This window comes from Streptomyces sp. NPDC018019 (assembly GCF_044327805.1).
Classification (GTDB): Bacteria; Actinomycetota; Actinomycetes; order Streptomycetales; family Streptomycetaceae; genus Streptomyces.
In genome coordinates this window covers 56028-112209 of record NZ_JBIRGD010000027.1, presented here as the reverse complement: position 1 = coordinate 112209, position 56182 = coordinate 56028, and the positions used below count along the sequence as shown (strand labels likewise).

The 56182-nt window shown below is 73.4% G+C and carries 49 protein-coding genes and 1 pseudogene (1 of these 50 running past the window's edge); 23 read left to right on the top strand and 27 right to left on the bottom strand.

The annotated features are described in order from the left end of the window. Positions 1-41: 41 nt before the first annotated feature. Positions 42-1058, bottom strand: a complete 1017-nt coding sequence (locus ACH4FX_RS34095) for a pentapeptide repeat-containing protein (RefSeq protein ID WP_398485319.1) — start codon at positions 1056-1058, stop codon at positions 42-44. A 384-nt stretch (positions 1059-1442) separates the two neighbouring features. Between ACH4FX_RS34095 and ACH4FX_RS34090 the strand changes: the two genes are divergently transcribed. After that, entirely contained in the window at positions 1443-2666 is a 1224-nt protein-coding gene (locus tag ACH4FX_RS34090) for a hypothetical protein (protein WP_398485318.1), read from the top strand. A 448-nt stretch (positions 2667-3114) separates the two neighbouring features. Further along, positions 3115-3345: pseudogene (locus ACH4FX_RS34085) on the top strand (CorA family divalent cation transporter); the annotation flags it as partial. A gap of 133 nt (positions 3346-3478) precedes the next feature. Here ACH4FX_RS34085 and ACH4FX_RS34080 read toward each other — a convergent pair. Beyond that, a complete protein-coding gene (locus ACH4FX_RS34080) occupies positions 3479-3670 on the bottom strand; it encodes a hypothetical protein (RefSeq protein WP_398485317.1) in 192 nt (63 codons plus the stop codon). Between the two features lie 122 nt (positions 3671-3792). Continuing rightward, positions 3793-5016, bottom strand: coding sequence for a glycosyltransferase family 2 protein (locus ACH4FX_RS34075; protein ID WP_398485316.1), 1224 nt, complete (start codon positions 5014-5016; stop codon positions 3793-3795). 434 nt (positions 5017-5450) lie between these two features. On the opposite strand from ACH4FX_RS34075, the gene ACH4FX_RS34070 reads away from it, so the two are divergent. After that, a complete protein-coding gene (locus tag ACH4FX_RS34070) occupies positions 5451-6890 on the top strand; it encodes a cellulose binding domain-containing protein (RefSeq protein ID WP_398485315.1) in 1440 nt (479 codons plus the stop codon). A gap of 142 nt (positions 6891-7032) precedes the next feature. Then, a complete protein-coding gene (locus ACH4FX_RS34065; protein ID WP_398485314.1) occupies positions 7033-7845 on the top strand; it encodes an APH(3') family aminoglycoside O-phosphotransferase in 813 nt (270 codons plus the stop codon). Between the two features lie 307 nt (positions 7846-8152). On the opposite strand, the gene ACH4FX_RS34060 is transcribed toward ACH4FX_RS34065, so the two are convergent. The 10 genes from ACH4FX_RS34060 to ACH4FX_RS34015 all read right to left on the bottom strand — a co-directional run bounded on the left by ACH4FX_RS34060 (position 8153) and on the right by ACH4FX_RS34015 (position 20152). After that, entirely contained in the window at positions 8153-9808 is a 1656-nt protein-coding gene (locus ACH4FX_RS34060; protein WP_398485313.1) for an ABC transporter ATP-binding protein, read from the bottom strand. Continuing rightward, positions 9805-10710, bottom strand: coding sequence for an ABC transporter permease (locus tag ACH4FX_RS34055; protein WP_398485333.1), 906 nt, complete (start codon positions 10708-10710; stop codon positions 9805-9807). Before ACH4FX_RS34055 ends, ACH4FX_RS34060 begins: the two co-directional genes overlap by 4 nt. Before the next feature lie 130 nt (positions 10711-10840). Further along, complete coding sequence (locus ACH4FX_RS34050; RefSeq protein ID WP_398485312.1) at positions 10841-11788, bottom strand: ABC transporter permease; 948 nt, start codon at positions 11786-11788, stop codon at positions 10841-10843. A gap of 149 nt (positions 11789-11937) precedes the next feature. After that, complete coding sequence (locus ACH4FX_RS34045; RefSeq protein ID WP_398485311.1) at positions 11938-13536, bottom strand: ABC transporter substrate-binding protein; 1599 nt, start codon at positions 13534-13536, stop codon at positions 11938-11940. A gap of 73 nt (positions 13537-13609) precedes the next feature. Continuing rightward, positions 13610-14443 carry a class I SAM-dependent DNA methyltransferase gene (locus tag ACH4FX_RS34040; RefSeq protein ID WP_398485332.1) on the bottom strand — a complete coding sequence of 278 codons (834 nt, stop codon included), beginning with the start codon at positions 14441-14443 and terminating at the stop codon, positions 13610-13612. A 44-nt stretch (positions 14444-14487) separates the two neighbouring features. Beyond that, on the bottom strand, positions 14488-15738 hold the full coding sequence (locus tag ACH4FX_RS34035) for an MFS transporter (protein WP_398485310.1): 1251 nt from the start codon (positions 15736-15738) through the stop codon (positions 14488-14490). Continuing rightward, a complete protein-coding gene (locus ACH4FX_RS34030) occupies positions 15722-16900 on the bottom strand; it encodes an enolase C-terminal domain-like protein (RefSeq protein WP_398485309.1) in 1179 nt (392 codons plus the stop codon). The genes ACH4FX_RS34035 and ACH4FX_RS34030 overlap by 17 nt, the downstream gene beginning before the upstream one ends. After that, positions 16897-18012 carry a PLP-dependent cysteine synthase family protein gene (locus ACH4FX_RS34025; RefSeq protein ID WP_398485308.1) on the bottom strand — a complete coding sequence of 372 codons (1116 nt, stop codon included), beginning with the start codon at positions 18010-18012 and terminating at the stop codon, positions 16897-16899. The genes ACH4FX_RS34030 and ACH4FX_RS34025 overlap by 4 nt, the downstream gene beginning before the upstream one ends. After that, positions 18009-18896: a Rossmann-like domain-containing protein gene (locus tag ACH4FX_RS34020; RefSeq protein ID WP_398485307.1), complete on the bottom strand. Its 888-nt coding sequence runs from the start codon at positions 18894-18896 to the stop codon at positions 18009-18011. Before ACH4FX_RS34020 ends, ACH4FX_RS34025 begins: the two co-directional genes overlap by 4 nt. Beyond that, complete coding sequence (locus ACH4FX_RS34015; RefSeq protein WP_398485306.1) at positions 18893-20152, bottom strand: ATP-grasp domain-containing protein; 1260 nt, start codon at positions 20150-20152, stop codon at positions 18893-18895. The genes ACH4FX_RS34020 and ACH4FX_RS34015 overlap by 4 nt, the downstream gene beginning before the upstream one ends. Positions 20153-20337: 185 nt before the next feature. Between ACH4FX_RS34015 and ACH4FX_RS34010 the strand changes: the two genes are divergently transcribed. Further along, the gene (locus ACH4FX_RS34010; protein ID WP_398485305.1) at positions 20338-21849 is read left to right on the top strand and encodes an alpha/beta hydrolase; all 1512 of its coding nucleotides are present in this window, start codon (positions 20338-20340) and stop codon (positions 21847-21849) included. A gap of 12 nt (positions 21850-21861) precedes the next feature. Here the strand turns inward: ACH4FX_RS34010 and ACH4FX_RS34005 are convergent, their stop codons facing one another. Then, positions 21862-23034 (bottom strand): alpha/beta hydrolase family protein, encoded by a 1173-nt coding sequence (locus ACH4FX_RS34005; protein ID WP_398485304.1) that lies wholly within the window; start codon positions 23032-23034, stop codon positions 21862-21864. Positions 23035-23244: 210 nt separating this feature from the next. Between ACH4FX_RS34005 and ACH4FX_RS34000 the strand changes: the two genes are divergently transcribed. Next, complete coding sequence (locus tag ACH4FX_RS34000; RefSeq protein ID WP_398485303.1) at positions 23245-23574, top strand: putative quinol monooxygenase; 330 nt, start codon at positions 23245-23247, stop codon at positions 23572-23574. A 102-nt stretch (positions 23575-23676) separates the two neighbouring features. On the opposite strand, the gene ACH4FX_RS33995 is transcribed toward ACH4FX_RS34000, so the two are convergent. Further along, a complete protein-coding gene (locus tag ACH4FX_RS33995; protein WP_398485302.1) occupies positions 23677-24861 on the bottom strand; it encodes a serine hydrolase domain-containing protein in 1185 nt (394 codons plus the stop codon). Between the two features lie 211 nt (positions 24862-25072). Between ACH4FX_RS33995 and ACH4FX_RS33990 the strand changes: the two genes are divergently transcribed. From ACH4FX_RS33990 to ACH4FX_RS33975, 4 genes are all read left to right on the top strand, one after another. After that, positions 25073-26590 carry an SDR family oxidoreductase gene (locus ACH4FX_RS33990; RefSeq protein WP_398485301.1) on the top strand — a complete coding sequence of 506 codons (1518 nt, stop codon included), beginning with the start codon at positions 25073-25075 and terminating at the stop codon, positions 26588-26590. Between the two features lie 157 nt (positions 26591-26747). Beyond that, a complete protein-coding gene (locus ACH4FX_RS33985; RefSeq protein WP_398485300.1) occupies positions 26748-27569 on the top strand; it encodes a hypothetical protein in 822 nt (273 codons plus the stop codon). A 130-nt stretch (positions 27570-27699) separates the two neighbouring features. Then, positions 27700-28980, top strand: coding sequence for a VWA domain-containing protein (locus ACH4FX_RS33980; protein ID WP_398485299.1), 1281 nt, complete (start codon positions 27700-27702; stop codon positions 28978-28980). After that, positions 28980-29804 carry a hypothetical protein gene (locus tag ACH4FX_RS33975; RefSeq protein ID WP_398485298.1) on the top strand — a complete coding sequence of 275 codons (825 nt, stop codon included), beginning with the start codon at positions 28980-28982 and terminating at the stop codon, positions 29802-29804. Before ACH4FX_RS33980 ends, ACH4FX_RS33975 begins: the two co-directional genes overlap by 1 nt. Positions 29805-29898: 94 nt before the next feature. On the opposite strand, the gene ACH4FX_RS33970 is transcribed toward ACH4FX_RS33975, so the two are convergent. The 4 genes from ACH4FX_RS33970 to ACH4FX_RS33955 form a co-directional block, all read right to left on the bottom strand. Beyond that, positions 29899-30531 carry an isochorismatase family protein gene (locus ACH4FX_RS33970; RefSeq protein ID WP_398485297.1) on the bottom strand — a complete coding sequence of 211 codons (633 nt, stop codon included), beginning with the start codon at positions 30529-30531 and terminating at the stop codon, positions 29899-29901. A gap of 67 nt (positions 30532-30598) precedes the next feature. After that, positions 30599-32260 (bottom strand): (2,3-dihydroxybenzoyl)adenylate synthase, encoded by a 1662-nt coding sequence (locus ACH4FX_RS33965; protein ID WP_398485296.1) that lies wholly within the window; start codon positions 32258-32260, stop codon positions 30599-30601. Then, positions 32257-33462, bottom strand: coding sequence for an isochorismate synthase DhbC (dhbC, locus tag ACH4FX_RS33960; RefSeq protein ID WP_398485295.1), 1206 nt, complete (start codon positions 33460-33462; stop codon positions 32257-32259). The genes ACH4FX_RS33965 and dhbC overlap by 4 nt, the downstream gene beginning before the upstream one ends. A 136-nt stretch (positions 33463-33598) precedes the next feature. Beyond that, on the bottom strand, positions 33599-34390 hold the full coding sequence (locus ACH4FX_RS33955; RefSeq protein ID WP_398485294.1) for a 2,3-dihydro-2,3-dihydroxybenzoate dehydrogenase: 792 nt from the start codon (positions 34388-34390) through the stop codon (positions 33599-33601). Positions 34391-34783: 393 nt separating this feature from the next. On the opposite strand from ACH4FX_RS33955, the gene ACH4FX_RS33950 reads away from it, so the two are divergent. Beyond that, entirely contained in the window at positions 34784-35578 is a 795-nt protein-coding gene (locus ACH4FX_RS33950; protein WP_398485293.1) for an ABC transporter ATP-binding protein, read from the top strand. A gap of 85 nt (positions 35579-35663) precedes the next feature. Here ACH4FX_RS33950 and ACH4FX_RS33945 read toward each other — a convergent pair whose 3' ends face one another. Beyond that, entirely contained in the window at positions 35664-36905 is a 1242-nt protein-coding gene (locus ACH4FX_RS33945; protein WP_398485292.1) for a glycosyltransferase, read from the bottom strand. A gap of 267 nt (positions 36906-37172) precedes the next feature. Between ACH4FX_RS33945 and ACH4FX_RS33940 the strand changes: the two genes are divergently transcribed. From ACH4FX_RS33940 to ACH4FX_RS33930, 3 genes are all read left to right on the top strand, one after another. Then, positions 37173-37940 (top strand): 2OG-Fe dioxygenase family protein, encoded by a 768-nt coding sequence (locus tag ACH4FX_RS33940; protein WP_398485291.1) that lies wholly within the window; start codon positions 37173-37175, stop codon positions 37938-37940. A gap of 201 nt (positions 37941-38141) precedes the next feature. After that, positions 38142-38804, top strand: coding sequence for a HemK2/MTQ2 family protein methyltransferase (locus tag ACH4FX_RS33935; protein ID WP_398485290.1), 663 nt, complete (start codon positions 38142-38144; stop codon positions 38802-38804). Next, complete coding sequence (locus ACH4FX_RS33930; protein ID WP_398485289.1) at positions 38785-39075, top strand: CDGSH iron-sulfur domain-containing protein; 291 nt, start codon at positions 38785-38787, stop codon at positions 39073-39075. The genes ACH4FX_RS33935 and ACH4FX_RS33930 overlap by 20 nt, the downstream gene beginning before the upstream one ends. 73 nt (positions 39076-39148) lie before the next feature. On the opposite strand, the gene ACH4FX_RS33925 is transcribed toward ACH4FX_RS33930, so the two are convergent. Continuing rightward, positions 39149-40126, bottom strand: a complete 978-nt coding sequence (locus tag ACH4FX_RS33925) for an iron-containing redox enzyme family protein (RefSeq protein ID WP_398485288.1) — start codon at positions 40124-40126, stop codon at positions 39149-39151. Between the two features lie 130 nt (positions 40127-40256). After that, positions 40257-41453 carry an aromatic acid exporter family protein gene (locus ACH4FX_RS33920; RefSeq protein ID WP_398485287.1) on the bottom strand — a complete coding sequence of 399 codons (1197 nt, stop codon included), beginning with the start codon at positions 41451-41453 and terminating at the stop codon, positions 40257-40259. A 373-nt stretch (positions 41454-41826) separates the two neighbouring features. On the opposite strand from ACH4FX_RS33920, the gene ACH4FX_RS33915 reads away from it, so the two are divergent. The 8 genes from ACH4FX_RS33915 (at position 41827) to ACH4FX_RS33880 (ending at position 48166) form a co-directional block, all read left to right on the top strand. Continuing rightward, entirely contained in the window at positions 41827-42072 is a 246-nt protein-coding gene (locus ACH4FX_RS33915) for a hypothetical protein (protein WP_398485286.1), read from the top strand. A gap of 146 nt (positions 42073-42218) precedes the next feature. Then, the gene (locus ACH4FX_RS33910; protein ID WP_398485285.1) at positions 42219-42875 is read left to right on the top strand and encodes a hypothetical protein; all 657 of its coding nucleotides are present in this window, start codon (positions 42219-42221) and stop codon (positions 42873-42875) included. 320 nt (positions 42876-43195) lie between these two features. Further along, positions 43196-43726, top strand: a complete 531-nt coding sequence (locus ACH4FX_RS33905; protein ID WP_398485284.1) for a toxin-antitoxin system HicB family antitoxin — start codon at positions 43196-43198, stop codon at positions 43724-43726. A gap of 108 nt (positions 43727-43834) precedes the next feature. Further along, a complete protein-coding gene (locus tag ACH4FX_RS33900; protein ID WP_398485283.1) occupies positions 43835-44725 on the top strand; it encodes a DUF4097 family beta strand repeat-containing protein in 891 nt (296 codons plus the stop codon). A gap of 41 nt (positions 44726-44766) precedes the next feature. Beyond that, positions 44767-45771 (top strand): ATP-binding cassette domain-containing protein, encoded by a 1005-nt coding sequence (locus ACH4FX_RS33895; RefSeq protein ID WP_398485282.1) that lies wholly within the window; start codon positions 44767-44769, stop codon positions 45769-45771. Next, positions 45771-46562, top strand: a complete 792-nt coding sequence (locus tag ACH4FX_RS33890; protein ID WP_398485281.1) for an ABC transporter permease — start codon at positions 45771-45773, stop codon at positions 46560-46562. Before ACH4FX_RS33895 ends, ACH4FX_RS33890 begins: the two co-directional genes overlap by 1 nt. Before the next feature lie 112 nt (positions 46563-46674). Further along, a complete protein-coding gene (locus ACH4FX_RS33885) occupies positions 46675-47940 on the top strand; it encodes a cytochrome P450 (protein ID WP_398485280.1) in 1266 nt (421 codons plus the stop codon). After that, positions 47927-48166 (top strand): ferredoxin, encoded by a 240-nt coding sequence (locus ACH4FX_RS33880; RefSeq protein ID WP_398485279.1) that lies wholly within the window; start codon positions 47927-47929, stop codon positions 48164-48166. The genes ACH4FX_RS33885 and ACH4FX_RS33880 overlap by 14 nt, the downstream gene beginning before the upstream one ends. Positions 48167-48287: 121 nt before the next feature. Here ACH4FX_RS33880 and ACH4FX_RS33875 read toward each other — a convergent pair whose 3' ends face one another. From ACH4FX_RS33875 to ACH4FX_RS33860, 4 genes are all read right to left on the bottom strand, one after another. Then, positions 48288-49112 (bottom strand): 4'-phosphopantetheinyl transferase family protein, encoded by an 825-nt coding sequence (locus tag ACH4FX_RS33875; protein ID WP_398485278.1) that lies wholly within the window; start codon positions 49110-49112, stop codon positions 48288-48290. Next, complete coding sequence (locus tag ACH4FX_RS33870; RefSeq protein ID WP_398485277.1) at positions 49109-50857, bottom strand: acyl-CoA dehydrogenase; 1749 nt, start codon at positions 50855-50857, stop codon at positions 49109-49111. Before ACH4FX_RS33870 ends, ACH4FX_RS33875 begins: the two co-directional genes overlap by 4 nt. 4 nt (positions 50858-50861) lie before the next feature. Further along, positions 50862-52571, bottom strand: a complete 1710-nt coding sequence (locus tag ACH4FX_RS33865) for an AMP-binding protein (protein ID WP_398485276.1) — start codon at positions 52569-52571, stop codon at positions 50862-50864. Between the two features lie 161 nt (positions 52572-52732). After that, positions 52733-53023: a DUF6059 family protein gene (locus ACH4FX_RS33860; RefSeq protein ID WP_398485275.1), complete on the bottom strand. Its 291-nt coding sequence runs from the start codon at positions 53021-53023 to the stop codon at positions 52733-52735. A 292-nt stretch (positions 53024-53315) separates the two neighbouring features. Here ACH4FX_RS33860 and ACH4FX_RS33855 point away from each other — a divergent pair, with 292 nt between their 5' ends. Next, entirely contained in the window at positions 53316-53930 is a 615-nt protein-coding gene (locus tag ACH4FX_RS33855; RefSeq protein ID WP_398485274.1) for a DNA-binding response regulator, read from the top strand. 56 nt (positions 53931-53986) lie between these two features. On the opposite strand, the gene ACH4FX_RS33850 is transcribed toward ACH4FX_RS33855, so the two are convergent. Beyond that, positions 53987-56182: the 3' portion of a sensor histidine kinase gene (locus ACH4FX_RS33850; protein WP_398485273.1), read on the bottom strand. The gene runs 180 nt beyond the window's last position; 2196 of the gene's 2376 nt are visible here — the last part of the coding sequence; its start codon lies beyond the right edge, outside the window; its stop codon occupies positions 53987-53989.

The following is a 56182-nucleotide window of genomic DNA, read 5'->3' as shown; positions in this document are numbered from 1 at the left end:
TGAGTGAAGTTAGACCGTGGCTATTCCAACGAGCCCCGGCTCTATTGCGGTTCGAACTTCTCTAGATTGCTATTTAATTCTTCATCGATTCTCTTCTCGACTTCCGCGGTACGTGCAAGCACGCGGGGGTCCTGAGCAATCCGGCTTGGTAGTGATGTCCGACTCGTCACCTCTGCCACTAGCACCTGCTCCACTGTCAGCCCATATGCATTTCGAAGGTCCGCACCATCTATGTATGCATCGGTGAGATCTGCGTTCTTCAGCCGAGCCCTGTTGAGGTTGGCCCGATACATGAGCGCTCCTGTCAAGTTCACCCCCTCCATGCTGGCTCCTTGCAGGTAGGAACGGGTCATGCTGGCCTGGCTCAGATCGGCACCGTCGAACCGGACCCCACAGAGATCCGAGCGGTGAAAGTTGACTCCGGCAAGGTCTAGGTCACTCAAATCAATTGCCCTGCCCTCTACGTGGTCCCCGCCGCCATCCCAATCCCAGATGTCATCGTCGGGATGTCCGTAGGCCGGTGGCCCGACAAGCGCGGTCACTGCCTGCTGCACATCCGCGTCGGGCCTCTTACTTGCGGAGGCGACAGAGCTCGCGCCCCCTCCGTTGCGAGCGGCCCGACGTGCCGCGGCGATGCGTGCTGACCGCGAAACCTCGGGGCGCCGAGCGGAGCCCCGGGAGGCCCGATCACGTACGAAGGCTTTCAGCACTTGCGTTGCATGGTCGGCCTGACCCGGTGCGTCTTGGACGATCTGCTCTAGAGCGAGGAGTCCTCCGATGCGTACATACATCTCCGGCGAACCGATGCGTTCCAGGGCTTTGGTGAAGCGATCCGTGACCTGGCCGCGCTGAGTGAGACGGTAGTTGAACGCAGTGAACAGCAGGGCAATTCCAGCGCCGAATACAGCGAAAAGGTGCACAACCGATGTTCGGAAGCCAGTGACTAGTGCAGAGGAACCTGTGCGCAGTTCCTTGTCACTGACGAACTTACCGTCAAACCACCAGGGTCCCCGCCATACCAGCAGCACTGCCCCGAGGGCGGCCAGGACTATCGTCACTCCACCCAGAATCACAAGTTCTCGTTGCTTACGCATGGGGCATCTCACCGCACCGGTCCCGGCACAAGCAAGGACTTTGGGCTCTCCGCTGATCACGGCGCGCTAGGGCACGGTCATCGTCGAGGCTCCGTCTAGCTTCGCCCCCTCGCGAACGGATGATGCCTATCCCCACCGGTTCATCGCCGCTGACCTGTACGCGTGTCCGTCCGCCAACGAACAGCCGGTTCATCGCGGCGAAGCGCTGCGAGCTGTGCGGACCTGACTTGCTGCAGCCCCCTGCTCCCTGTGTCTCTCAGAGTGCCCTGTTTCCGCAGTTCAGCCCCGATTGTCAGACCCTCCCCGTAGCGTTGTGAGTCCTACTCGTGGCGGCTGCGGGGAGCTCCGATGGACGACGACCTTCAGATCGACGGCGACGAAGACCTTTTCCGGAACCCCGTCTACTATGAACCGGCCGGCCGCAACCTCGACCTGGACCGCCCCGACCTCGGCGTCCCGCAAGGCCAAGACCTTCTGAACGTGCTCGTGCGCATGCGAGGACGTGTCCCCGTCGAAAAGCGCGGCCTCATCTGCCCCGACTGCCGGGACCTCCGCGGCCGGCGCGTCCCCATGTACCTCGTCCATCGTGACGGCGTATGGCTTGCCTCCCACTACCGGAAACCCGGGGAGAAGCCCATCAGCCACGAGTCCGACGAGCATCTCGCCCGCAAGGAACGCGTCGCGAAGGACTCCGAGGATCACGGCTTCCACGCCGACATCGAGTCACAGACCGCCGACGGGCACGCGCGCCTCGATGTACGCATCAACGGCGCTAACGGCATTGTCCTGGGTTACGAGCCTCAGCTGAGCGCTCAGACAGCCCGCGGAATGCGGGCACGGGAGGGGTTCCGGCGACGCGGCGGAATTCAGTCGGTCTGGGACTTCGCCGACCCCGACCACGCAGGCATCGGCACCGTCCCTTACGTCCGCACGCCCAACCTGCCGGCCTCCGTCATCCGCGTGCAGAAGAACCCCATCGCGGTCCAGGACGACAACTTCGTCCTGGAGGAAGGAAAGTGCAGCCCAAGCGGCGCGCTCACCCGGTGCCCGGAGAAGCCCTATGACCCGGAGAACCCCGCTGACGCCGGGTACTGCTTCGGCTGGCACCGCGTCCTCGTGCCCGCCCATCAGTCGAGCACCTTCACAGGGGAAGGCAGCCTGTCCCTCACCCGGTTCATCGTGGAAGCTGCGGCCGGTGAGCGGGTCCCGTTCCAGCGGGGCGGCCACCACGGTTGGCTCCCCGCACAGCAGTGGCAGCAGTACCTCGAGGCGAACGGGCCTGCCCTGGACGACAAGGAGCACCAGTCATCCGTACGACAGGGGGACCGGCGCGACAGGTGCACCGAGGACCGTCCGGCTTCGGAGGCGCGGGCCGAACCGAAGCAGAGACGCGGCAGCCGCGCGATCGTCCTTGAGTCCCGACCCCGGGAAACCGAGGCGGCCGGGGTTCCGGTCGACACGACGGGTCACGCGATCCCGCTCTGCCGCTTCGGCTGCGGTAAGCCCGCAAGCCTTCCAGGACCCGAAGGGCTGCCCGAGCACTTCTCGTGCCGCAGGCAGCATGAGGCGTGATCTATCGGGCACTGCTGACCGCCCCTCGCTGCGTCGCCTGGCGCCAGAGCCCCCTGCCCGGTTCGGGTGGGGGGTGTCCCCGCGCGAGCGGAAGTGGCGCATCGGCCGTGATGTCCACGGCCGATGCGCCGTGGTGCGGGAGACCCGGTTCAGGGATCGCGACACACTTCACGGGATCCGTCACCGGATAGAGGTCGGCTCCAAAAAGCGCGGGTTTCGAAGGCGAGCCATGAGGGGGCGTAAATGTTCATCCGCTCGACCCCAGGTCGCACACTGCCCCGCAGGCAGTTACGCAGCGTGCCCGACGCAGTGCCTTCAATGGACTGCCCTCCCATGCCACCACAGGCGGCCGCGCGGGCATTCCTGGGGAGCGTGTGGGGAGAATCGACCGCGCAACGCAGCGCGAACCTGAAAGACGCTCAAAGACTCGTCCGCCCAGGTCAGGGACGGGTACAGCCTCATATGCGCTGGTCAGCCCCACCAGGTAAACAACTTCAAGAAAATCTCCTCCTGGGCCGCCATCCTCTTCGCCCCCACCCTGGTCGGCACCATCTACGGCATGAACTTCGAGCACATGCCGGAGTTGCACTGGGTGTTCGGCTACCCGTTCGCCATCGTGCTGATGGCACTTGTGTGTACCGGTTTGTACGCCATCTTCAAGCGGCGGGACTGGCTCTGAGCGGCCGGGGCCGGGGCATGCGTGCCGCGGGCCGGGGGCGCGGTCCGACGGACGGGCACGGCGGGGTTTCCGGGCGTGCGTTCCGTACCCGCACGGCACCCGGTTCCGATCGATTCACCCGGTTCCCGCCGGTTCAGTCGCCGGCGAGGCGCCGGTCCCGCCGGCGGCGCTTGAGGGAGGCCATGTAGCCGGCCAGGGATATGACGACGGCCGCAATACTGATGCCGAGCAGCAGCCGGTCGATGTCCGTTACCGCCACCTTGGTCACGGCGAAGGCGACGACCGCGATCACCGCGAAAGTCCCCAGGCCCTTGAGGGAATTCACTGCTTTCCTCGTTTCACTTCCACGCGCCGGTCCACCGCCGGACGTCAGCTGTTCTCCATGTGCCGATGCGCCGCCGGGCACCGGCCGGTCTCCAGGCACCGGTCCGTTCACCCGGCGCCGGTTCATTTCCAGGCGGACACGCGTGTCACGTAGGACTTCACGATGGATGACACCAGCCAGTAGGTCCGCACCACGGTGTACACCAGTTCCGGTATCAGCAGGCCCTCGACGAGCATCGCCTTCCAGCCGAGGTTCCGTACCCGTAGCGCGGGATAGACGATCCAGAAGCCGAAGAGTGCCCAGAAGAGCGGTTGCTGGGCGAAGCCGTGTTTCACGGCCATCGCGAGCTGTGTCGAGCCCCAGCCCAGGATGTAGGCGGCGCCGATGAGCCCCAGGACCATGGTGCTGATCGAGTGCCAGGTGAATTTCGTCCAGCCACGGCCGCGCAGCGTGTCCACGGTGCCGCGGCTCCAGCGTTCGCGTTGCTGGATGAGTTCGCGCAGGGTGGGCATGAGGTCCGTGTACGCGATACAGAGCTGGTTGGCGGTCACCTTCCAGCCGGATTCCTTCAGCGCCAGCGTGGTCTCGTAATCCTCGACGAGATTCCGGTGGTCCTCCCAGAAGACCTGTCCGCGCCAGTCGAGCAGGCTCTGCAGGGCCTCGCTGCGGTAGAAGGACCCGGCTCCCGACATGGTGTGCACATCGCGCCGGTAACGCGAGTTGGCGGCCCGGCCGTATTCGATGATCTGCATGCCGAGGAGATACCGCTGCCACGGGCTGCGCCACAGGTCGGTGCGGCCCAGGCAGGCAGCGCTGACGCCGCCGAGTTCCGGGTCGGACGAGATGACGTTGCGGGCCCTTTCGATGAACTTCGGGTGCAGTTCGGTGTCGGCGTCCATGACGAGGACGTGCCGCACCGTATTGGCCAGCCGTCCGCCGACCGCTTCCCGGAGCCAGTTGAGGCCGTAGTTGAGCGCACCGGCCTTCTTGTGCGGATTGTTCGCGAAGGTCAGGACGACGGTCTTCGGGGTGTTCTCGTCGTCCGCGAACCGCCGCGCGAATTCCTCGGTGCGGTCGGTCGAGTTGTTGACCACCACGATGATGAGGTCGGGGCGGCGGCTCTGCCGGGCCAGCGAATCGAGGGACGTGAGGACGCCGACTTCCTCGTTCCGTGCCGGTACGAGGATGACGGTGTCGTAGAGGGCGGCACCGTCGAACTCGTCGAGGGATACGCGGCCTCTTCGGTGCCGGCTGCGCGAGGCGCGCGATGCTTCGTCGTGCGCGCGCCCGCGCCCGCGACCCCGACGGCGCGCACGGCGATCTGTGCGCGCAATAGTGCTGGACAAGTCCTTATCCCCCACCCAAGGGCAAACTGACTGAAACCGTACTTTGTATGGATTGCGTGAAGACGCAACGAGAAGGTACCCCAGGAGATCAAGGGACCCCCTGACGCCTCCACTGTGACTGACGCCACTCAAAGAGCCGCAAAAGCGGGGAACCGGCCCCCACTCTCCCCCTTAAGGCGGACAAGTCGGACATTTGACCCTCGACGGACATGTCAAACGGTGGTCAACATCACACCAAAAGGTGTCCAGAATGATATCTCCGCCCACCATCGAACCTTGAGCGACGACTTTGACGGCAAGGTAAAGGCAAAGTGTCCGAATAGGTGGTTCTTTCTGCGCTGCCCGGTTTCCGATGAAGCGCGGTTACGATGACCGACCGGCACCGATGTGCCGTGTGCACCTGTACCACCCATGTGTCCCCTCCAGGAGTATCCGTGAGCCGTAGCCACCACACCCCACGTCGTCGCGGGTGGCTCATGCCGCTGATCCTCATCGGGGCCGTGTTCGCCGGTGTTTTCACCGCGCTCTATCCCCCGTGGGAATCCGAGGGCTCGGAAGGGGCCAAGGGCTCCGGAGGTGCCGAAGGGGTGCAACTCGCCGTCCACTACCGGAATGGCGCCCCGGCCTCCGCCGCCGTGGCCAAACCCTGGCTGGAAGTCGTCAACACGTCCAAGAAGACCGTGGCCCTGAGCGATGTGAGCGTGCGGTACTACTTCTCCGCGGACGGCGCTTCCCAGTACGGCTCGAATTGCTTCCAGACGTATCTGGGTTGCTCCCACATCACACAGAAGACGGGAGCGCTCTCCTCCCCGGCGCCCGACGCGAGCCATTACCTGGAGGTCGGTTTCTCTCCGGAGGCCGGAAGCCTGGCGCCCGGCAAATCCACCGAGGCGATAGGTCTTCAGCTCTACCGCCTCGACCACAAAGAGCTGAACCAGAAGAACGACCACTCCTTCGACGCCACCGCCACCCACTTCACGGACGCCAAGAAGGTGACCGCTTACGTGCGCGGCGCGCTGGCCTGGGGCAAGGAGCCGGGCGGCGCCGACAAGCCCACGGCGGGCACGGCGGGCACGGCGGCGGCCGCGCCCGAGGGCGTGCTGTTCGACAGCTTCCACTACACCGGCGCCGACGACCCCGCGCTCGCCGCCAACGGCTGGCGGGCCCGTACCAGCGGCGGCGGCCCGGGCATCCGCAGCACCTGGTCGAAGGCGAACGTCAGCTTCCCGTCCGACGACAAGTCCCAGGAGGGCCAGGCGCTCCAGCTGCGGGTCACCTCCGACGGGACCAAGGCGGGCACCCGGCAGTCCGAGCTGGAGAACACCAAGGCCACCTTCTTCACGGGAACCCTGGCCGCCCGGGTCTACTTCAGCGACAGGCCCGCGGTGGGCCGCAACGGCGACCACATCAACGAGTCCTTCTTCGCGATCTCGCCCGACCACGCGTCGAAGAAGTACAGCGAGCTCGACTACGAGTACATGCCCAACGGCGGGTGGGGCGCGCCGGGACCCCGGCTCGACACCACCAGCTGGGGCAGCAGCAAGCAGGGGGACCGGGCCACCCGCGCCACGAAGCAGAGCCTGCGGGGCTGGCACACCCTGATGATCACCGCGATGGACGGGAAGGTCAGCTACTCGGTGGACGGCCGCGAGGTGTTCAGCGCAGCCAAGGGCTTCCCGCGCGAGCGCATGGGCATCCACTTCAGCGCGTGGCTGGTGGACCTCCCGTTCAAGGGCCCGCGTACCTGGAACATGCTGGTGGACTGGGTCTACGGCCAGTCCGGCCGGGCCATGCCCCTCGCGGACGTCCAGAAGGCCGTGGACGGCTTCCACGGCGCCGGCACCCACTACGTCAACACCCTGCCCAAGTCCTGACCGGGGCGCATCCGGGCGGTCTCCGGGCCGCCCGTGAACCGCCGTCGAATGCGGGAACAGGCCGGCGGCCTCGCCCGCTCCCGCCGGGTGGCGTGGGGAACTCGGGTGCGTTGTGATCTCCGCTGTCGGAGAATCCCGGGGTATGGACAGTGTGTTGCGTCGTAGGTACGCCGGGCACGAGTGGGTTCGTGTGGGTGACGGGGCCTCGGGGGCCGCTGTGTACCGGCTCAGGGGCGGTGCGCGGGAGTTGTTCGCCAAGTTGGCGCCCGCCGGTGCTGCCGTGGCATCCGGTCTGAGTCTGTCCGCTGAGGCCGAGCGTCTGGTGTGGCTGGCGGCACAGGGGGTTCCCGTACCGCGTGCCGTGGAGAGCGGCGAGGAGGGAAGGGTCGCTTGGCTGGTCACCGAGGTGGTTCCCGGGCGTCCGGCCAGTGCGCGGTGGCCGCTGCGGCAGCGGCAGGACGTGGCCGTCGCACTCGCACGCATCGCTCGTTCCCTGCATGAGCTGGACTGGGAGCGCTGCCCGTTCGACCGCAGCCTCGCGGTGACGATGCCGCAGGCCGCCAGAGCCGTCGCGGAAGGGAACGTCGATCTGGCGGAACTGGACGAGGAGAGGGAGGGGTGGTCGGGAGAGCGGCTTCTCGCGGAGCTGGAGCGGACCCGTCCGGCGACGGAGGACCTGGCCGTCTGCCACGGCGACCTGTGCCCGGACAACGTGCTGCTCGATCCCCGTACCTGTCAGGTGACCGGGCTGATCGACGTGGGCCGGGTCGGCCGGGCTGACCGGCACTCCGACCTTGCCCTGGTGCTGCGCGAGTTGGCTCACGAGGAGGACCCGTGGTTCGGGCCGGAGTGTGTGGCGGCGTTCTTGCGGGAGTACGGCCGCGGCCGGGAGGGAGAGGAGGTGGTATCGGAGGAAAAGCTGGCGTTCTACCGGCTCTTGGACGAGTTCTTCTGATGTGGTGATGCCGGTGATGCAGGGGGGGGGGTGGCTCGGTGGGGTTGCGTCGCGTGGGTGACAGCACAGTGTGGACGCCGGCGATCGCGTCCGTGACGGGTGGTACGGCCGTTCTGGCGAGTTGGGTGGCCGGGCGGGGCGGCACGCGGGCTGCCCGGGTCCAGGCGGAGATCGCCGAGCGGACGCCGTGAGCCTTTCCTGCGGTTCGCAGGACGGCCGCTGCCCGGCCCGTCGGAGCGGTCCACGACGAGTGCGGGCTCTGGGCGCTCCTCCGGGCCGGCAGGGCACGAGACGTCCTCCGCTGCGCCTACGCCGGAGAAGCCGTCCGCGGGTTTGTCGACGCCTCGATGAGGGCGGCTGTGAAGGGGTGGCCGGGCTCGGTGAGGATGCGGGTGGCGGGGCCTTGTTCGACCACGTCGCCCGCGTCCAGGACCAGCATCCGGTCGGCCGTGGTGACCGCGGTGACGGCGGTGACCGTGCTGAGGTCGTGGGTGATCCAGATCAGCGCCAGGTCCGGCTGTTCGCGTAGCTGTCGGCCGAGGACGGCGAGGATGCCGTGCCGGGTGACCGTGTCCAGGCCCGAGGTGATCTCGTCGCAGATCAGGACGCGGGGGCGGGCGAGCAGGGCGCGGGCGAGCGCGGCGCGCTGGAGTTCGCCCCCGGAGAGCCGCCCTGGGCGACTGTGGAGGTGCTGTTCGCCGAGCCCGACTTCGGCGAGCAGTTCCGCGGCCTCCCGTGTGGCGTCCGTGGGGGCGGCTCCGCGCAGGCGGATCGCCGTGCGGGCGACCTGCGCCAGTAGCGTGCGGTGTTCGTCGAAGGACGCCTGTGCGTCCTGGAAGACGTACTGCACTGCGGCGAGTTGCGCGGGCGTACGGTCGCGCAGGCTGCGCGGCAGCGGCACGCCGTCGAGGAGGATTTCACCTTCGTACGCGCGGTGCAGACCTGCCAGGCATCGGCCGAGCGTGGTCTTGCCGCTGCCCGACCGGCCGACGACCGCCACCCGCCGGCCGGGCCGGACCTGGAGGGAGACGTCGCGCAGTACGTCCACGGCGCGGCGGTCCGAATAGCGGGGCCCCGAAGAGCGCAAGGGAGAGGCACGGGTGTGCCTTTTATGGCGAGCGGTCAGGTTCTGCACTTCCAAGGTGGGGGTCGGGTTGGCGTCGGGGGCCGGTTCAGTCGTCGGGACGGTGTCAGGCTCGGATTCGGCCCGCTCCCGAGCGGCTGCCGCCCCGGCCGCGAACAGCCTGCGCGTCCATGCGTGCCGGGATGCCGACGCCACCTGGTCCGCCGGCCCCGACTCGACAACCCGGCCGTCCTTGAGGACGACGATCTCGTCGGCCAGTTCTCGTACGACGTCCAGGTCGTGGCTCAGCAGCAGGATGCCGATGCCCTGCTCGACGACCGAGACCAGCTCCGCCACGATGCGGCGTTTGGTGAGGGCGTCCTGCCCGGTCGTCGGCTCGTCGGCGACGACGACCCGGGCGCCGAGCAGCAGGGCCTGGGCGAGTACAACGCGTTGTTGCTGGCCGCCGGACAGCTGGTGCGGGTAGCGGCGCAGGAGTTCGGCGCCGTCCGTGAGTTGGGCGCGGGCCAGGGCGTCGGTGATACGCAGGTCTGCGGCCTTGGCGCGTTCTCGGCGCGGGAGGTGGCGTACCTGGCTACGGGCGATGTCGGTCAGCAGGGCGCCGGTCCGGCGGGCGGGGTTGAGGACCGCCGCCGGGTGCTGGGGCACATGGCCGACCAAGCCGTCGGCGACGGTGACGGTGCCCGCGACCCGGGCGTCCGGCGGGCAGGCGCCGAGGAGGGCCAGGCCCGTCGTGGTCTTGCCGCTGCCGGAGGCGCCGACCAGGGCGGTCACCGCACCCGCGCGGACCCGCAGGCTCACTCCGTCGACGACGGCCCGGCCGCCGACCTCGACCCGCAGGTCGTCGACCTCGGCGACGACGTTCGCTGCCGTGTTCACCGGCGGCCCTCCTTCGTTGTGTCGTGGGGGCGGCCGGGTTCTCGCGCCGCCCCTTCCCGTACGGCACGTCCTCGTACGGCGCGCTCCCCTACGCCACGTCTCCCCCGACCCCGCCCCTCGCCCTCCAGGAGCGCGTCGAAGAGCAGGTTGCCGCCCATCGACAGGGCCACGATCAGGAGCGCGGGCACGACCACGGCCCAGGGCTGTACGAAGAGCCCGGTGCGGTTGCGGTCGACCATGACCGCCCAGTCGGCCGCGTCCGGTTCCACGCCCACTCCCAGGAACGCGGCGGTGGCGACGAGGTAGAGGACGCCGGTCAGCCGTACGCCCGCGTCGGCGGCGAAGGTGCGCAGCGCGGACCGGCCGACGTAGCCGACCGCCGTACGCCACCAGGTCTCGCCCTGCATGCGCAGCGCCTCGACGGCGGGGCGGGCGGCGGCTTCGGAGGCGGCGGCGCGTACGATCCGGGCCGCGTCCGGGATGTTGACCAGGGCCACCAGCAGCGCGAGACCCACGGCGCCCGGCGAGAAGACCGCCGCGACCAGCAGGATCAGCAGCAGCGACGGCACGGCGAGCAGTACGTCGAGCGGGCGCATCAGCAGCTCTTCGAGCCAGGCGCGGTGGGTGAGGGCGGCGGCCAGCCCCAGCGGTACGGCGACCGCGTAGGCGAGGATCGTCGCGGCCAGCGCGACGAGCACCACCGACTGCCCGCCGAGCAGGATCTGCCGCCACACGTCGCGGCCGACGAAGTCGGTGCCGAGCCAGTGGCCGCCGCCGAGGGTGAAGGAGGCGGCGCGCGGCCCGGCGCCGCCCGCGAACAGCGGGCCCAGGAGGGCGAGCAGCAGCGGCCCCCCGGCGATCACCGATCCGGCCCACCCGGGCCACCGCTTCGTCCGCGTCATCAGCGGTGTCGTCAAGTCGTCCGCCCCTTCATCAGGCTCGGCCATCCCGTAGACAGCAGGCCCGGCCATCCCGTGGACCACCCCGTAATCAGGCCCGTGCGCCCCGTCGGCGAACCCGTCCGTCCCGCCATCAGGCCGCCACCCCCGCGCGTGGTGCCAGCCTGCGGGCGACCAGGTCGGCGCCCAGGTTGAGGACGACCGCGATGAAGCCGAAGACCACGGCGAGGCCCTGGACCACCGGGACGTCGCGTTCGGCGACCGCGTTCATCAGGACGGTGCCCAGGCCGGGAATCACGAACAGCGCCTCGACGACGATCACTCCGCACAGCAGCCAGTCGACGGTCCGGGCGAGCTGCTGGGCGGCGGGCGCGAGGGCGTTCGGCAGGGCGTGCAGGTACCGGACGCGCGCGGCGGACAGGCCGTAACGGGTCGCCTGCCGGACGTACGGGGAGCGCAGCGCGTCGATCATGCCGGCCCGTACCAGGCGGCTGATCGAACACACCGGTCGGGAGAGCAGTACGAGGACGGGCAGGACGAGGACGGCCGGATGGGCGAGCAGATCGCCGCCGAAGCCGACGGCGGTCGGCGGCAGCCAGCCCAGCCGGAGCGCGAACAGGGTGACCAGGAGGACGCCGAGGGCGAACTCCGGTACGGCGTACACGGCGAGGGTCGCGGAGCTGACGAGCCGGTCGGCGAACGAGCCCTCCCGGCGCGCGGCCAGCACGCCGAGCCCGACCCCGGCCGGCACCAGCAGCACCACGGTGATGGCGGCGAGCAGCAGGGTGGGCCCGAACCCGTCGGCGAGGTAGGTGACGACGGGCCGGCCGGAGGCCAGTGACGTTCCGAGGTCGCCGTGCAGCAGCCCGAGCACCCAGTCGGCGAACCGTTCGGCGGCCGGGCGGTCCAGGCCCAGTTCCGTACGGATGGCCGCGATGCGGGCCGGGTCGGGCTGGTCTCCCGCCAGGGCGACGGCCGCGTCCCCGGGCAGCGCCTCGGTGAGCGCGAAGACCAGCAGCACGACGGCGGCGGTCTGCGCGACACCGAGCAGCAGCCGACGCGCGAGCCAGGACCGCAGCACGGCCGGTACGGCACGTCGGACGAACGCCCCGGAGGGGCCGGAAGGCCCGGGTGGTCCGAGTGGTCCGGACGCCCCGGACGCCCCCGACCGCCCCGACGCCCCGGCCACCCCCAACACCCCCGCCGCCGTCCGCAGCGCAGCCAATGCGCTCACGCCAGCCACACCTTGTCGAAGCGCGCCCAGTCCAGCGTGTTGGCGGGCGCGTCGCGCGCCACGCCGTGCACCCGGCGGGACGTGCCCACGATCCAGTCCGCGAAGCCCCATACCAGGAAGCCGCCTTCGGCGTACAGGCGGCGCTGCATCCGCCCGTACACCGCCGCGCGGTCCTTCTTGTCCTTGGTGGACTGGGCCTGCTGGTACAGGGCGTCGAAGTCCTTGTGGTGCCACTTGGTGGCGTTGGTCGTCGAACCGCTCAGCAGCCGCTGCGAGATGTGCGACTCGATGGGCATGGCGCCGGAGCGGTAGCAGCACACGGTGCCGGAGTCGAGGATGTCGCTCCAGTAGCTGTCCTTGCTGCCGGACTTGACCCGTACGGTGACGCCCGCCTTGGCGGCCTGGTCGCGGAAGATGCCGGCCGCTTCGGTGAACCCGGCGGCGACGGGCGAGGTGTCGAGGGTGATGCGCAGGTCCTCGGCACCGGCCTGCTTGAGGAGGTGGCGGGCCCGGTCGAGGTCCTGGTGGCGTTGCGGCAGGTCGCCGGCGTAGTACTCGTAGCCCTTGCCGAACAGGTCGTTGCCGATCTCGCCGGCTCCGGAGAGCGCGCCGTCGACCAGTTCCCTGCGGTCGGCGGTGAGGAAGAACGCCTCGCGGACCCGCTTGTCGTCGAACGGGGCGCGGTCGGTCTTCATCGCGAAGGACTGCATGGCGCTGTTGCGCAGCCGGACGATCTCGATCCGGCCCCTGCCTTCGTGGGCGCGGGCGGTGGTGGGGTTGAGTTCGTGGGCGTATTCGACCTGGCCGCCGAGCAGGGCGTTGACGCGTGCCGACTCCTCGTTGGCGACGACGAATTCCAGCTCGTCCAGGTGGGGGGCGCCGTCCCAGTAGGCGTCGTTGCGCTTGACGACGCAGGAGCGGCCCGGGGCGAAGGAGACAAAGCGGAAGGGGCCGGAGCCGACGGGACGGGCGAAGTCCGCCGTGGTCGTGCCGTTCGGAATGATGTACGCGCCGAACGCGGCCAGGACGTTGGGGAATTCGGCGGTGGGACGCTTCAGCCGGAACTCGACGGTGTCCGGGGACACCGCCCGGCTGGCGGCGAGGTCGATGGGCTCCAGGGACGCCTTGGCGCGGTACGCCTTCTTGGGATCGGCTATGCGGCGGAAGCTGTAGAGGACGTCCTCGGCGGTGACCGGCCTGCCGTCGTGGAAGGACGCCTTGCGCAGGGTGATCCGCCAGCGGTCCAGGGAGTCGTTGGGCTCCCACTTGGCGGCCAGGCGGGGGCGGGCGGCCATGTCGGTGCCGCAGTCGGCCAGCTTGTCGTAGAGGGCCTTGGCGCGGGCGGCGTCGGCGAAGAGGTTGCCCAGGTGCGGGTCGAGGGTTTCGGAGGCGCCGCCCCCGGCGAAGGCGGCGCGCAGCCGGCCGCCGCGCCGGGGACGGCCGCCTTCGGCTCCCGAGGTCCCGGGCCCGGTGCCGCAGCCGGCCAGGACGAGGCCGGTGGCGGCCGTGGCGCCCGCGGTCGCGGCCAGGAAACCGCGCCGGCGCAGACCGGGAAATCCGTCGGTTTCCCGGGCGGAGGAGGGGAGTTCGGTCATGGTGGGTCTCGCCTCGTGTGAGTGGGTGGGATGAGCCACAGGCTCTGAGGGATCAGGGGCAGGAGCCGGGAGTTCAGGCGTCACCCAGCCGCGCCACCAGGTGCAGCCGGTCCCCGTCGGCGGAACCGCCGGGGGGCGAGCCGGGCTGCCAGGGCGGCTCCGTACGCGGGCCCGGCCCGTCGTGCAGGGCCGACACCGTGAAGCCGTGCGCGGCGAGCGCGTACCGCAGTTCCTGGGGGAACAGCAGCCGCCACGCGGAGTGCTGTTCGACAGGTGGCGCGCCGTCCTCCGTGCTCCACACCCGCCGCCGACGCAGCAGTTGGGCGGCCCGGTCCACGGTGAGGGTGGTGACGGACCGGTGGACGGTGCCGTGCCATGTGAAGCCGCGGATCTGCGGCGCGTCCAGCAATTCGGTACGGCCGAGGAAGAATGCGCCGTTGCGCATTTCCGCCACCAGCAGTCCGCCGGGCGTCAGCGCGCGGCGGCAGGAGTCCAGAAAGCCGTCCAGTTCGTCGTTGGTGTGGCAGTACAGCAGCGCGCTGTCCAGGCAGACGATCGCGTCGAAAGGCTCCGCCGCGAGGTCCTTGAGACGGAAGCGGCGCAGGTCGGCCCGTACGTAGCGGGGCCCGGGGTGGTGGGTGCGGGCGTACGCCAGCATCGCGTCGGACAGGTCGGCGCCGACGACCGTGCGGCCGGTGGCGTGCAGGTGGGCGGCGTCGCGCCCGGTGCCGCAGCCGATGTCGAGGACGCTCGGCCCGGCACCGTGCGTACGCAGCACGTCCTCGGTCCAGCGGGCGGCCAGCCGCTCCGGGTCGGGGAACCGCGCTTCGTACAGCGCGGGGTTGTCGGTCAGCAGATTGCGGGCCGCGGTCTCGGCCCTGACTCCGGCACCGGCGCTCCCGCCCATGCCGCCACCCATGTCTCCCCTCGTCCCGCCCTCCATGTCCTCCCTCATGCCGCCACCGCCACGGCCCGTACGGGCAGGGCCCGCAGCCGGTGCAGCCAGCCGACCCCCGCCGCCGAGGCGAGGCCGAAAACGAGGCAGCAGGCCCAGGGCAGCCACGGGGCGCCGTGGGCACCCGCGTCCATGGCCCAGCCCACGACGGTGTTGCCGACGGCAGCGGCGATGCCGGAGACGACGTAGAAGATCCCGAAGTAGGTGCCGGTCAGGTCGGCGCGGCCGAACTCCGGTATCAGTTCCATGACGAACGGCTGGGCGATCATGACGCCGACGTACAGGAGCAGCGCCCCGGCGAGCACGGGTACGAGGGCGAGGGCCGCCCGGCCCGCACCGCCGCCCGCCCCGGACATTCCGGACACCGCCATCGGCGGGACGAACGCCACGCCCATCAGGGCCAGCCCGACGGCGACCCAGCGCGCCCGTGTGCCGCGCTCCTTGAGGGAGCGGGTGATCCGCATCTGGAAGGCGAGGTTGGCGAGGGTGCCGACGAGGAAGACGATGCCCGCCGCGCCGTCCCAGCCGGTGGCCCGCCGGGCGCCGTCCGGGAGCAGCAGGTAGAGCTGGTTCTCCATGGTGAACATGCCGACCATGGCGAGGGAGAAGGCCAGGAAGGCCCGGTTGGCGAGGACTTCGCGCCAGTCGCCGAGCACGCTGCCCTGCGCGGCGGGTACCTCGCGGGCGGGCAGGACGGCGGCCTGCGCGGCGGTGAGCAGGGCGAAGATCGCGGCGGCGGTGAGGGCGGAGACCCGGAAGTCGACGAGCAGCAGGGCGCTGCCGATCAGCGGCCCGACCAGGGCACCGGTCGTCGCGAACACGTTGAACAGGGCGAACGCCTCGGCCTTGCGGTCGCCCGCCTCGGCCGCCAGGTAGGCGCGCACCGCGGGGTTGAACAGGGCGCCGGCCAGTCCGCTGAGTACGGAGGCTGCCAGCAGCACGGGCAGCCCGTCGCCGAGCGCGAACAGCGCGAAGCCGACGGTGCGCAGCGCGCAGCCGGCGATGATCACGCCGCGGGCCCCGAGCCGGTCGGCGGCCGAGCCGCCCAGGATGAACAGGCCCTGCTGGCTGAGGTTGCGCACGCCCAGCACGATGCCGACCACGGCGGCGGACATCCCCAGGTCCTCGCCGAGGTGGGTGGCGAGGTACGGGATGAGCAGGTAGAAGCCGATGTTCACGCCGAGCTGGTTGACCAGCAGGAGCCGGATGGCGAGCGGGAAGGCCCGCATCTCACTCCACGTCTTCACGGTGGTGCCTTTCCTTCTGTACGTCCTGTGCGACGGGCTGCGCGACCGGCTGAGGGGTGGCCTGTGCGGTCGGCTGTACGGCGGGCTGTGCCGCGGGTGGGGTGCCGCGGTCCGTCCCGCGCGGGGGCACCGGCCGCACGCCCAGGCCCGCGCCGGTTCCGGCCCGTACGGTCCCGTCGGTGCCGCCGATGCCGGTCCACGGGTCGTGCGCGAGGAGCAGGTGCCCGTCGAGATCGACCCAGCGGGCCCGGTCGGCGAGGTGGACGGCGGGGGCGATGCCGAGGGTGCCGGCGGTCAGGCAGCCGAGCATCAGCCGGGTGCCGCTGCCCGCGAGCAGCTCCTCGATGCGCAGGGCCGCGTGGACGCCGCCGCACTTGGCGAGCTTGACGTTGACGCCCTGGACCCGCCCGGCCAGCCGCTCGACGTCCGCGAGGTCCACGGCGTCCTCGTCGGCGATGACGGGCAGCGGCGAGCGGGCGGCGAGCCGGGCGAGCGCTTCGGGGTCGCCGGGGAGGGTGGGCTGTTCGACGGCGGCGACGCCGAGTTCGGCGAAGCGCGGCAGCAGCCGCCCGGCCAGCTCCGGTGTCCAGGCGCCGTTGGGGTCGAGCAGCAGCGCCGCCGTGGGAGCGGCGTCCCGTACGGCCCGTACGCGGGCGAGGTCGTCCTCGGGGTCCGCCGTACCGGCCTTGATCTTGAGCACGGTGAAGCCGCTCTCGGCCAGGCACCGGGCCTGTGTCCGGGCCCGCTCGGTGGGCACGATGCCGATGGTGCGGGCAGTGGCCGCGACGGGCCGCTCCGGGGTGCCGAGCAGCTGGTGGACCGGCTTTCCGGCGCGCTTGCCGACGAGGTCGAGCAGTGCCGATTCGACGGCCGCGGTGACGGCGGGCGGCGTGCCCTGGGCGGGCAGCTCGCCCGCGCGCAGGGCGTCCAGGGCGCTCTCCGGGTCGGCGAAGCGGCCGAGTTCGACGGCGGCACCGGCCAGCAGGCGGCTCAGGGTGCCGGTGTCGAGGCCGTAGTAGACGCTGGTGACGGCTTCGCCGTGGCCGCGCAGGCCGCGGTGTTCCACGGACAGCCAGACGGCGTCCCGTTCGGCGGTCACCGACCGCGAGATGCGCAGCGGCTCGGCGAGCCGCAGCCGTACGACGCGCAGGGTGCCCCTCATGCGGTGCCCTCCCGCCCGGCCGGTGCGACCGATGCGGCCGGTACGGACAGCGCCTGCGGATCGACGACGGTGGTGCAGCGCGCCCAGCCGGTGGCCTCGGCCGCCGTGGGGTGCGGAATCTCCACCGGGCGGGTGGCGACGGCCTGCCCGTCCAGGCCGTGGGCGGCGGCGAAGTCCTCGTCGTAGACGGTGCCGAGGTAGCGGTGCAGGCCGTCGGGGAAGACGGTGGCGACGACGGCGCCGGGGTGCACACGGGCCGCCCAGGCGGCGACCAGTGCGACGGCGCCGGTGCTCCAGCCGCCGCTGACGAAGCTGCCGCGGGCCAGCCGCCGGCAGGCGTCTGCGGCCTCGGCGGGCCCCACCCAGTGCACCTCGTCGAAGGCCCCGTAGGCGACGTTGCGCGGGTGGATGCTGCTGCCGAGGCCGCGCATCAGGCGGGTCCTGGCGGGCTGCCCGAAGATGGTCGAGCCGGTGGCGTCCACGCCGATGAGGCGCAGCGCGGGCCAGTGGCGGCGCAGCGGGCCGATGATCCCGGCGCTGTGGCCGCCGGTGCCGACGCTGCACACCAGGACGTCGAGGTGGTCGAGGGCGGCGGCCAGCTCGGCGGCGAGCGAGGCGTAGCCCGCGGCATTGTCGGGGTTGTTGTACTGGTCGGGCCAGTACGCGTGCGGCAGCAGGGCGCGCAGTTCACGCAGCCGGGCGAGCCGGGCGGCCTGCCAGCCGCCCTCCGGCGCCGGCCGGTCGACGATCTCCAGCCGCGCGCCGTAGGCCCGCAGCAACTGCCGCATGGACGGCTCCAGTTCGCTGTCGCAGACCAGGACCACGTCGTGGCCGAGGGCCTGCCCGGCGAAGGCCAGGCCGACCCCGAGAGTGCCGGAGGTGGACTCCACGACCGGCGCGCCGGGGCGCAGTTCGCCCCGCTCGCGGGCGCCGAGCAGCATGGAGACGGCGGCGCGCGCCTTCATGCCACCCGCGCCGAGCCCTTCCAGCTTGGCCCAGAAGCCGGGGTGCGGGCAGGGCAGATCGCCGGTGATACGGGCCAGCGGCGTACGGCCGACGAGGGCGAGCAGGTCCCGGTTTGCGGCGGGCGCGCCGAGGACGGCGGCGGTCATCGGGTGCCTCCCCGGTGCCGCAGGGCGTAGCCGTCGTCGCCGGTGTAGCGGTGGACGACGCCGGGCCCGCCGTCGAGCCAGAAGAACGGGTACGGCTCGGCGCACACGGCGCTCACCCCGGCGCCCAGCAGGCGGGGCAGTACGGCGCTGCCGGTCTGGGCGAACATCACCAGCGGCTTGGCGTGCCGCGCGCAGTGGGCGCGCAGCGGCTCGAAGGTGCCGTTGCCGAGGGTCATGCCGGAGGCCAGTACGGCGTCGCAGCCGTCCAGTTCGGCGAGCGCGTCGGTGCGGATGGGCTCGCCCCACTCGGTGCGGCCGCCCTTGAGATCGCACGGTATGCAGGTCAGTCCGCGGGCGCGCAGCGCCTCCAGCAGCGAGTTGACGACGCCGACGACCAGGACGGTGCGGCCGGGCGCGACGGCCAGCAGCCCGGCGACGCCCCGGGCGCGGGCCCGGGACTTGGCGAGCGAGTCGCCGGCGGGCAGCTCCCAGGGCTGGGCGCCGTTGGCGGGTGTGTGCGGGAAGGCGTGCATCAGGTAGGCGTCCAGGGCGGCGACGCGTACCGGTGCGAGCGGGTGGCCGAGGAGCGTCGCGATGTCGGCGCCGACGCAGTCGTCGATCGCGGCGGCGGGCAGCGCGCCGGGTTCCACGGCGCAGGAGCCCACCGCGCTGCCGAGGCGCAGGCTGAGTACCTCGTTGCGGTATCCGCCGCTGCGGCCCTCGTGGCGTACGGCCTGGCTGGTGGTGAAGGCCACCGCGATCTTCTGCGTACGGGGGTCGGGCCCCAGTTCGCCGGCCCGTACGCGGCGTACCAGGTCCGGGTAGCCGGCCGCCGCGGGCCGCACGGCGCTGTCGGCCACCGCGCCCTGTCCCTGCGGGCTCATCGTCCGTCCACCACCCGCGGACACAGTCCGGCCAGCAGTTCCTCGACGCGGGCGCGGGCGCCCGGCCCGCCGCCGTCACCGGCCATGACATGCCCCAGGTAGCCGTTGTTGCTGCCGGTCTCCTTGACGGCCTTGCCGGGCGCGGCGAGCTGGACCTCCAGCACGCCGGGCCGTGCGTCGAGCCCGTCGGTGCCGGTGATCTCCTGGAGCACTCCGGTGCGTTCGGGTACGAGGAAGCCGATGGCGGCGCTGCGCAGCCCGGTCTCGCGCGGCGCGAGGTCCGGTGCGCGGCCGAGCGCCACCTCGACGAAGGCGGCGGCCAGGTCGACGCCGGTGACGTGGCGTATCAGCTCGGTGATGCGGTTGCCGGCGGGCCGCGGGTTGACCTCGACGACGCGCGGTCCGGCCGCGGTGAGTTTGACCTCGGTGTGCGCGACGACCTGGTCGAGGCCGAGCGCCTTGAGCGCGGCGCGGGCGGTCTCCGCCGCCGCTGCGGCGTCGGCGGGGCTCAGCGCGGCGGGGAACATGTGCCCCGTCTCGACGAACGCCGGGGCGCCGCCCACGCTCTTGTCGGTCACCCCGACCACGTGCACCGCGCCGTCGTACGACACGGTCTCGACGCTGACCTCCGGCCCGTCGAGCAGCTCTTCCAGCAGGACCACGGGGGCCCGGAGCTGGCCGCGCGCGTTGACGGGGAAGGCGGCCAGCTCCCGGTGGGCGCGGGCCAGCCCGGTCTCGTCCTCGATGCGGCGTACGTACATGCCCGCACAGAGGTCCACCGGCTTGAACACCAGCGGGAAGCCGATCTCGCGCGCCGCCTCGGCGGTGCGCGCCCAGTCGGCGCACACCGCGAACCGGGGGCCGGGCACACCGGCCGCCTCCAGGGCGCGCCGGGTGGCGTCCTTGCGGCAGGCGGCCTCGACGGCTTCGGGGGCGGGTCCGGGCAGGCCGAGGTGGGCGGCGATGCGGGCGACGGCGGGCAGGTAGTAGTCGCACGAGCTGAGGACGCCGTCGAAGTCCAGCGCCGCGTGCAGGCGTTCGGCGTACGGCAGCAGGGCGTCGGTGTCGTTGGTGTCGGCGGTGAGCACGTTGCGGGCCGCCAGCAGCGGGTGGGCGGTGCCCTCGGGGGCGGACCGCAGGTAGTGGTGGAGGTCGCGGGTGAGGAAGGTGAAGTCGTGTCCGGCCTCGCGGAGGGCGCGGGGCAGCAGCCTGCCCATCGACCCGACCCAGCTCTCGACCATCAGCAAATGCGCCACAACTCTCCTTCTGCGCAGGCGGTTTCGCTTCCGGACACGCCGGAGGGAGGCCCCGGCGGCCGTGGTGCGGTGTTGACCGAACGCGATGCTAACCGTAATGATTTTCATTGTCACCTCGTGGGGGTGCCTTTTCTTCGCCCGCGAGGCCCGCCCGCGCCCTCAGCCCTCCATGGATTGCGAGCCCCATGCCACCCGCCCTGCGGCGCACCGCCCTGCTCTGCGCGCTCCTGACCGGCGCCGTCCCGCTGTCCACCGCCACGGCCGCCGAGCCCCGCGCCGGTGCTCCGGCCCCGTCCCCGCGCTTCGGCCCTTGCCCGGCGTCCGTGCCCGCGCCTCCCCCACCGGAGCGCGTCGAGTGCGGGACGGTGAGCGTGCCGCTGGACCACACCCGTCCGGACGGTGATCGCATACGGATAGCCGTCTCCCGCGTGCGGGCCTCGGGGACGCCCGCCGAGCGGCGCGGGGTCCTCCTCGTCAACCCCGGCGGTCCGGGCGGCTCCGGGCTGCCGTACGCGGTCACCAAGCGCGCCAAACTGCCGGAAGCGGTGCGCCGCGCCTACGACGTCATCGGCTTCGACCCGCGCGGCACCGGGCACAGCGCCCCCGCCGACTGCGGGCCGATGGGCGGGCTCTTCGACAGCCCGGGCAGCGGCGACCCCGTACCGCGCGACCGGCCCGGTGAGCGCGCCTACCTGGATTCCCAGCGGCGGCTGGCCGCCGACTGCGCGGCGGGCACGGGCGCCGCCCTCCCCCATCTGTCCACGCGCGAGACCGCGCGTGACATGGACGCCGTCCGCGCGGCGCTCGGCGAGCGGCGCATCAGCTACCTCGGCGTCTCGTACGGCACGTACCTGGGCGCGGCGTATGCGGCCGAGTTCCCGCACCGCGTGGACAAGTTGGTGCTGGACAGCGTGGTCGGGCCGGAGGACTGGCACGACTTCGACGTACGGCAGGCGCACGCCCTGCTGCGGCAGCGCGATGTGCTCTTCGACTGGCTGGCGCGGCACGCCGCCCGGTTCCGGCTCGGCGGCACCGCGCGTGAGGTCCGCGCCGCGTACCAGCGGGTGCGGGACGGGCTGGCGGCGCGCCCGGTGTCCGGTTTCGGCGCCGCGGCCTTCGACCGGGCCGTCTACCGCGCCCTGGGCCGTACGGAACGCTGGACCGCCCTCGGTGACGGGCTGCGCGCCTACCTGGACGAGGGGACCGTGGACCGGCTGCGGCCCGCCGCGCCCTTCGACGGGCCCGAGTCCCGCACGTACGAGGCCGCCAACCGCGCCGTGAAGTGCGCCGACGGGCCGGGGCCCGCGCCGGGCCGGGTCGTCGCCGACATCCGCCGGCTGCGGCGCGCGGACCCGCAGCCCGTACTGACCGGCCTGGAGGCGGCGGCCTGCGCGTACTGGCACGCCCGCCCGGCGCAGCGCACCCGGCTCGGCAGCCCCGCGGCACCACCGGCACTGCTGGTGGCCTCCGCCCACGACCCCGTGACGCCGCTCGCCGGTGCGCGGGCCCTCGGCCGCGTGCTCCCCGGTTCGCGGCTGGTCACCCTGCACGACGACTACTCGCACGGCGTCTTCGCCAGCCGCGGCAACGGGTGCGTGGACTCCACGGTCGGCGCTTACCTGGTCGGGGGCACCGTGCCTGCCGGGGACGTGCACTGCACGGGCCCGGGGCTGCCGGAGCCGTCGCCGCGCGGATGACCCCGGCGGGCCTCAGCCCACCGCCGTCACCTCGGGGAAGGGCGGCGCACCGGTGTCGCACCACGTCCCCTCCGCGCCCGACAGATACCGCTCGAAGAACGCGCCGACGCATGCGCGGGTGATCTCGACGCCGCGGCCCTCCGGCAGCGAGCCGAGCGCGTCCGCGTAATCCCCGGGGTCGGTGCACTCGCGGAAGCCGAGGGGACCGGCGAGGGCGTCGAGGTCGGTGGCGGACTCGTGACCGCCGCCGGTCACCAGCAGGTGGTGCCGCGGTCCGCGCAGGCCGCGCCACAGCCGCTCGCGCGCCCGGGGCTCCTCCGGGTACTCCGGGTCGTCCGCGGTGAACTGGCAGATCAGGAAAGGGCGTTCCAGTCCGGTGCGCAGGACCTCGCCGTACGGGGTGCCGTCCAGGTCGGCACCGGCCGCCAGCCCCGGGTCGAGCCGCATGGCCTCGGCGGCGGCCGCGCCGCCCAGCGAGTGGCCCGCGACACCCGCCCGGGACGGGTCGAGCAGGGCGTGCCACCAGAAACCGGGGGCGGTCAGCCGGGTCCGGGCGAAGCGGAGGTCGGCGGCCCGGACCGGCACGTAGCGGGTGGCGAGGTCGCCGGTGTCCCCGTCCGCGAGTCCGTCCGGTTCGCGGTACGGCACGATCCGGCCGTCCGGGAACTCCACGCCGAGCGCGTCCGACGGGTGGTCCAGGGCCGCCACGAGGAAGCCGCGGGAGGCCAGGTCCTCCCCGAGGGCGGTCAGCGCCGCGCGGTACTGCGCGTGGCCGGGCGACAGCAGGACGAGCGGGCAGCCGCGCGCGTCCGGCGCGGGCGGTGCGTCCGCCGCGCCGTGCACGGCGACCCCGGCCGCGGTGCCGCGCGGCAGCCCGGAGCAGCCGCGCTCCTCCGCCCACCAGTCCTCCCACGCGCCGACCACCAGCGGTGACATCGCGGCGGAGACGTACCGGCCCGGCACCGCGCCGGTCCCCGCCCGCGCCGGGTACCACAGCTGGGCCATCAGCTCCCGGGGCCGGCCGGGCCGGAACGGGTCCTCCCGGTCGTCATCGACCAGGTGGACGGTGCGCACGCCGACCGCGCGGGGGCCGGTGGGCGGGGGCAGTTCCAGGCGTGGTGCGGTGCCCCGGCCGGGGCGCGGCGCACCGGTCGCCGGCCGGGAGGTGACGCGGGTGTCCGCCATGGCGCTGCCGTCCTCTCGTCGGTTCCGCGGGCAGCACATCCGACCACGTACGGCGGCACGGTGCACCGGATTTTCCGGGAGGGCCGGAAAGCGCGGCGATCCTGCTTCGGCGCGCGGGCGGGTGCGCCCACCATGGGGGCGACGCGGGCGGCAGCCCGTCCGCCCGGCCGCGCAGGCGCGGGCCGGTCCGTTACCAGTGCAGGAGCCAGCATGATCTTCATCGTCGTCAAGTTCACCGTCCGGCCCGAGTACCAGGACTCGTGGCTGTCGCTGGTGGACGACTTCACGCAGGCCACCCGGCAGGAGCCGGGCAACCTGTTCTTCGAGTGGTCGACCAGTGTCGACAACCCGCGCGAGTTCGTGCTGGTCGAGGGCTTCGCCGACCGCGAGGCCGGGGACGAGCACGTGAACTCCGCGCACTTCAAGGCGGGCCTGGAGGCGATGGCCGGGGCCATCGAGACCACCCCGCAGATCATCAGCAGCGAGATCGAGGCCGAGGGCTGGTCGGCCATGGGAGAGCTGTCGCCGCGCGAGGCGTGAGCGGCCGGGGCGCGACGCCCCGGGGCGACGGGCCCGTCCCGCCGGGCGGGCACGTCCTCCACAACCCCTTGCAGTGGCCCGCGTGGCAGCGGGCCGGGCCGTTCAGCGCGGTATGCCGCACAGGGCGTGGTCCACGAGAGTGTGCAGGGCCTTCAGCTGCCGTACCGCGGTGACCTGGCCGGCCGGGCGGCTGTGCAGGGAGACGGTGACGGTGCGGCGGCCGTCGGGGGTGGCCGCCGGTTCGACCACGTAGCCGAGGCCGCTGCCGCCGTGGCCCCAGTAGGCGCCGCCGCAGGACAGCGGGACGCTGAAGAGGCCGAGGCCGGCGCGGCTGCCGGGTATCTCACCGGGCCCGTCCGGCACCGCCACGGTGCGGCGCATCGCGGCCTGCTGGGCGGGGGCCAGCAGACGTCCGGTGTTCAGGGCGGTGAAGAACCGGTCGAGGTCGGCGGCCGTGCTGATCATGGCGCCGTCGGCACCGGTGTCGAAGGGCAGGTACGGCGCGGTGGTGTCGGCGTACGGGCCGCCGGGTGCGAACTGCTGGTATTCGGTGGCGTGCGGACGCGGGAAGGACGGGCGGCCCTCGGGCGCGCCGGTGTGCCGCAGGCCGAGCGGACGCAGGATGCGGGTGCGGACCTCGTGCTGCCAGGTGTGACCGGTGGCGGCCCGCACGATCAGGCCCGCCAGGAGGTAGTTGGTGTTCGAGTAGCCGTGGCGGGCGCCGGGGCGGAACTCGGGGCGGTGCCGCATGGCCAGGGCGACCAGCTGCTCGGGGGTGTGGAAGCGGTTCCGGTGGGCCTCGAACTCGCGGCTGTCACGAGGGGCCACGTCGGCGACGTAGTCGGGCAGGCCGCTGGTGTGGCCGAGCAACTGGCGCAGGGTGACGGCGCGGCCGTCGTTGCCGTTCCCCCTGACCATGCCGGGCAGCCACTTCTCCACCGTGTCGTCGAGCCGGAGACGGCCCTCGCCGACGAGTTGGAGGACGACGGTGGCGACGAACGACTTGGTCGTACTGCCGATGCGGAGATACCCCGCGCGCGGCACCGGCCGGCCGGTCGTCAGGTCACCGGTGCCGCTGGTGGCCGTACGGACGCCGTCCGGGGTGCGCAGGCGGACGGCGACACCGGTGACACCCGCGTCGCGCAGGGCGTCGGCGTCGCGCTGGAGCCGGTCGGCACGGGCCTGGCCGGCGGCCGTGGCCGGGCCCGGCAGCACGACGAGCAGCAGGCCGAGGACGGCGAGCACGGCCACGCCGGCGGTGCGCTCGCGACGGTGGTGGCGTGTCATGGGGTGATGGTCGCGCGGTGCCGCCGGGTTCGCCCATCCGGCAGGCCCCCGTTCCGGTGGTGGGGCAAACCACAACCGGTGGACGGCTCGGGGCGCCGGTACAGGTACGGGTAGGGGTACCGACTGGGGCGGACCGGGACAGGCCGGTACGGACCGATACGGCGACGGCCGGTGACGACGGTGGCCGGACACGGCGGCAAGGGGACACGGCATGGAACGGTGTCTGGTGACCGGGGCCACCGGGTACATCGGCGGACGGCTGGTGCCGGAGCTGCTGGCCGCGGGGCACCCGGTGCGCTGCCTGGCCCGTACGCCGGACAAGCTGCGGGACCACCCCTGGGCCGGGCGGGTGGAGACGGTGCGGGGGGACGTCACGGACGCGCGGTCGCTGGCCGAGGCCCTGGAGGGCGTCGGGGTCGCCTACTACCTCGTGCACGCGCTGGGCACCGGCAAGGACTTCGAGGAGACCGACCGCCGGGCGGCCCGCACCTTCGCGGCGTGCGCGCGCGAGGCGGGGGTGCGGCGGATCGTCTACCTGGGCGGCCCGGTGCCCCGGGGCACCGAGGAGCGGAACCTGTCGCCGCACCTGCGGTCCCGCGGCGAGGTGGGCCGGATTCTGCTGGAGTCGGGTGTGCCGACCGCGGTGCTGCGGGCCGCCGTCATCATGGGCTCCGGTTCGGCGTCCTTCGAGATGCTGCGGTACCTGACCGAGCGGCTGCCGGTGATGGTCACGCCGAGCTGGGTGCGCACCCGCATCCAGCCGATCGCGGTACGGGACGTCCTGCACTACCTCGTGGCCTGCGCCGGGCTGCCGGACGAGGTGAACCGGGGCTTCGACATCGGCGGCCCGGACGTGCTGACGTACCGGCAGATGATGCAGCGCTACGCGCGCGTCGCCGCGCTCCCCCGCCGTCTGATCCTGCCGGTGCCGGTGCTGACGCCGGGCCTGTCCAGCCTGTGGGTGGGGCTGGTCACGCCCGTACCGGCGGCCATTGCCCGCCCGCTGGCGGAGTCGCTGCGCCACGAGGCCGTCGTCCAGGAGGACGACATCGCGCGGTACGTTCCGGACCCGCCGGACGGGCGGACCGGCTTCGACCGGGCGGTGGAACTGGCGCTGCGCCGCGTACGGGAGGCGCGGGTGGCCACCCGGTGGTCGTCGGCCTCGGTGCCCGGCGCCCCCAGCGACCCGCTGCCGACCGACCCGGACTGGGCGGGCGGCAGCCTCTACACCGACCGCAGGCAGTGTGTGGTGGACGCGCCGCCCGAGGCCCTGTGGGAGGTCATCGAGGGCATCGGCGGCGAGAACGGCTGGTACTCCTTTCCGCTCGCCTGGGCGCTGCGGGGGTGGCTGGACCGGCTGGCGGGCGGCGTCGGGCTGCGCCGGGGGCGGCGGGACGCGGCGCGGCTGCGCGCCGGTGACTCGCTGGACTTCTGGCGGGTGGAGGAGATCGAGCGGGGCCGGCTGCTGCGGCTGCGGGCGGAGATGCGGCTGCCGGGGCTCGCCTGGCTGGAGCTGCGGTCCGGCCGGGACGCGGCGGGCCGTACGGTCTACCGGCAGCGGGCGGTGTTCCACCCGCACGGGCTGGCGGGCCACGCGTACTGGTGGGGCGTGGCGCCGTTCCACTCGGTGGTGTTCGGCGGGATGGCGCGCAACATCGCGGCGGCGGCGCGGGAGCGGGCGGACCGGGAGCGGGAGCAGGCGGAGCGGGGTGCCGCCGAGGGGCGCTGACGCGGCCCGGCCGCCGTCACCCTCCGTGTGCGACATACCGGCGAACAGGTGATTACCGGCCGGTCGGGGTCCCCGGTCGGACGCAGGCAGGACGCGACACGCGGCGCGCGTGGAAGGGCTTGGGTAGTTCAGGCACTCCCGGCAATGGAGGCACAGCATGCCCGCACCCCGTTCCCGCACCGGCTGGCGACGATCCGGCCCGTGGTACCCCCTGCTCGCCTGCGGCGTCGCCGGCGTCCTCGCCGCTCCGGCCGCCCTGGCCGCGGACTCCGGCGCCCAGGACGCGAAGGACCCGCGGCCCGCGGCCCAGCAGGCCGAGCTGAAGAAGGCTTCGGAACAGGCCGCGAAGACCCACCGCCGTGTGGAGGTGCAGTCGCAGCGCACCCCGACCGCGCATGTGTACGCCAACCCGAACGGCACCTACACCACCGAGCTGCACCTGCCCGCCACCCGCGCGCCGCGAGGCGGCGTGGGCCTGTGGACCAGCGTCAACAAGAAGTACCCCAACACGTCCTACTGGGCCAAGACCGGGAAGGACGCGCGCGTCGGCCACGAGAACCAGACGGGCGGCACCTGGCGCTCGTACATCACCATGAACAGCAGGGACCTGCACAACACGGGCCCGATCAGCAGGGCCCGGTTCCGCATCCTCAACACGTGGTCCTGGTCGTGCCGCAAGACGCCCGTCCAGATCCGGGACACCGGTACGGTCAACCAGCACACCACGTGGAACAGCCCGGTGAACAGGAACTGGGACCGGTACCGGGTGCTGGACACGGTCGTCGACGCCAAGGGCCCCAAGGGCTGCCCGGCGGCCAACCTGTACTTCAACGTCACGCGCAGCGCCAGGGCCGCCCGGGACAACAAGTGGCCGACCATGACGCTGGGCCTGGGGGCCCAGAACGAGACGGACACCTACGGCTGGAAGAAGTTCGACGCCACCACCTCCACGCTGATCGTGGACTGGGCCCGGCGCTGATCCCTCGCCCCTGCCGCCCCGGTGACCTCGACGGTTCACCGGGGCGGACCGCTGCGCCGGCGTCCCGTCACCGCCCGGGCCGCAGCCGCCCGTTTTGATACCGGTACCCGATCATCAATACGATCCGGCGATGATCATAAGAAAACGGCTGGCGGCCGGGGTGTGCGGGCTGCTCGCCACCTTGGCCGTGGGGCTGCTCCCCACCTCCGCCACCGCCGCCGACGAACCGGATACGAAGAAGCCCGCCCCCAAGGTCGAGCTGGTGCTCGACGTCAGCGGGTCGATGCGGGCCCGCGACATCGACGGGCAGACCCGGATGGCGGCGGCGAAGCAGGCGTTCAACGAGGTGCTGGACGCGGTGCCGGGCGAGGTGCAGCTCGGTATCCGTACCCTCGGCGCGAACTACCCGGGTCCCGACCGGCAGACCGGGTGCAAGGACACCAAGCAGCTCTATCCGGTCGGGCCGCTGGACCGGACCGAGGCGAAGACCGCGGTGGCGACGCTCGCGCCCACCGGGTGGACGCCGATCGGGCCGGCGCTGCTGGGCGCGGCCGACGACCTCAAGGGCGGTGACGCGACCCGCCGGATCGTGCTGATCACGGACGGCGAGGACACCTGCGCCCCGCTCGACCCGTGCGAGGTGGCGCGGGAGATCGCCGCCAAGGGCGTCCACCTGACCGTGGACACGCTCGGGCTGCTGCCCGACGCCAAGACCCGCAACCAGCTCAGCTGCATCGCGGAGGCCACCGGCGGCACCTACACCTCCGTACAGCACACCGGCGAACTGCGGGACCGCGTGCACCAGTTGGTGGACCGGGCGGCCGATCCGGTGGTGAACCCGGTGGCGGTCCAGGGCGCCGAGCAGTGCGCCAAGGCCCCGGAGCTCAAGCCGGGCCTCTACAGCGACCGCGAGAAGTTCGCCGAGCACCGCTGGTACCGGGTGGAGGTGCGGCCCGGCCAGGAGCTGCGCGCCTCGGCGAGCATCGGCGCCGACCGCGCCGTCAACAACGACCACGGCATCCTGCTGCGGGCCTCGACCGTGCACGGCCGGGAGATCGTGCGCGGCTCGGAGGCGGGCGACGGGCGCACCGACGTCATCTCGTCCGGGCTGCGCTACCCGAAGGCGCCGCTGAAGAACGCGGACGGTGCCGCGAAGGACGCCCCGGAGACGGTCTGCCTCCAGCTCAGCAACTCCTTCTCGGCCCCCGCCTCGGTCAAGACCGAGCCGGGCCTGCCGGTGGAGCTGGCCATCGACGTCGTGGACGGGCCGTCCGACGCCTCGGACGCCGCCTCCTTCGGGCTCGGCCGCGGCTGGTGGCTGCTGGGCGCGCTGGTGCTCACCGGTCTGGTGGGCGGCCTCGTGTGGGGCTGGCTCTCGCGCTGGCGTGTCGCCGTCTGGAGGACCAACTGATGCGTACGCGTACGTTCCTGACCGCCGCGCTGCTGGCGGGGGCCGCGCTGTCCGGCGCGGCGGGCACGGCGGTGGCGGACAGCCCGTCGCCGTCACCGGGCAGCAGCGGCAGCGGTGCCGGGCCGACCGAGGCGGGGACCTCGTTCCGTACCGCGACGCCGGTCCAGCCGGGGCAGCGGGCGACGGCCGGGGCGTCCACCGGTGACTACCTGTACTGGGTGGTGCCGGTGGACACCGGGCAGCGCGCCACGATGAAGGCGAAGGTGACGCTGCCCAAGGCGGCCCGCCACGGCGCCTCGACCTGGCAGATCGACGTGTACGACGGGCTGCGGCGCCGTCAGGCGTGCGCCTACGGCGCGCAGACCAGGGCGGCGGCAGCGGACGCGGCCTCGGTGGAAGTGTCCTGCACGCTGCGCACGGTCCGGTCCTGGGCGGAGCAGTGGTCCAACGACCCGCTGCCGGGCGCCTACTACGTGCGGCTGACGGTCACCGGCCTGCCGCAGGACGACCTGGGCCTGCCGGTGCGGGCCGCGTTCGAGCCGGTCGTGGACCAGGCGGGCGGTGCGTACGCCGTGGACGGCAAGCTGTCCGCGCCGCTCGTGCCGGGTGTGGCCACCGCCGGCCCGAAGGACGACAAGAACGCGTCGGCGGGCAAGCGGTCCGCCGGGGCGCTGGAGCCGGAGGGCGGCTGGTCCTCGGGCCGGTGGTCCGACCGGTGGGTGTGGACGGCGGTGGGCGGCGTGCTGGCGGCGCTCGCCGGGGTCTTCGGGTATTCCCTGACGCGCGGCGCCGGCCGTCCGCCGCGGGTGCCGCCGGGCGCCTGACGACGCCCGGAGACGGCCGAGCGGGGCGGTACGCGGACGTGGTCCGCGCACCGCCCCGCTGCCGTACGGAATCCGGCGGGCCGGGACGCGGTGGTCAGTTCTCTTCGAAGACGGTGGCGGTGGTGGTGACCACGGCGCACTTGCCGGCCGCCCAGCGCAGCGCCATCGCGTGGTCCTCCGCGGAGAAGTCGGCCACCGCGTCGGCCACGAGGAACGCCTGGAGGTCGCGCATCCAGGCGTCGCAGGCGGTCATCAGGACGCCGATGTGGGCGTAGACGCCGGTGATCACGAGCTGGTCGCGGCCGAGGCCGCGCAGCCGCTCCTCCAGGTCGGTGCGGACGAAGCCGCTGTACTTCCACTTGGTCAGCACGGTGTCGTCCGGGCCGGGGGCGACCGCGTCGGCGATGGCCGCGGCGTGCTCGTCGGCGGGCAGGCCGGGGCCCCAGAAGTCCTGCTGGAGGCCGCGCTCGGCGGGGGTCTGGCCGCCGGGCTGCGCGGTGTAGAGGACGGGGATGCCGAGCCGGGCGGCCTGCTCCTTGAGCGCCGCGACGTTGCGCAGCAGGTCGGTGGCGGGGGACGCCTGGGTGTCGAAGGCCGACAGGAAGTAGTTCTGGAGGTCGTGGACGAGCAGGACGGCGCGCGACGGGTCGGCCTTCCAGTCCACGCGGTTCGCGGGCAGGTCGCCGGCGGACGGCATGGGATAGGGGGCGATGGCGGGCAGGGCCATGGTGCGGTGCGGTCCCTTCAGGACGGTGGGTGCGGGGCGGTCGGAACGGTTCGGCGGTGCGCGGCGGTCAGGCCGGTCCGGCGGTGCCGAGGGCGGCGGACCTGAGGTCCTTCTTGGATATCTTGCCGACGCCGGTCTGCGGGAAGGCGTCCACGAACACGACGCGGTCGGGCACCTTGTAGGCGGCGAGGCCGCGGGCGCGGACGAACTTCTTCATCTCGACCGGCTTCACGGGCTCGGCGCCGTCCCGCAGGATCACGTACGCGCAGGTGCGCTCGCCCAGGTACGGGTCGGGTTCGGCGACCACGTTGGCGTCGTGCACGGCGGGGTGGGCGAGCAGGTGGTTCTCGACCTCCTCGGCGGCGATCTTCTCGCCGCCGCGGTTGATCTGGTCCTTGGCGCGGCCCTCCACGACCAGGTGGCCGGTGGGGGTCAGCCGGACCACGTCGCCGGTGCGGTAGAAGCCGTCCGCGGTGAAGGAGCGGGCGTTGTGCTCGGGCGCCTTCCAGTAGCCGCGGATGGTGTACGGGCCGCGGGTGAGCAGATGGCCGGTCGCCCCCACGGGCAGGTCGTTGTCCTCGTCGTCCACGACGCGGATCTCGTCGTCCGGGGAGATCGGCCGCCCCTGGGTGGTGACGATGGTCTCCTCGGGGTCGTCCAGCCGGGTGTAGTTCACCAGGCCCTCGGCCATGCCGAAGACCTGCTGGAGGGTGCAGCCGAGCGCGGGCCGCACCCGCCGGGCGGCCTCCTCGCTGAACTTGGCACCGCCCACCAGCAGGACCTCCAGGCTGCCGAGGTCGTACGGGGTGGCCGGGGCGGCCTCCGTCCAGATGAGGGCCAGCGGCGGCACCAGGCCGGTGAGGGTGACGCGTTCGCGCTCGATGAGCGGGAAGGCCACGTCGGGGGTGGGCTGCGGGCTCAGCACGACGCGGGCGCCCGCGTACAGGGCGCCGAGCGTGCCGGGCGAGGACAGCGGGAAGTTGTGGGCGGCGGGCAGCGCGCACAGGTAGACGCTGTGCTCGTCGACGCCGCACAGTTCGTTGGAGCCCCACAGCGAGTAGATGTAGTCGTCGTGGGTGCGCGGGATGAGCTTGGGGACGCCGGTGCTGCCGCCGGAGAGCTGGAGGAAGGCCAGGTCGTGCGGGGCCGGTTCGGCCCAGCCCGGTCCGTCGGCGGGCGGGTCGGCCGGTACGTCGGCGAGGGCTTCGAAGGGGCCCGGGTCGCCGCCGGTGACGAAGACGTGCCGCAGGCCCGGGACGTCGGCCCGTACGGTCGCGGCGAGTTCGCGGTAGTCGTAGCCGCCGTGCTCGGCGGCGATGACGTAGGCGGCGGCGCCGGTGAACTCGCAGAAGTAGCGGATCTCGGTCTCGCGGTGGGCGGGCAGCGCGAAGACCGGCAGGGCGCCGAGGCGGAAGAGCGCGAAGACCACCTCGAAGAACTCGGCGATGTTGGGGAGCTGGACGACGACCCGGTCGCCGCGCACGATGCCGCGCGCGTGGAGTCCGGCGGCCAGCCGGGTGGCGCGTCGGTCGAGTTCCCCGTACGTCCAGCGGCGGCCCTCCCCCGCCGGGTCGACGATGGCGATCCGGTCCGGGTGGGCGGCGGCCCGCTCGGCGAGCATCCGTCCGAAGGTCTCGCCGCGCCACCAGCCCGCGGCGCGGTAGCGCTCGGCGAACTCCGCGGGCCAGGTGGGGGCGTGCGAACGGGCGTAGGCGTACTGATCGGTCACAGCTCTGCTCCGACGGCGCCGAGGAAGGTACGGAACTTGGCGCCGGTCTCGGCGGTCTCGGCCGCCGGCTCGGACGCGGCGACGACACCCGCGCCCGCGTACAGGCGCAAGGAGCGCTCCTCGGCCTCGGCGCAGCGGATGGTGACCACCCACTCGCCGTCGCCGGCCGCGTCGCCCCAGCCCACCATGCCGGTGAAGAAGCCGCGGTCGAACGGTTCGGTGTCGGCGATCACCTGGCGGGCGGTGTCCGTGGGGGTGCCGCAGACCGCCGGGGTCGGGTGCAGGGCGCAGGCCAGTTCCAGCGCGGAGGTCTCCGGCGCGGCGAGGGTGCCGGTGACGGTGGTGGACAGGTGCCACATGGTGGCGGTGCGCAGCAGGGTGGGCCGGGCGGGGACGGTCAGACCGGTGCAGTACGGGGCCAGGGCCCGGTGCACGGCGTCCACGACGACGGCGTGTTCGTGCAGGTCCTTGGCGGACTCCAGGAGCGCCGCGGCCCGGCGCACGTCCTCGGCCAGGTCGTCGCTGCGCGGGGTGGAGCCGGCCAGGGGGTTGGCGACGACCCGGTTGCCGCGGCGCGAGACCAGCAGTTCGGGGCTGGCGCCGAGGAGGGTGCGGCCGGGGGCGGTGGGCAGCGCGAAGGTGTAGCCGGAGGGGTCGCGGCGGGCCAGGCGCTGGAGCATCGCGGGGATGTCGAGCGGGTCGGTGCTGGTCAGTTCGAGGGTGCGGGCCAGCACGACCTTGCTGAACTCGCCGCGCCACATGCGTTCCACCGCGGCGGCCACGCCCGCGCCGTACACCTCGGGCTCGGGTACGGGTCTGATGTCCCACCGGGCCGCGGCGGGCGGGTCGGCGGGCAGCGCGATGAGCGGGTCGGCGGTCAGCGGCGGCGCGGTGCGCGCGGTGTCCGGGACGGCGAGCGCCGCGGGCGCGGTCTGGTCGAACGGCACCGCGCCGACGACGAGCGGCGCGCCGTGGCCGGCGGCCCGTGCGGCGTCGAGCGTGGCGGCGACCCGCTGCGGCAGCGGGCGTGCGTCGTGCGGGACCTCGCTGTGGGTGCCCTGCGCGAGGAGGGTGCGCGTGGGCGTGCCGAGGAAGCGGGCGCCGGGAGTGTAGGCGCCCAGCAGCCCGGTCGCCGCTCCAACGGCGGGGTGGGCCGGCTCGGCGAGGGGGACGTGCGTGGCGACTTCGGGTGCCGTCGGCACGGGAGCTCCAATTCTCGGAAGGTCGCGGGGATTTCCGGGGGTGACTGGTACGGGTGGGGACGCGGGGGCGTGCGGTGCGCGGTGACCGGGCCGTGGGCCGCTCCCGGCGGGCGGTGGCGCCGGGGTGCGGCGCGGGTCAGCGGAGGGTGGCGCCGCCGTCGACGTACAGCTCCTGCATGGTGATGTGCCGGGCGCGGTCGGAGGCGAGGAAGACGACCGCGTCCGCGATGTCGGACGGGTCGGCGATCCGGCCGAGCGGGATGCCGGTGCGGTACGTCTGCGGGTCCCCGGCGATCACCCGGCGGGGCGCGTCGTCGTCGGTCCACAGCGCGCGTTGCATGGCGGTGTCGGTGGAGCCGGGCGCGACGATGTTGCAGCGCACGCCGCTGCGGGCGAGTTCGAGCCCCAGGCACTTGGTGTACATGGCGGCCGCGGCCTTGGAGGCGGCGTAGGCGGCCATTCCGGTACGCGGCACGCCGGCGGCGTTGGAGCCGACGGTCACGATGCTCCCGGAGCCGCGCTTGACCATGTACGGGGCGACGGCCCGGGCCGTGTGGAAGACGCCGGTGGTGTTCACGGCGAAGGTGGCGGCCCAGTCGGCTTCCGAGAGTTCGGCGGCGGGGCCGGGGCGCAGGATGCCGGCCACGTTCACCAGGACGGCGATCGGGCCGATTTCGCGTTCGACGCGTTCGACGGTGGCGTCCACCGCGACGCGGTCCGTGACGTCCATGGCCTCGGCGGTGACGGGCCCCGCGGTACGGCTCTCGGGCGGCCGGGCCGCGGGTGCGGTGCGGTCGGTGGCCACGACGTGGGCGCCGTGCTGCGCCAGTGCCGCGGCGACCGCGGCACCGATGCCCTGCCCGGCGCCGGTCACCAGCGCGATGCGCCCGGTGAACTCGGCGCGGCCGTCCGGTATGTGCTCAGGCATGAGCAACCTCCCCTTTTGTTAGGCAAGCCTAACCTAATATAGGACAGGCGCCCAGCCACTCCGCGCCACCGCCCGCACACCGCAGGCATGGTTAGGCTAGCCTCACCTTATGCAAAACCAGCGCGCGGGCATAGCCGTCCCGGCCCCCGAACGCGTCGCCGGGGGCAGCGCGTTGCCGGGAGCGGTGGCGCAAAAGGCCGCCTCTCCGCCTGCGGATGACCCGGGCTTTACCTGTGCCCGCCCCACCACGGGCACCCGCGACCGGTCACCACGGACCGCCGGGACGGCCGCACGGCCGCGGATTCGCGTTAAGGTTAGCCTTGCCTTATGACAAATTGGCAAGAGGTATGACTCGTCCATGACCGCCCTTGCCCCGGAGAAAGGCCGGCCCCAGTGGAACTCCGCGTCGAGCAGCTCACCGCCGGATACGCCGGCCACCCGGTCGTCGACCGGGTGGACCTGACGGTCGAGTCGGGCCGGGTGGTGGCGGTGGTCGGCCCCAACGGCTGCGGCAAGTCCACCCTGCTGCGCTGCCTGGCCCGCCTCCACGAGCCCACGTCCGGGCGGGTGTTCGCGGGTGACGCGGACGTGTGGCGGCTCAGGCAGCGGGAGGCGGCCCACCGCATCGCGCTCCTCCCCCAGTCCCCGCAGGCGCCCGAAGCGGTCACCGTGGCCGGCCTCGTACGGTACGGACGCCACCCGCACCAGGGCCTGTTCCGGCAGTGGTCCCGCGAGGACGAACGGGCGGTGACCCGCGCCCTGGAGGCGACCGGCACCACCGGCCTGGCCCACCGCCGCCTCGACCAGCTCTCCGGCGGCCAGCGCCAGCGCTGCTGGCTGGCCATGGCACTCGCCCAGGAGACGCCCGTCGTCCTGCTCGACGAACCGACCAGCGCCCTCGACATCGGGCACGCCGTGGAGGTGCTGGACCTGGTCCGCGAGGTCGCCGCGGGCGGCCGCACCATCGTCATGGTCGTCCACGACCTCGCCGCGGCGGCCCGCTACGCGGACACCGTCGTCGCGATGCGGGCCGGCCGCGTGGTCGCCGCCGGCCCGCCCCGCGAGATCATCGACGCCGCGCTCGTCAAGGAGCTGTACGGCGTCGACGCGGAGATCCTCGCCGCGCCCTCCGACGGCGCCCCGGTGGTCGTGCCGACGGCCCGCGCGGCGGAGCCCGTACGGCCCTGACGGCGCCCGCCCCCGGGCACGTCCGCACACGAAGACGGGCCCGCCGTACGGCGGGCCCGTCTTCGTGTGGCCGGAAACCGACTCCTCAGGACACCAGCTTCTCCAGGTCGGCCGCGACCTGTCCGATGTCCGGCAGGGCGAGGCTGGTGAGCTGCGCCCGCCGGACCCGCGCGGCGGTCTCGCGGTCGGCCAGGATCTCCCGGCACACGGCGGCCACGGCCTCGGGGTCGGTGTCGGTGAGGTGCCGGCCGAGACCCAGTTCCTGGACGCGCTCGGCGTTGGGCAGCTGGTCGCCGAAGTTCGGCAGCACCGCCATGGGCGTGCCCGTGCGCACCGCCTCCCGGATGCTGTTGTAGCCGCCGTGGGTGACGAACAGGTCGGCGCATTCCAGCAGCAGCGGCTGCGCGAGGCGGTCGGTCAGGTGGACGTGCGGCGCCGGCTCGACGCCGCCGGCCGGTTCGATGCCGCCGGTCGCCACCACGGCCGTGCAGTCCAGCCGGGACAGGCCCGCGATGATGGTCGCCAGCAGCTCGGCCGGGTCGGTCATGCCCACCGGCAGCGGGGTGCCCGGGGGCAGCACCTCGCGGAACATCGGCAGCGCGGTGCCCAGCGCGGCGAAGACCAGCGGCCGGTCGGCCGGGAGTCCGGCGATCCAGCCGGGCAGCCCGGCGGTGCGGTCCACCACGGTGGTCTGGCGGTAGGCCAGCACGGTGGACGGGAACTTCGCGAAGGAGTAATCGGCGGGCAGGTAGTCGAAGCGGCCGTGCGGGTAAAGAGAGCCGGGCGACTCCTGCACGGGCAGCCCCAGCCGCTCACGCAGCTCGTTCAGCGCGGGCAGCAGCGCCACCGGGTCGAAGATGTTGACGGTGCCCCCGGGGATGGGCAGCTGCGGGATGCCGAGCTGCTCGGCGAGCAGGCAGGAACCGATGTCCATGCCGTCCCGGATGATGACCTCGGGGCGCACGTCACGGGCCACCTCCGCCAGGACACGGTGGCATTCGAGGGCCATGTCGCCGGCGAGGCGGTCGACCAGGAGCCGCAGGTGCGCTTCGGCGTCCGGCAAGGCGTCGGCCTCCGGCTGCGTCCCGTCGGCCGGCGTGTCCGCGCCCGCCGCCTCCTCCAGCTCCGCGGAGGCCCGGCCCATCCCGCTGAAGTCGATGCGCGGCAGGGTCGGCAACACCGTCACGGGGTCGGCGGCGAAGACGGGCGCCACGTCGGTCGTCGTCACCACGGTGACCTGGTGTCCGGCCCCGGCCAGCGCGCGGGCCAGCGGCAGCAGGGCTCTGCCGTGCGAGGGTGAGCCGGTCGCGGTGCACAGGACGCGCATGGTGTTCCTCATTTCAAGGGCCGGTCGGGGGGAAATGGGATCACCGTAAGAAGGCTCGAAAACACGTGTCAAAGCTGGGTGACGACATGCGGCGACATTGAGTCATCCGGCATGGAATGGGTGCGGGGAGGGCAGGGCGGCCCGTCCCGGCACCGGTTTGCGCGCCGTGCTCCGGGCGCGCGCAAGATGCGATCAGCGGCGGACCGCCACACGATGGGACCACGCAGGCGCCACCGCGCACGCCCAGCAGGAAGGCGGACATCCGACGTGGAGCACATCGAAGACCGCTCGACGCCGTCCGGGACCGCCGGTGCGGCCGGGGCCGCGTCCCCCGTCGAGGCCGCCCGCTCGTGCCTGACCTCCTCCGCCGTCTGCCTGATGTCCCCGGCGTCGGTGCTGGCCCAGCTGGGCGCGGACGAGGAGGCGTGGGCGCGGTTCGCCGCGCACTGGGACGATCTCGGAGAAGACCGGTACGCGGCCGAACGCGGTACCCGCAGACTGCGCCGCTACGGCCAGTTCTCGCTCACCCCGGCCACCGGGGAGCTGGTCCGGCTGCCCCACGCGCCCTTCGTACAGCCGAAGGACACCAACCCGCTGTACGAGACGGTGGACCGGCACTTCGAGCCGCTGACCGACGCGTTCGTCGGCGACCCGCTGCTGCGTCCGCTGTTCGACCTGCTGGGGCAGGCGGCGTCCGCGCTGGACGACGCCGGGCGGTGGATCGTCAAGGTGCACCCGTTCCGGGTGGTCGCGACGGCCGACGACGAGGGGGACCCCACGCCCGAGGGGCGGCACAAGGACGGTGTGACGCTGGTGTCCTCACTGCTCGTCAACCGGGAGAACGCGGCCGGCGGCCAGAGCTGCGTCTACACCCACGACGGGCGGGAGCTGCTGTGCACCACGCTGTACCGGCCGGGCAGCCTGCTGCTGTCGGACGACCGGGACACGCTGCACTGCGTCTCCCCGATCCGGCCGATGGACATCTCGGAGCCCGCCTACCGCGACGTGCTGGTCACCACCCTCGCGGCCGCGTGAGCTGCCGGTGGTCGTCGGGCGAGGTGACGTACGGCGGGTCACCGACGCCCGTCGGCCGCTGTGCTCCGCTCCCCCCTCGGCTTCGGTCGCCGCCGTGGCCCTGTCGCGGCGCGTGGTGCCGACGTGGCCACCGTGCACCACGCTGAGCCGAGGCTTCGGCCCGTTCTGCAAGAAGCGGTGTTTCCGGGGTACCCGTGGCGGGTGTTCTTCATCAAACCTCCGGGCGTGTACGCGCCCCAGGAAGACACCGGGATGCTGGCCGCGGCGCTCCGGCGGGAGACCCTGCGGTCCGGTGCGGAGGTGCTGGACGTGGGGACGGGCAGCGGTGCCCTGGCGGTCGTCGCGGCCCGGCACGGCGCCGGGCGGGTCACCGCGATAGACGCCGCGTTCGCCGCCGTGCTCACCACCCGGCTGAACGCCTGGTTCGCCGGACACCGCGGCCGGGTACGCGCGTGCCGGGGCGACCTGCTGCGGCCGGTGGCCGGGCGCCGCTTCGACCTGATCATGGCGAACCCGCCGTATGTGCCCTGTTCCGCGCCGGCGCTGCCGCACGGCGGCCGGGCGCGGGCGTGGGACGCCGGTCCGGACGGCCGGGCCGTACTGGACCGGCTGTGTGCGCAGGCACCCGCGCTGCTCGCCCCGGAGGGCGTGCTGCTGCTGGTCCATTCGGGGATCTGCGATCCCGCCCGGACGGTGGAGCTGCTGTCCGGCGCCGGGCTGAAGGCCGGCGTCACCGACCGGCGGTTCATCCCGTTCGGGCCGGTACTGCGGCAGCGCGCGCCCTGGCTGGAGGCCCAGGGGCTGATCGCCCCGGGCCAGGACAAGGAGGAGTTGGTGGTGATCCGTGCCCAGCGCCCCGCGTGAGCGAGAGCCGACAGGTCAGGGTGCGGATGGCGGGCGCAGGGAAGCGCGCCGGGTCATCCAGGACCCCGGGGGACCGGTGCTGATCGAGGGCCCCGTCGAGGTGCAGCTCGACGACGGGACGACGGCCCGTTCGGACCGCCCCTTCGTGGCGTTGTGCATGTGCCGGCGCAGCCGGTCGTTTCCCTGGTGCGACACCAGTCACCGCGGGCGCCGGCGGCCTCCGGCACCGCGCCGGGGCGCCGGGGGCCCGGAACCGGGTCAGCCCGGATGAGCCCGAGCAACCCGGTCGGCCGGTCCGGTCGATCAGCCCGCCGATCGGTCCGCCGATCGGTCCGGTCGAGGTGTCACAGCGGGGCGAACAGGGAGGTTCCGCCCGCCTGCCAGGCGTCCAGCAGATGCGCGCCCAGCCGGTCCTCCAGCAGGCCGGTGGCGGCGATGCCGAAGGCGACGTCCGGGGCGAGGGCCGGTTCCTCGCGCAGCAGGCCCTGTACGACCTGATGGCGCACCACCTGTTCGTGCACGGCGTCGGCCTCGACGTGCTCGGCGTAGAAGTGCACGGCGGCCGGCCCGGCGTCCAGCCGCTCCAGCGCCTGCGCGAGGCGGCGGGAGCCGGGTGACGAGGTGACCTCCACCCAGGCGAAGTGGCCGACCAGGGCGCCCCGGTGCACGCGGTGCAGCCCGAAGAGCGACATGAGGTTGTTGACGGCGAGCATCTGCCGTGAACAGGCGCCCAGGTAACGGCCGTAGGCGGGGTCCAGGCCGAGGTCGGCCATCAGGTCGGCGAAGAGCCGCGCGTGCACGCGGTCCGCCCGCCCGGCCCCGAACTCGTCGTACTCCACCGCCATCATCCCGGCCTTGGCCTGGCCCCACAGGCGCGGCACCACCCACAGGTGGGGGTCGGCCTCCTTGAGGTGGTACAGGGAGCGCTGGGCGGCGTATTCGCGGAGCTGCCACCGTTCGCCCTTGTCGCGCAGGAAGTGCGAGACGCCGGTGCCGTCGGCCGGTTCCACCAGGAGGTCGTCTAGGAGGGCGGTCACGTCGCCCGGCTGCGGGACGTCCGCGCGCAGCGCACCGAGGAACGCGCTCTCCAGGGCGGCCCGGAAACGCAGCAGTTCCGGGTCCCACTCCCAGGTGTCGGACACCGCGTCGAAGCCGCGGTAGTGCAGCTCGTAGCAGAGGGCCAGGGCGAGTTGCAGGTCGTCGCCGTACGGGTCCGATGCCGCCGCCGTACGGTCGTCCGGCAGCCGTACGGTGCCGGGCGGCCGTCGCAGCGCGGAGCCGACCGCCGCCGACAGGTCTCCGCGTGCCGGGGGGCATTTCACGTCGTGGACCTTCCCTTCACCCGACCGGGGCACGGTGTGCCGTGTGGCTCACGGGTGCCCCCGGCGTCCCGGGGGAAACGCGGGGCCGGGCCGTGCGGCCGCCCGGCTCCGGCCCTCGCGGTCCGCCCCCTCACTGTTCCCGCCGCTCCTCCTGCCCGCCGGACACGTCCGTCCGGGCGAAGTCGGTCAGCTCGTGGAGCAGCTGCTTCATCTCGACGAGCAGTTCGCCGCCGGCCGCGGCGGCCGCGGGGTCGTTCAACCGCCGGAACTCGTCCGCCAGCTCGTCGTACAGCTCCCCGGACCGGCGGTGGGCCTTGCGGTAGCACTCCTCCGCGTCCGCGCGCTCGTGGTCCGCCAGCAGGTCCGCCTCGGCCTCGCACAGCGTCGCCGCCTCGTCGGCGAGGTCGGCGTACCGCCGCAGGAACGCGGCGCCGGGCGCGGTCAGGCGGGCACGCTCCCCGGAAGCGCCCGACAGCGTACGGGTGATGGCCGTGAGGTGGTCGGTGGCCCGGTCCCACACGGCGTCGGCCTTCTCCGGCGGCGGCGGGGGCGGTCCGGTACGGCGCATCCGCAGACCGGGGTTGAAGCGGGAACTCTCGGCGGTCCACTGCCGGGCGCTGGCCAGCGCTTGCAGCACCTGGCCGAGCCGGCGCGCACGGTCGTGCCAGCCGGCCGCGTCCGTCGCGCTCCACTCCTCGTCGCGCAGGCCCGCGGCCATCGTCCGCAGCAGTCCGGCGGCCTCCCGGGGCAGCCGCCGGAGCTGGTCGTGCACGTTGCGCAGGTGCACCGGCGGCAGGACGAAGGCGTTGACGGCGACGCCGATGACCGCGCCGATCATGGTTTCGGTGAGCCGGTGGCCGACCTCGGTCAGCGAGTAGGCGCCGTAGGTGATGACGAACAGGGCGGTGGTCGCGCCGTAGATGCCCTGGGCGCCCAGCTTGCGGTGGGTGCCGACCAGCGTCATCACCGGCAGCACGATGAGCATGGCGCCCAGCGTGCTGCCGTCGGTCGCGGCCATCGCCGCGGACGCGAACAGCGCGCCGAGCACGATCACCACGAGCTGCTGGAGCGCGGACCGCAGGGAGCGGTAGACGGTGGCGTCGACCAGCGCCAGCGCCGTCCAGGGGGCCATCAGGGCCAGCGGCGCGTTCAGCCACCAGCCCGTCAGCGCCCAGGCGCCGGTCGCCGCGCCGGCCGCCTTCAGCGACTGGACGACGGTGTCCCGCTCCGCCCCGGAGTGCCGCGCCGCGGCGCGCACGGTGCGGCCGACCGCCGTCGCCTCCCACCACGCCCACCGCCACCCGGCGGTGCCCCGCTCCTTCGCCAACTCCGCCTCCCGGGCTCGCTCCCCCGCAGGTCGGGGCCCCGCAATGCCCGGCGGCCCGGCGCGCTGGGTACCCGTGATCGCCGGGGCTAGTCGTGCTGCCCCGGGGGCAGGTCCGGGCGTACGGCCGGGCGGGGTGAGGCCGGGACGTACGGCAGCGGGCCGGAGGTGCGGCGGCAGGCGGGCGGAGGAGTTGCGGCCGGGACGTCGTGCACCGCGTTCGAACACGCTCACCGGACGCTCGGCCGGCCGGGTGATCCCGGGCACCCGTAGGGGTGGTGACGCGGACCGCGGCGCTTCGGAGACGGGTCCGCCCGCTTTGACTGGGGTGCGCGCCCGCGTTCCCGTCCCCGGCCCTCGTGGAAGTCCAGTTCTGATGCGTATTCGTTCCGCCGTCCTCACCGCGGTCGCCGCCGCCGGTGCCGCCGCCCTGGCCCCGCAGCCGGCCGCGGCCTCCTCGTCGGCGTCGAGCCCGGTGGTCTCCTCCCTCACCGACTCCAAGGCCGTGCAGTTGCTGCGCATCCCGTTGAGCGAGCGCAATGTCGAGCTGGCCCTGGACACCGTCGAGACGGTCGCCCGGCCGCTGAACATGGAGAAGGGCGCCTCGTTCACCGGGAAGTGACGCCGGCCGCCCGGCGTCCACAGGGCGCACACACGTACGAGCCACCGCGCGCGTGTGCGCCCCCGTCTGCGCCTTTCCGCCCCCTCGTCCCGGCGGCACGGTGGTGTACGAGACCGGTACGCCGGACCTTCGACGAGGAGAGCGAAGTGATCCACATCAGTGAGACACTCATGCTGCAGACGGTCGAGGAGTTCCTCACCGCGGAGGAGATCTCCCGGCTGGTCAAGATCATGGACAGCGAGGCGGCCGGCTGGCGGCCCCGCCACCAGGCCGAGGTGCTGCCGGCCCCGGCGACCGCGCAGGAGGTGCTGGCCGACGCCACGCTGCGGGCGCTGCCCGCGATCCGGCGCAGCATGCCGTCCATCGCCGGGTCCGGCCACTGGGGGTACACCGAACTCGCCGTGGGCCAGGGCGTGCCCACCCACCTCGACGGCATCCACAGCCCGCGGACGCCGCCCCGGCGCATCGGCCGGATCGGTGTGACGATCGCGGACGCGGCGGAAGGCGGCCGGTTCTACATCGAGACCACCTCGGACACCGCGCCCTGGACCGACACGCTGCTGGGCACGGCCGACGGCTACGAGCCGGGCACGCCGCTGAGCCGCAGCCTGCCGCACGGCCCCGCGGTCCACGAGGAGACTCCGCAGTGGCTGAGCACGCCGCGCAAGAGCCGGTGGCTGACCGACGCCGGGCCGGGCGTGGCCGTCGCGTACGGCGCCCAGGTCATCCACGGCGTGACACCGGTGCTGCGCGGTCGCGTACGCAAGTTCGTCGCCGACCTCGTGGACACGGCGTCGGCCTGACGCCCCGTGCGGGTCCGCGGGGCCCGCACGCGGCAGGCCCAGCGGCCTCGGGCCGCTGGGCCCGGTCCTGGCCGGAGCGGGCCCAGCGGCCCGAGGCGGGCGCGGGTACGGCGTGGCAACGCACGGCACCGACGGTGGCACACAGCCCGCACCACATGGCGCCACGATAACGCCACCGCGGCACCATCCCACGCCAATCCGCCCTCCGCGCGGCGCCACAACGGCGCAATTCGACGAAGAAACAGCAGGTCAAGAGCGCCTGCGCCAACGCGGCGCCGCTTTGGCTCGCCATGGCGCCATCGATGTGCCATGATGGCGCTATGGACCTCACGCCCTACGTCGACAACCTCCGGGAAGAGCTGGCCGTCGCCGCGGAAGCGGGCGGCGACGACGCCCGCGCCCTCGCCGAGCGGCTCACCGCCCCCCTGGAGTCCGCCACCCGTCTGACCCTCCTGAACGCCCTCTCCGCCGCCATGGGCGAGGTCACCCGGGAGCTGGCGCCGGGCTCGGTCGACGTACGGCTGCGCGGACTGGACCCGGAGTTCGTGGTGACGGTGCCGCCCGCCCCCGAGCCGGTCCGGGAGACGCCGGAGCCGGCCGCCGAACCCGCCGCGGCCATGGCGCCACCGCCCGCGGACGCCGGCGACGGCGCCATGGCGCGGATCAACTTCCGCCTCCCCGCCCACCTCAAGGCCCGCGCCGAGGCCGTCGCGGCGGCGGAGGGCCTGTCGGTCAACGCCTGGCTGGTGCGGGCCGTCTCCATCGCCCTGGACGGCGGGGAGCGCCGCGCGGGCCCGCCCGGCCGCGGCAAGGAATCGGGCGGCCGGGGCTTCACCGGCTGGGTTCGCTAGCCCCGCCGCCCCACCCTGCTTCCACCGGCGGACCACCGCTCCGCCGGCATCACTCATCACCCGCTGACCAGCGGTTTCACCCACTTGAGCCAAGAGGACGGGACAGCCATGCCTACTTTTGAAACCCCGGGACCGATCACCGCCACCCTGGAGCTGGACGCCGGCACCGCCCGCATCACCGCGGGCAAGCGCACCGACACGGTCGTGGAGGTCGTGCCGCGCAACGGCTCCGACGACGACGACGTACGCGCCGTGCAGCAGACCCGGGTCACCTGCGCGGACGGCCGCCTCACCGTCAAGACGCCCAAGAAGCGGTCCCTGTTCGGCAAGCCGGGCGCCGTCGAGGTGAGCATCGAACTGCCCGCGGGCTCGGAGCTCCGGGGCACCACGGCCCTGGGCGGCTTCTTCTGTACGGGCGGCTTCGGGGACGTCACGCTCAAGACGTCGCTCGGCGACCTCCAGGTCGACGAGGCGGCCGGCGCCGACCTCAGGACCGACCACGGCGACATCCGGCTGGCCCGCTCCACCGGGGACGCGCACGTCACCGGCTCGGGCCGGATCGAGATCGGCACCGTCACCGGCGCGGCGACCGTCAAGAACGCCAACGGCCCGACCGAGATCGGCGAGGTCACCGGCGTCCTGACGGCCGGCGCGGCCAACGGCGACATCTCCGTCGGCATCGCGCACGGCAGCGTCGGCGCCAAGTGCGCCAACGGCCGCATCGACATCGGCGTCGCGCACGCCGGGGTCGACGCCTCCTCCTCCAGCGGCGGCATCCGCGTCCGCGACATCTCCCGCGGCCGCATCGATCTGCGCACCTCCGTCGGCGACCTCGAAGTGGGCATTCACGAGGGCACCGCCGCCTGGCTCGACACGAACACCAAGTTCGGCGCCGTACGCAACTCGCTCGGCTCCGCCGACGGTCCGGCGGACACCGACGAGACCGCCGAGGTCCACGCCCGGACCGCGACCGGCGACATCATCATCCGCCGCGCCTGACCCGGCATACCCCGACTCCGCCCACCCGGAAGGGAAACGGCATGACCACCCTCCAGACGAACCCGCCGGCCGCCGCCACCGCGACGGCGCGGGCGATCACCGCCACCGGACTGCGCAAGTCCTACGGCGACAAGCTCGTGCTCGACGGCATCGACCTGGACATCGCCGAAGGCACCGTCTTCGCGCTGCTCGGGCCCAACGGCGCCGGCAAGACCACCACGGTGGAGATCCTCTCCACCCTCATCGGCGCCGACGCGGGCGAGGCATGGGTCGCGGGCCGCCATCTGACCCGGGACGCCGACGCGGTGCGCTCCGCGATCGGTGTCACCGGCCAGTTCTCGGCCGTCGACAACCTGCTGACCGCCGAGGAGAACCTGCTCCTGATGGCGGACCTGCACCACCTCGACCGGCGTGCGGGCAGGCGGCGGGCCAAGGACCTGCTGCGCCGCTTCGACCTGACCGAGGTGGCGGGCAGGACCGCCGCCACCTTCTCCGGCGGGATGCGGCGCAAGCTCGACCTGGCGATGACCCTGGTCGGCGATCCGCGGATCATCTTCCTCGACGAGCCCACCACCGGTCTCGACCCGCGCAGCCGCCGCACCATGTGGGAGATCATCCGGGGCCTGGTCGCCGACGACGGCGTGACCATCTTCCTGACCACCCAGTACCTCGAAGAGGCCGACCAGCTCGCCGACCGGATCGCCGTGCTGGACCACGGCAGGCTGATCGCCGAGGGCACCGCCGACGAGCTGAAGCAGCGCATCCCCGGCGGCCACATCCGGGTGCGGTTCGCCGACGCCCAGGGCCTGGACACCGCCGCGGGCATCTTCGGCATCGCCACCCGCGACGAGGACTCCCTCACCCTCCAGATCCCGGGCGACGGCTCCCTGCCCAGCCTGCGGGCCGTCCTGGACACCCTGGAGACCACCGCCGTCCGGGCCGAGTCGCTCACCGTCCACACGCCCGACCTCGACGACGTCTTCCTGACCCTCACCGGTCAGCCCCGCCCCTCCGGCACCGCCGCACCGACCAAGGAGAACGTCTGATGGCCACTCTGTCCTACGCAGCCAGAGACTCCCGGACCATGCTGCGGCGCAACCTCAAGAAGGCCCTGCGCTACCCGTCCCTGACGCTCACCGTCGTCATCATGCCCATCGTGATGCTGCTGCTGTTCAACTACGTCTTCGGCAGCGCCCTGGGCTCCGGCATCAGCGCGCTGCCCACCGGCAGCGGCGCGTACATCGACTACCTCGCGCCCGGCATCATCCTGATGGCGGCCACGTCCGGCTCCCTGACCGCCGCGATCAGCGTCTGCGCCGACAAGACCGAAGGCATCGTCAACCGCTTCCGTACGATGCCGATCTCCCGCGCCTCGTTCCTGACCGGGCATGTCGTCGGCACCGTGATCCAGACGATGATCAGCGTCGCGCTCGTCGCCGGCGTCGCCCTCCTGGCCGGCTTCCGTCCCGACGCCACGCCCCTGGAATGGCTCGCCGCGCTCGGCCTGCTGGCCCTCCTCACCCTGGCGCTGACCTGGATCTCCGCCGGTATCGGCCTGGTCGCCAAGAACGTCGAGACCGCCAGCAACATCCCGATGCCGCTGACGTTCCTGCCGTTCCTCGGCAGCGCCATCGTGCCGCCCGAGTCGATGCCCGCCGGTCTGCGCTGGTTCGCCGAGTACCAGCCGTTCACGCCGGTCATCGAGACCCTGCGCGGCCTGTGGCTCGGCACCGGGATCGGCGACAGCGGGCCCCTCGCCGTCGCCTGGTGCCTGGGTCTCAGCCTGGCCGGCTACCTGTGGGCGCGCCGCGCCTTCAAGACCGGGGCCAAGCGGTAGGGCCCCTGCTCCACCGGGGCCGAGCGGTAAGGCCCCCGCTCCACCGGGGCCGAGCGGCGTCGCGCCGCGGCCCCCGCCAGTTCAGCAGAACCGACGATCACTGGAGACTCCCATGCCGTACGACCCGACGTCCGCCGGTGCCACCGCCGACAACACCACCGCCGAAGAGCTGCCCACGCTGCCCACCGACCGGCGCACCGGCTGCCCTTTCGACCCGCCCGGCGAACTCTCCGCGCTCGGCGACCGGCCGCTGCGCCGCATGCGCTACGCCGACGGACACACAGGCTGGCTGGTCACCGGGCACGCCGCGGCCCGCGCGGTGCTGTCCGACCCGCGCTTCAGCTCGCGCTACGAACTCCTGCACCTGCCGGTGCCGATACCGGGCCTGAGCGAGGCCGGGGAGATGCCGCCGGCGCCGGTCGGTGACTTCCTCGGCCTCGACGCCCCGGAGCACACCCGCTTCCGGCGCCTGCTCACCGGCAAGTTCACGGTCCGCCGGATGCGGCAGCTCACCGAGCGGGTGGAACGGTTCACAGCCGAGTGCCTGGACGCCATGGAGCAGGACGGGCCCACCGTCGACCTGGTGGAGGCGTTCGCGCAGCCGGTGCCCGCACTCATGATCTGCGAACTGCTCGGCGTGCCCTACGCCGACCGGGACCGCTTCCAAGGCCATGTGGCGACCCTCTTCGACCAGACCGCAGGCGCGGAGGCGAGGGGCGAGGCGTACGCGGCCGTCGACCGGTTCATGGGCGAACTGGTGGCCGCCAAACGCGCCGAGCCCACCGACGACCTGCTCAGCGACCTGACCGCCTCCGACCTCACGGAGGAGGAGCTGATCGGGGTCGGCGGGGTGCTCCTGGCCGCCGGGCTCGACACCACCGCGAACATGCTCGGCCTGGGCACCTTCGCCCTGCTGAGCAACCCCGCCCAGCTGGACGCCCTGCGCGCCGATCCCGGTCTGGCCGAGCAGACCGTCGAGGAGCTGCTGCGCTACCTCAGCGTGGCCGACCCGCTCCTGCGGTCCGCCCTCGAAGACGTCGAGGTCGAAGGCGAGTTGATCCGGGCCGGGGAGACGGTGACGGTGTCCGTCCAGGCCGCCAACCGTGACGCGCGCAAGTTCGCCGACCCCGACCGGTTCGACATCCACCGCAAGGCCACCGGGCACCTCTCCTTCGGCCACGGCCCCCACCAGTGCCTCGGTCAGCAGCTCGCCCGTGTGGAGCTGTCCGTCGCGCTCCCGGCGCTCTTCGCCCGGTTCCCCACCCTGCGCCTGGCGGTGCCGCCGCAGGAGGTGCCGCTGCGCGACCGCGCCAACATCTACGGCGTGATCAGCCTGCCCGTCACCTGGGACCAGGAGGGGAGCCATGAGCGAGCGTGAGCCACGGGAGCCGCTGCGGCTCGGCGTCGACCGGGACCGCTGCGTCGGCGCCGGGATGTGCGCCCTGACGGCTCCGGACGTCTTCGACCAGGACGGCGAGGAGGGGCTGGTGGTCCTCCTGCGGCCCGCGCCGGGCCCGGAACACCAAGCCGCCGCCCGGATGGCCGCCGGCCTCTGCCCCGCAGGCGCCATCTCCCTCAACTCCCCGGACAGCACGGGCGCGTAGCGCGCGTGGCACTTCCCGGACCGAGAACCCCGCACCGCGCGCCGGTGGGGGGCTCTCGCGTGTGCCGAACCCATCCGCCGCACGGCCCCGGCATGCGGCACCGCCTCCGTCGGCCCCGGGCTCAGCGGCCGGCACGCCCGACCAGTTCGACGACCTCCGCCAGGAATCCTTCGTCCAGCATGGTGCCGACCGCGGTGTCCTCCTGGTCCAGGCCCGTGTCGTGGCAGGCGACGGCCACCAGGTAGCCGCCCGGCAGCTCGAAGGTCCCGAAGGACCACTCGCCGTGCGAGGCGGGGGCGCCCTGCGGGGTGAGCAGGCAGGTGGCGTCCGTGTCGAAGCCGAACTGGGTGAAGCCCATGCGCATGCCCTGGCCCAGGGCCTTGGTGTACGCCTCCTTCAGCGTCCAGGTGCGCAGCAGTTGGCGCTGCTGTTCCGTTTCGGGCAGGGCGGCGATCCGGCGGCGCTCGTCCGGGGTGCACAGGTGCCGGTGGATCGCCGAGTACTGGATGCGGCGGTCGGCCCGCTCGGTGTCCACGCCGACCCGGCCACGCCGGTTGAGGCCCACCACCAGCAGGTCGCCGGTGTGGCTCAGGCTCACCTCGATCTGGTCGCAGCCGCGCAGATACGGCCGTCCGCCGGCCTTGTAGGCGAGTTCGACGGTCTCGGGCGGCGTCTGGAGTGCCGCGCCCGCGGTGTACTTGACCAGCAGCCGCGAGGCGGCGAAGCGGTCGCGTGCCTCGGGGTCGCGCAGGCCGCGCAGCCGCTGCCAGTCGCGGGCACCGAGCAGCGGGCGCAGTTCGGGGTCGGCGAAGACGGCGGGCAGCCAGTCGCGCCAGCCGGCCTGGACGACGGCGTGGCCGTGCCAGGCCATGGCCTGTCTGACCCGGCTCCAGGGGCTGTCCGGTCCCGGCATGAGGAGGGGTGCTGCGATGCCCGGCCGTGTCACGGGGTACCTGCTTCCGCCAGGGGCGTGTCATGGAGGTCGAAACTGCGGCCGGCGCGGAAGCGCGTCAGCAGTTCCTCGGTCACCCGGTCGACGCACGACGCGGGCAGCGGGGGGAGGGTGCGGCCGAGCCGGCGCCCGTACCGCTGGAGGGCGAGGAGCAGCCAGGCCGGGTCGGCGAGGAACGACGCGGTGTGCCGGTGCTGTTCCCAGGTGGCGAGCGCGGCGCCGACGGCGGACAGTACGGCGTGCCGGTCGGCGAGGGCGCACAGCACGGGGCTCGTGCGCGCGGTCGGACCGCCGGGTCCCAGGGCGCGGCAGCGGTCCCGCAGGTCGTCCAGGTCGGCCCGGAACGCGGCCGTCATGGCGCGCAGGGCGTCGCCGTACGGTCCCGGGTCGCCGGCGTCGGCCAGCCGTGTCGCCGAGGTCTGCAGCGCGGCGATCAGGAAGTCGCCGCCACCCGCGACCTCCAGGCTTCCGATGTCCAGCGGCGGCAGGATCCCCGCGTCGGTGAACAGCCCGGCGGGCGGCTCGGCCTCGCGGCCCCAGAACTGTTCCGCCAGGAGCGGTAGTTGGGGTATCACCACGGCCTGGCAGGCGGCCGTCCCGGCGTGCCCGAGTCCGGCGGCGGGCAGGTCGCGCAGCAGCTTGGACAGGGTCCCCTGGTCGGTGTCGCGGCTGTAGCCGCCGGCGCCGAGCACGGTGGCCAGCTCTTCCAGGTCGTCCCTGAGCAGGTCCGGTACCAGGTACTTGAGTTCGGCGGCGGCCAGGTGCGCGCTGCCCGGCCGGAGGGAGAGGGCGCGCAGTACGGCGGCGGCCATGCTGTCGCCCGCCAGCAGCCCGGCGAACACCCCGGCCAGTACGGGCCGTTGGCGCCCGCTGGGCGCTCCGGCGGCGAGCGTGGCGCGGACGGCGGCACGCAGCACCGTGTCCACGGAGGCGAGCACCGCACCGGTGATCAGGGTGCGGTTGAGCTGGAAGGTGCGCAGCGCGAGCCGTACGCCCGTCCCCTCCTCGCCGACCAGCGCGTCACCCGGTACGGGGCAGTCCTCGAAGGCGTATCCGGCGAACCGGCAGCCGCGCAGCCCGGTGGTGGTCCGGCGGGGCAGCAGCCGCAGGCCCTCGGACGGCAACCGGTCCGGGTCGAGCAGGAAGACGGAGTGGGCGGCGGGCCCGGGGGCCGGATCGGTACGGACGTACGCGACGACGGCACCGGCCCGCTCGGCGTTGATCACCACGTCCTTCTGGCCCTGGAGCAGATAGCCGCCGGAGTGCCCCAGGGCGGTGAGCTCACCGCGCAGCATGGCCGTGCCGTGGGCCAGTGAACGGTGCACGATCGCGGCCCGCCCGCCGGTGGCGAGCAGGCGCGCGACCGTCTCGCGCTGGGCCGGTGTGCCCGCGGCGAACACGGGGGCCGCCGCGAACAGCGAGGTGATCCCGTAGCCGAAGCCGAGGGCCGCGTCGCGGCGGAAGATGGGGCGCAGCATCCGCATCAGGCCGGACGCGTCGTGCAGCCGGCCGCCGAGCCCGGTGGGCACCAGTTCGGCGCCGAAGCCCGCCGAGTCCAGCAGGTCTTCGGCGGCGGGCAGCGGTTCGGCCCGTTCGTCGGCGGCGAGCAGGGCCTTGAAACCGACCGGGTTGCCCGGGTCGCACGGGTCGCCGAAGGCCGACTCCAGCCGTGCGGCGCGCTGTCGCGCGTCCTCCGGCGCACGGGTCGGGGCGGCGGGCACGAGGGGGGCGGCGGTCATCCGGTCAGCCCCTTTCCGCGGCGGCCGGAGCCGCCGAGACGTACAGCGGGCGGAGTTCGCCGCGCAGGTAGAGGTCGCGCATCAGGGACCGGCGCACCGTGCCGCCCGCGGTGCGGCGCACGGCGCCGGGGCGCACCAGGACCACGGCACCGGGTGCGGCGCCGGTCTCGGCGCGCAGGCAGTCGCGCACCCGCCCGGCCAGGTCCGCCAGTTGGCGCCCGGTCCAGCCCGCGCCGTGGATCTCCTGTACGGCGACGATCTCCTCGTGGTCCGGGTGCGCGGCCAGCACCACGGCGGGCCCGAACGGCGCGCCGGACCGGGCGAGCCGGCGCTCCGCCTCCCGCGGGTGCAGGGCGCGGCCGTCCACCAGCAGGTCGTCCTTGGTCCGGCCGGTCACGTAGACCGCGCCGTCCAGCAGGGCACCCAGGTCGCCGGTGCGCAGAAAACCGCGCTCGCCCGCGGCGGTGGCCCGGCCGAAGGTGTCGGCGGTCTCCAGGGGGCGGCGCCAGTAGCCCGCGGCGACGGCCGCGCCGCGGACCCAGATCTCACCGGTCCGCCCGTCGGGCAGCACCGTCGCGTCCGCCGGGTCGACGATGCGTACCGTCACGCCCGGCGCGGGGGTGCCGCCCGCGACGGTCCGCACCGGGTCGCCGAGATCGGGCGGGCGCAGTTCGCCGCGTCCGAGGGCGTCGGCCGCCACGGCGAGATGCACGGGTGGGCGCGCGGTGCTCAGTACCGAGACCGCCTCGGTGGGCCCGTGCACGGTGGTGACGGCGTCGGGGCGCAGACCGGCGGCGGCGAAGCGGCGGGCGAAGGCGGCGAGCGTGGCCGCGGCGGCCGGTTCGCCCGCGTTGACCGCCGTGCGCAGCCGGCCGAGGCCGAGGTCCGCGAGGTCCGCGTCGGTGGCCTCGGCCAGGCAGCGGGCGTACGCGGAGGCGGGGGCGGCGGTGACGGTGATGCCGTGCCGCGCCACCTCGCGCAGCCAGCGCAGCGGGGTGTCCGCGAGCAGCCCCGGGGGCATCAGCACGGCGGTGGCGCCCAGCCAGAGCGGGTGCAGCAGCTGTCCGGTCAGGCCGAGGTGGTGGTGGAGGGGCAGCCGGCCGCCGATGCGGGAGCGGCTGTCGGTGCGCAGCGCGGCGCGCAGGTCCGCCATGGCGGCGAGCAGGTTGGCGTGGGTGATCCGCACGCCGCGCGGGGCGGCGGTGGTGCCCGCGGTGTAGTGGAGCAGGGCGGTGTCCTGTCCGGTGAGGTCCGGCAGCCGCCGGCCGGCACCGTCGTCCGGCAGGCGGTCGACGGCCAGGCAGACCACGCCGGAGTGCCCGGCGCCCGCCAGGCGGCGGGAGAGTTCGGGGGCGTGCGCGGAGTCGGTGAGGGCGAGCGTCGCGCCGGTGTCCGCCGCGATCGCCGCGATGCGCTCACCGGCCGCCCCGATGGCGTCCGGCGGGGGTACCGGCACGGCGACCGCGCCCGCGTACAGGCAGCCCAGCAGCGCCTCGACCGCGGGCCGCCCGCCGTCCGCCGAGACCAGTACGGGGCTTCCGGCGGCGCCGCGGTGGGCCAGTGCGGCGGCGACGGTGCGGGCCCGGGTGTCCAGGGCGCGGTAGGTGTGGGCGGTGGCCTTCCCTGCGTCGTCCAGACAGAGCAGAGCGGTGTCGTCCGCACCGGCGGCGCAGCGTGCCGCCAGTGCGTGCGTGAAGCTCCTCGCTGGTGTCATCCCTTCTGCTCCCGGTCTGCTCGTCGGTGGTTCGGTGGGTGGGTGGCCGCGGCTGTGCGCGGGCCCGGCTGTCCGCCGTGCTCCGGCGGCCCGGCTTTCCACTCTTCATGCCCGGCCTTGACCCGTACTTGAAGCTCGGCAGGGCCGGGGCGCCCGTAAGATCACCGTCCGTGCCACTGAGCCTGATGCAGCAGTTCGTGCAGGAGCCGTTGCTCCTGGCGGCTGAGCGGGATGTCGGGGCGCAGCCGCTCCGGATGGCCCGGGGGCGGTCCGTCCGCGCCGTCCGGCAGGGTCAGGCGCAGGCCGCTGCCGAGGGCGCGCAGCCGCGCCGGTTCCGTCGGCACCGGCAGCGGCATCTCCGCCCGGCCGAGGGCCACGAAACCCGCGCCCACGTGCCGCAGCAGCCGTCCGAGCAGGCCGCGCGGGCCGCCCGGGGTCGTCGCGCGGGCCATGTCAGAGGGCACCTTCCGCCGTGCGCTGACCGTTCATGTACGCATCACCTCTTCCTCCGTCCCCGGTGGCGGACGCGGCCGGGGTGGCAGGGAGTATGAGGGGCCCGGATCGAGGGCCGGTCGTCCCGCGGTGGACGCGGTGGAGCGGCCGGCCGGAGCCGGTGCACCCGGGGACGTCGGTGCAGTCGGGCCGTTTGGTGCAGACCGGTAGCATTTGTTCCACAGTTATGCAGAATTTGATGCCGACTCAGGCAAGTCCGGGTCGCATCTGATCGACAACGGGGGAAAACGAATGGTGCGCGTGCTGATCGCCGAAGACATGCACATCCTGCGCAAGGCGCTGGTTTCACTGATCGAGCTGGAACCGGACCTCGAAGTGGTCGCCGAGCTGTCCTCCGGCGACGACATCGTGCCGGCCACGGTGGCGATGCGCCCCGACGTGGCCGTACTGGACATCGACCTGCCCGGCACCGACGGCATCACGGCGGCCGCCGCGCTGCACACCACCGTCCCGGAGTGCCGCACCCTCATCCTCACCAGCCTCGGCAGACCCGGGAACCTCCGGCGGGCGCTGGCCGCGCACGTCTCCGGCTTCCTCCCCAAGGACGCCGACCCGGACAGCCTGTGCGCCGCCATCCGGCAGGTGGCCAGGGGTGAGCGGGTGATCGACCCGCAGCTCGCGCTGGCCACCCTCGACTCCGGCCCGTCACCGCTGACCGAGCGGGAACGGGAGGTGCTGCAACTCGCGTCCGAGGGCATGGAGGCGGCCCAGATAGCCGGTCAGCTGCATCTGTCCTCCGGCACCGTGCGCAACTACCTGACCGCGGCGGTCGGCAAACTCAACGCGCGCAACCGGGTGGACGCGATCCGCATCGCACGGGAAGCGGGGTGGCTGCACCCGGTGTGAGCGCCTGTGCGTGAACCCCGCGCCAGGGTGGAGTTCACACACAGGCTCCGAGCGCCTCAGGCCGCCGCCAGGGCGACCTCGGCGGTCAGCTCGAACCAGCCGCCGGGGCGCGGGCCCGCCGTCAGGCGGCCGTTGACCGCCTGCACCCGGCTGGTCAGGTTGCCGATGCCGCTGCCCCCGTCGGCGGCCGGCGCCGTCTCCTCGGCCCGCAGCCCGTCCGCACCGTCGTTGACCAGCGTGAGCCGCACCGCCCCCGCCGTCCGCTCGGCGGTGATCCGGCACTGCTCGGCCTTGCTGTGCCGGAGCATGTTGGTCAGCCCCTCGCGCAGCATGGTCGCCAGTACGGTGTCCACGTCACCGGGCAGCTCCCCGCAGTCCAGCCGCACCGTCGCGGTGATCCCGACGCCCGCCAGCATGGCCGTGGCGTTCTCCGCCTCCGCGCTCAGACTCATCCGCCGCAGGCCCCCGGCCACCGTACGGACGTCGGCGAGCGCCTGGCGGGCGATCCGCAGCACCTCGGTCAGCTCCGCCTGCGCCCGCTCCGGCCGGTCCCGGGCGAGCCGCCGGATCAGTTCGCACTTGAGCGTGATCGCCGACAGGCTGAAGCCCAGCAGGTCGTGCAGGTCCCGGGCGAACCGCAGCCGCTCGGTGGTCACCGCGAGCCGGGCGATCTCGGCCCGCGACCAGTGCAGTTCGGTGGCGAGCTGCGCCATCCGGGAGAGGCCGAAGACGACGAGGCCGCAGATGACGATGTAGGCGGACTGGTAGACGATGTCCGTCGTCGAGCTGCCCACCGCGTACAGCGTCGCGTCGCTGCACGCCGTCACGGCCAGCAGGACCGGCCAGGCGACGACCGCGGGGAGCGCCAGCAGCGCCCCGCCGGCGAGCAGGCCCGGCAGGCCGAACCAGGTCGGGCCGAAGAAGCGGTAGGGCAGGAACTGGAGCAGCGCCTGGAGGCCGAGCACGCCGTAGCGCAGGGTGCCGGACCAGCGGGCGGTCCGGGCGAACCGCCAGTGGAAGGACTGCAGGAGCTGCACCGCCAGGCCGGCGAGCAGGCACAGCCCCATTCCGGCGGCCACCGGTGCCGGGGGCCGGTAGGACAGGGCGATCACCGAGCAGGCCAGGAAGTAGCCGACCAGCACGGCGACCGTGATGGCGCTCGCGGCCCGGGGCACCAGGTCCGGGTGGCCGGGCCGCCGGCGCCGGGCCCGGGCGGGCTGCCCGGCCTCGTCCGCGACCCGGCTCTTCGCCCGTACGCCGCGGTCCCGCTCCGGGGCGCTCTCCTGGAGCGGGACGGTCGCCCGGAGCCGGAACCAGCCGTCGTCGCCGGTCCAGGTGAGGGAGCCGCCGAGGGACCGGATGCGGCTGTCCAGGGCGGCCAGGCCGCCGTCCGCGCCGGCCTTCGGGGCGCGGGCCGCGCGCCCGGCGCCGTCGTTGGCGACCGTGAGCCGCACCGCGCCGCCGTGGCGCACTGCCCGGAGCACGCACTGCTCGGCCTTGCTGTGCCGGAGCAGGTTCGTCAGGCCCTCGCGCAGCACGGCCGCCAGCGCGGTGTCCACGGCCGCGGGCAGGTCGCCGCAGTCGCACGTCAGACGGGTGCGGATGCCGGCGGCGGAGAGCATCGAGACGGCGGCCTCGGCCTCGCCGGTCAGCGACATCTCGCGGTAGCCGCGGCTGACCGAGCGGACGTCGGCCAGCGCCTTCCTGGACGTCGTGAGGATGCCGGTGAGTTCCTCGTGCGCCTTGGCCGGCGCGTCCGCGAGCAGCCGGTAGGCCAGCTCGCACTTGAGGGTGACCGAGGACAGGCTGAAGCCCAGCACGTCGTGCAGGTCCCGGGCGAACCGCAGCCGTTCACCGGCGACGGCCAGCCGCGACAGCTGCGCGCGGGAGCGGTGCAGCTGGCCGATCATCTCGGACATCCGGGACAGCCCGATGACGATGAGCGGGATCAGGACCGCCTCGACCATGTTGTACGCGGTGGTGTTCGCGTCGTAGCCGAGGTACCGGAACAGGGCCCAGTTGCTGAGCACCGTCACCCCGAACAGCGGCCAGCCGACGGCCGCCGGGAAGACCAGCACGGCCGAGGCGCTGAGGAACGAGATCATCCCGCCCCAGGCGTCCCCGAACACGCTCAGCGGGGCGTACGCGAGCACGGCCTGTGCGGCCCAGGTCGCGTACCGGTGGCGGGCCAGCTGCGGCAGCAGCCGCGGAAAGGAGTGGCTGAGCTGGAGCCCCATGGTGAGGGCGAAGCC

What these genes read in the sequence shown, in the direction of transcription:
- ACH4FX_RS34090 (WP_398485318.1), top strand. Translation starts at nt 1,443, where the DNA reads ATGGACGACGACCTTCAGATCGACGGCGACGAAGACCTTTTCCGGAAC.
- ACH4FX_RS34065 (WP_398485314.1), top strand. Translation starts at nt 7,033, where the DNA reads ATGGACAGTGTGTTGCGTCGTAGGTACGCCGGGCACGAGTGGGTTCGT.
- ACH4FX_RS34055 (WP_398485333.1), bottom strand. Translation starts at nt 10,710, where the DNA reads ATGACGCGGACGAAGCGGTGGCCCGGGTGGGCCGGATCGGTGATCGCC.
- ACH4FX_RS34045 (WP_398485311.1), bottom strand. Translation starts at nt 13,536, where the DNA reads ATGACCGAACTCCCCTCCTCCGCCCGGGAAACCGACGGATTTCCCGGT.
- ACH4FX_RS34040 (WP_398485332.1), bottom strand. Translation starts at nt 14,443, where the DNA reads ATGGGCGGGAGCGCCGGTGCCGGAGTCAGGGCCGAGACCGCGGCCCGC.
- ACH4FX_RS34030 (WP_398485309.1), bottom strand. Translation starts at nt 16,900, where the DNA reads ATGAGGGGCACCCTGCGCGTCGTACGGCTGCGGCTCGCCGAGCCGCTG.
- ACH4FX_RS34025 (WP_398485308.1), bottom strand. Translation starts at nt 18,012, where the DNA reads ATGACCGCCGCCGTCCTCGGCGCGCCCGCCGCAAACCGGGACCTGCTC.
- ACH4FX_RS34020 (WP_398485307.1), bottom strand. Translation starts at nt 18,896, where the DNA reads ATGAGCCCGCAGGGACAGGGCGCGGTGGCCGACAGCGCCGTGCGGCCC.
- ACH4FX_RS34010 (WP_398485305.1), top strand. Translation starts at nt 20,338, where the DNA reads ATGCCACCCGCCCTGCGGCGCACCGCCCTGCTCTGCGCGCTCCTGACC.
- ACH4FX_RS34005 (WP_398485304.1), bottom strand. Translation starts at nt 23,034, where the DNA reads ATGGCGGACACCCGCGTCACCTCCCGGCCGGCGACCGGTGCGCCGCGC.
- ACH4FX_RS34000 (WP_398485303.1), top strand. Translation starts at nt 23,245, where the DNA reads ATGATCTTCATCGTCGTCAAGTTCACCGTCCGGCCCGAGTACCAGGAC.
- ACH4FX_RS33995 (WP_398485302.1), bottom strand. Translation starts at nt 24,861, where the DNA reads ATGACACGCCACCACCGTCGCGAGCGCACCGCCGGCGTGGCCGTGCTC.
- ACH4FX_RS33990 (WP_398485301.1), top strand. Translation starts at nt 25,073, where the DNA reads ATGGAACGGTGTCTGGTGACCGGGGCCACCGGGTACATCGGCGGACGG.
- ACH4FX_RS33985 (WP_398485300.1), top strand. Translation starts at nt 26,748, where the DNA reads ATGCCCGCACCCCGTTCCCGCACCGGCTGGCGACGATCCGGCCCGTGG.
- ACH4FX_RS33980 (WP_398485299.1), top strand. Translation starts at nt 27,700, where the DNA reads ATGATCATAAGAAAACGGCTGGCGGCCGGGGTGTGCGGGCTGCTCGCC.
- ACH4FX_RS33975 (WP_398485298.1), top strand. Translation starts at nt 28,980, where the DNA reads ATGCGTACGCGTACGTTCCTGACCGCCGCGCTGCTGGCGGGGGCCGCG.
- ACH4FX_RS33970 (WP_398485297.1), bottom strand. Translation starts at nt 30,531, where the DNA reads ATGGCCCTGCCCGCCATCGCCCCCTATCCCATGCCGTCCGCCGGCGAC.
- ACH4FX_RS33955 (WP_398485294.1), bottom strand. Translation starts at nt 34,390, where the DNA reads ATGCCTGAGCACATACCGGACGGCCGCGCCGAGTTCACCGGGCGCATC.
- ACH4FX_RS33945 (WP_398485292.1), bottom strand. Translation starts at nt 36,905, where the DNA reads ATGCGCGTCCTGTGCACCGCGACCGGCTCACCCTCGCACGGCAGAGCC.
- ACH4FX_RS33915 (WP_398485286.1), top strand. Translation starts at nt 41,827, where the DNA reads ATGCGTATTCGTTCCGCCGTCCTCACCGCGGTCGCCGCCGCCGGTGCC.
- ACH4FX_RS33905 (WP_398485284.1), top strand. Translation starts at nt 43,196, where the DNA reads ATGGACCTCACGCCCTACGTCGACAACCTCCGGGAAGAGCTGGCCGTC.
- ACH4FX_RS33900 (WP_398485283.1), top strand. Translation starts at nt 43,835, where the DNA reads ATGCCTACTTTTGAAACCCCGGGACCGATCACCGCCACCCTGGAGCTG.
- ACH4FX_RS33895 (WP_398485282.1), top strand. Translation starts at nt 44,767, where the DNA reads ATGACCACCCTCCAGACGAACCCGCCGGCCGCCGCCACCGCGACGGCG.
- ACH4FX_RS33890 (WP_398485281.1), top strand. Translation starts at nt 45,771, where the DNA reads ATGGCCACTCTGTCCTACGCAGCCAGAGACTCCCGGACCATGCTGCGG.
- ACH4FX_RS33885 (WP_398485280.1), top strand. Translation starts at nt 46,675, where the DNA reads ATGCCGTACGACCCGACGTCCGCCGGTGCCACCGCCGACAACACCACC.
- ACH4FX_RS33880 (WP_398485279.1), top strand. Translation starts at nt 47,927, where the DNA reads ATGAGCGAGCGTGAGCCACGGGAGCCGCTGCGGCTCGGCGTCGACCGG.
- ACH4FX_RS33870 (WP_398485277.1), bottom strand. Translation starts at nt 50,857, where the DNA reads ATGACCGCCGCCCCCCTCGTGCCCGCCGCCCCGACCCGTGCGCCGGAG.
- ACH4FX_RS33865 (WP_398485276.1), bottom strand. Translation starts at nt 52,571, where the DNA reads ATGACACCAGCGAGGAGCTTCACGCACGCACTGGCGGCACGCTGCGCC.
- ACH4FX_RS33860 (WP_398485275.1), bottom strand. Translation starts at nt 53,023, where the DNA reads ATGGCCCGCGCGACGACCCCGGGCGGCCCGCGCGGCCTGCTCGGACGG.
- ACH4FX_RS33855 (WP_398485274.1), top strand. Translation starts at nt 53,316, where the DNA reads ATGGTGCGCGTGCTGATCGCCGAAGACATGCACATCCTGCGCAAGGCG.